We start from the raw sequence: 46,379 nt of genomic DNA on the forward strand, positions 1-46,379 counted from the left end.
ATTGCCATCTCTTGTAAATAGGGGAGCGAATGTAGAGGAAAACAATTTAGTAGAAGCCGAAAGTGATTTTAAGAGCAAGAAATACGAAAGAGCGATCATATATTTAGATAAGGCCTTAGAAGAAGATAAAAAGAATAGTTTACTGTATTTGTATAAGGCAATATCTCATACTGAATTAAAAGAATATAACAAGGCTCAGGAAATATTAAATACTTTAATTGATAGCGATTTAGTTGACGGGGAAAAGGGGTATTGGTTTAAATCATTGGTGTTTTTGAAATCTGATAGAATGGATGAAGCAATTAAAAATTTAGAAACTATAGTACAGGATTCTCTTTACAATCAGAGTAAAGCAAAAGAATTATTGAATAAGTTAAATAAGAAATAAAAACATCTTCTTTTTTTAAGAAGAAAACAAGTCTTAATAAAAAACTGAATACCAGAAAATCTGATATTCAGTTGGAATAATATTTTAAATAAGACTCTTTATTTATTCTTTTTAGCTCTAATAGCAGCTTCTAGCATGTCCCACATTTGTTCCGGAACTTGATCAAGTAAATTAAATTGCCCAGCTCCTTTTAACCACTCTCCACCATCTAACGTGATTACCTCTCCATTGACATATGCAGAAAAATCGGATACAAGATATGCTGCCAGATTAGCTAGTTCTTGATGATCACCGACACGCTTAAGAGGTACTTTTTTAGCAAGATCAAACTTTTCTTTCATATCACCCGGTAAAAGTCTGTCCCAAGCTCCTTTAGTAGGAAAAGGTCCAGGAGCAATGGCATTAAAACGCATCCCGTATTTAGCCCATTCTACAGCAAGAGATCTAGTCATAGCCAGCACACCAGCTTTTGCAGTTGCACTTGGCACTACATAAGCAGAACCGGTCCAAGCATATGTAGTTACTATATTTAGAACATTAGTGTTTTGATATTTTGTATCTATCCAATGTTTACCAAATGCTAGTGTACAATTTTTTGTTCCTTTTAATACAATGTCAATGATAGTATCAAAGGCATTAGCGGATAAACGTTCTGTAGGAGAAATAAAGTTTCCAGCGGCATTATTTAATAGTATGTCTACGGTTCCAAATGCCTCTAAAACCTGATCTTTCATAGCTTCTACTTGATCATAATGTCTTACATCGCATTGAAGTGGGAGGCAAGTACCTCCAGTTTCTGATTCTAACTCTTTAGCCGTACCTTGTAATTTTTCAAGATTACGTGAAGTTATTGCTACTTTTGCTCCAAGCTCCATAAAATACTTGGTCATAGACTTTCCAAGTCCGCTACCTCCTCCGGTAACTACAATGTTTTTTCCTTCAAGCGCTCCATCTCGAAGCATTTTATCAGTATAGCTCATATGTTATGTATTATAATGTCTTTATTTTTGTGAAAGTTACAATTTATATTTAAAATACTATGCATGCATAGTATTTTAAATTTATTCAAACGTCGAAATTAAAATGTTAAGTATCGTAATTGCAGCATCACTAATTTTGGTTCCTGGACCAAATATAGCAACAGCGCCCTCTTGGAATAGAAAATCATAGTCATCTGGAGGGATAACTCCTCCGACAATTACCATAATATCTTCTCTTCCGTGTTTTTTTAACTCTGCAATAATCTGCGGCACAAGTGTTTTGTGTCCGCCTGCTAACGAAGAGACTCCAACGATGTGTACATCATTTTCTACAGCCTGTTTAGCGGCTTCTATTGGGGTTTGAAATAACGGGCCTATATCTACATCAAAACCTACATCGGCATAACTAGTAGCTACTACTTTTGCACCTCGATCATGGCCATCTTGCCCCATTTTTGCAATCATTATTCTTGGTCTTCGGCCTTCTAAATCAGCGAATTGATTTGCAAGTTCTCGAGCCTTATTAAAAGATTCGTCATTCTTTATTTCTTTAGCATACACTCCAGTAAATGATTTAATTTCTGCTTTATATCTTCCAAATTCTTTCTCAAGGGCATCACTAATTTCTCCTAAGGTAGCTCTTAATCGAGCAGCATTTACCGCTAAAGCTAATAAATTTTGTTTATCATCTTTGGCTGCTTCTGATAAATTATCAAGTGCTTCTCTTACAGCATTATCATCTCTTGATTTTTTGACATTTGTTAAACCTTCAATTTGTTGATTTCTAACAGCGTCATTATCTACTTTTAGAGTAGCAATATGTTCTTCCTCTTCTAGTTGAAATTTATTTACACCAATGATAACATCTTGTTCACTATCTATTCTAGCTTGTTTTCTGGCTGCAGCTTCTTCTATCCGCATTTTAGGAATTCCAGCCTCAATGGCTTTAGTCATTCCTCCTAATTCTTCTACCTCTTCGAGTAATTTCCAAGCTTTTTCTGCAATATCATTGGTTAATGATTCTACATAATAACTTCCTGCCCAAGGATCAACCGTTCTATTTATTTGTGTTTCTTCTTGAAGGTATATTTGTGTATTTCGAGCTATTCTAGCAGAGAAATCTGTTGGTAGAGCAATTGCTTCATCCAATGCATTTGTATGTAAACTTTGCGTTCCTCCAAAAGCCGCCGCGCTCGCTTCGATACAAGTTCTGGCTACATTGTTAAAAGGATCCTGGGCTGTTAGGCTCCATCCACTAGTTTGACAATGCGTTCTTAGCATCAGAGATTTCGGGTTTTTAGGGTTAAATTGTTTAATTAATTTAGCCCAAAGCATACGAGCAGCACGCATTTTAGCAATCTCCATAAAGTGATTCATTCCAATAGCCCAAAAGAATGATAGGCGAGGAGCGAAAGAATCTACATCCAGTCCTGCTTCGATACCTTTTCTGATATATTCTAATCCATCGGCTAGCGTATAAGCTAATTCTATATCACAGGTAGCACCTGCTTCTTGCATATGATAGCCAGAAATACTTATTGGATTAAACTTAGGCATGTTTTTAGAACAATATTTAAAAATATCGCTAATGATTCGCATAGATGGAGTAGGAGGATAAATATAAGTGTTACGAACCATGAATTCTTTAAGAATATCATTTTGGATAGTACCAGAAAGTAATTTTTGATCTACTCCTTGCTCTTCTGCAGCAACAATGTAAAAAGCCATTATAGGTAACACTGCTCCATTCATAGTCATAGAAACAGACATTTTATCTAGTGGTATCTGATCGAAGAGGACTTTCATATCCTCAACAGTATCGATAGCTACTCCTGCCATTCCTACGTCTCCAAATACTCTTTCATGATCGCTATCATATCCTCGGTGAGTAGCGAGGTCAAAAGCAACTGATAATCCTTTTTGACCCGCTGCTAAATTTCTACGGTAAAAAGCATTACTTTCTTCTGCTGTAGAAAAACCGGCATATTGTCTTATAGTCCAAGGTCTTCTTACATACATTGTAGAATACGGACCTCTTAAATAAGGAGGGATTCCTGCGGCAAAATTAAGATGCTCAAGATCTTTTATTTCTTCACCCGTATATTCCTCTTTTATTTCAATTCCTTCAGAAGTAATAAAGGTTTTGTTTTCCGAAGTAACTTTAGTTGTACTGGTTTCTTTTTGCAGTGTAATATGTTGAATATTTTTTCTGGTCATTTTAAAATTTCATTTTTTCAATCCAATTCTAAGTTACTTGTATTTGTGAATTACAAGTAACTAGTATCTATAAGGTACAAATTAGAGGATTATATCTTATTTTCATTGAAGAAAATCATTGCTAAAAATGTAAAATTACGGTTTTATTAATGATCTATTTTAGAAAATATAAAATATGTTAACTGTTTATGAAAGAATATTGCAATAATGTCTAACCAAAAGCTTTTTCAATAACCATTAGAATTGAATAATATATATCAAAAGCTATAAATTTCTTTATTTCGGCAGCTTTAATTTTTTTATCAGGGATGTAATAAATTCTTTGCGCTATTAAAGAAGTACTAACGTTTCCATCTTGTTCAAGTGTGCTGATTATATTTTGAAAATCATCACTATCACTATTATTTTTAAGACATTGAATTAATCCACCTCTGTAATTAAATATCAATATTTCTTCTTCTCCTTTTTTGGAAGGGTTTGTGTAGGGAGATGCTTTTTTCGTTGCCTCTTGATTTTCGTAATCACTTAGTTTTACCCAAATAGAGTTAGGATCACTAGATTTTTTTTTAAAGGTTCTCGCTAATTGGATAGAATTGTTAGATGGTAATTTTCTTAAATCCAGCGATAGACTTGCAACTTCTGCTAGAAAAGTTCGATACGTTTTTATAGAATCATTTCCGAATTTGTAGTGCGCAAATAAGTCTTTTTCGAAAGAATTAAAGGCTTTGGAATAAAGTCCACTGCTATCTACACTTAGACAATTGACACTACTTTGAGAGTGGCCAAATACCGTAATAAGTAAAAATGCTACTAAAGCGATTCTAGATCTAATCATTTGGGGCATCGATTAAGATTTAGTTTTGTTAATTATTTGTTAGTTAAATGTTAATTTCAACGAAAGTTAACAATAAATTATCAATTATTTGCGTTATACATAGTTTTTCTCTGTTTTTTCGCACAATCTTCTAGTGATAATTGGGTTTATTAACGTTTTTCTTATATTTTTTTCTTTAAATAAAGACTTTTGTAATGGTGGAATTACTTCTTTAGGATTTTTATAGGTATTAGCACCTGTTAAAATAATTTCCTCCTTATCAAAAAGTTCTTGCTCTTTATCTGCGCTTTCTTTTATTTTTTTCTGAATTGTTCCAGCTTTTAATTGCTTTAAATAACCACCACTTTCTTCAATATTCTTAAATAATGATAGGGCCTTATCCGCTAATTGATTCGTTAAGCTTTCAATATAATATGATCCAGATGATGGATTGTTTACAATATCAAAATAACTTTCATTTTTTAAGATCAACAATTGATTGATCGCTATTCTTGTTCCAAAATCATTTTCAAGATTATAAATATCATCATATCTTAAATTATGAATAATATCTGCCCCGCCTAAAACAGCACTCATACACTCCGTTGTTGTACGAAGCATATTTACATTATAATCTAAAATAGTTTTATTTCTGTGTGAAGGATGTGCGAATATATAACATTTTTTTAACATATTATATTCTTCGGATAAAGAATCCCATAATATTCTTAATGCTCTTAATTTTGCAATTTCAAAAAAATAATTTCCCCCAATCGCTACTTTAAAAATAACAGGTGTTTTAATAAAAGGATTGTCTTTTTTACTTTCAAAATAATTAAGGTACTCATTTACGTGAGCCATACCATATGCTAATTGCTGAATCATTGTAGCTCCCGCATTTTGCAGTATACTAAGGTCTACCGTGATGCTGCTTTTTAAATCAGGATTTTCCGAAACAATACTTTCTAATTTATTATGGTCATCTTTTAGGCTGTCGTACCAATTTCCTGTTTTCCCTAAGTTTCCAATGATATCGGTTAATAGGTGGATGGAAAGTTTAGATGTAAGAACATGGTTGTTTAACTTATTTGCATAATCCGTTGATAGGAATAAGGTTTCAATAAAGACAAATACATTAGGGGAAATATTGGATAGTAATGTCGCCGGGTTAATATTTTCATTGGTAATAATAAAATATAGACTCTCCGCTCCTTTTTTGATTGCAGTTAATGCAGTATTATTTCCTGTAGTTGCATCTTTAACTTCTATCTTTTGAGAATTTTTCCAGGTAGATGGGTGATTTACATTCTTCTGATTTGGAGTAATATCTTCTTCATTATAGAATGGTTTGACATCTATACCTTCATAAGATTTATATATTAGTGCTTCATTATAGTCAGCACCTTTTAAATCAAATTGAATTTTTTGTTTCCATTCTTTCGCAGAAACTTTATCGAAATCATTAAATAAAGTTTTAGTCATCGTTCTTTTTTTTAGGGATACTGTCTTCGTATTCGATAATGTAAATTTCTTCATTATCTCTTTTCATAAAATATTCTTCTCTTGCAAACTTTTCTAGTTCACCGCTATCTTTTAGAATTTTTATGTCCTTTTGATCTTTAACAATTTCCTTTTTATAATATTCTTTATTATCCTTTAATTCTTTAATTTCTTGATCCAATTCTCTATGAATAAGCCAAGAATTAGTGTCTAAAAATAGAATCCACACTACGAATACCAAAATGATAAGCACATATTTATTAAAAAATATGGCAAAAACAGGAATCAATGAAGGAGTATTCCTAAGCTTTTCGAAATAGCGTTGTAGCTTCAATTTAGATTAAAATATTTATTAGTTTATAAAGGTACAAAAGTTAATTCAAGCGTTCTTTCACTATAGTACGAACTATATCAATTACTACATTATTATAATTATTATTTGGAATAATTAGATCAGCAAATTCTTTTGTGGGGTCAATAAATTGTTGGTGCATTGGTTTTAGTGTGTTTTGATATCTATCTAAAACTTCTTCCATATCACGACCTCTCTCTGCAATATCACGTTTTAAACGACGAATTAAGCGTTCGTCACTATCTGTTTGTACATATATTTTAATATCAAACATTTCCCGTATTTTAGGGTTTGTTAGGATTAAAATACCTTCTACAATAATCACTTTACTAGGTTTGGTCAATATAGTTTCTTTAGTGCGGTTATGTTCCACAAAGGAGTAAACGGGTTGTTCAATAGTTTTTCCTTTCCTTAAAGCACTAAGATGTTCTCCTAATAATTCAAAGTCGATAGACTGAGGATGATCAAAATTAATTTTTGTTCGCTCTTCATATCTAAGATGACTGGTGTCTTTGTAATAAGAATCCTGAGATATGACACATACTTCATTTTCAGGTAATTCGTTAACAATTTGATTTACTACGGTTGTTTTTCCGCAACCAGTTCCTCCAGCTATACCAATAATTAGCATTCCCAATATTTTTTTGACAAATTTAGAAATACTTATTGAGTTATTAAGTTTTTGTGTAAGAGAGTTTTTATAACCTACATGATTAATGAAAAAAAATTATTGAGGATAGCAGATAATTCCAGAGGAAGAATCTTTCTTAGCACCAGTAACTGATTGTAGGCAGTTTACTTCATTTAGCTCCCTTAAAACTCCCATGAAGGCAAAAATTAATGCTTCTTTATAATCAATGACATTTTCTTCTGGTATAATGACAGTTGTGTAATTTTGTAATTTTTGTTTTAGGGTTTCTATTAAGAAGTCATTTTTTGCACCTCCGCCAGTTACTAAGATCGATGATTTTTTTTTCCCTGTGTTTTTTATTGCGTTTGTAATTTGTTCCGTTATATGATGAACAGATGTGTATAGCAGATTTTCGACAGGTTCATTGGACTTTTCTATAATTGGTACAATTTTATCTAAGAACCATTCATATCCAAGTGATTTTGGATAAGGACCTTTATAGTATGATAAGTCGTTTAGAGTATTGTATAATTCTTCGATTAGTTCCCCTGTTCTTGCTATTTTACCTCCATCATCATATTCAAGATCTATAGAATTGCAAATAAGATTTAATAACATATTAGCAGGAGAGATATCATAGGCTATTCTTTTTTCATCAAGATCAAACGAAATGTTGCTAATGCCTCCTAAATTAAGGCAAAAATCATATTCATTAAATAATAGTCGGTCTCCTATTGGGACTAAGGGTGCGCCTTGTCCGCCAAGAGCTACATCATTAGTTCTGAAATCATAAATTACTTTTAAATTAGAAGTATTAGCGATATGCTGGCCAGATCCAATCTGATAGGTTAATCCAATTTCAGGCTGATGAAAAACAGTATGCCCGTGACTAGAAATGAAATCTACAGCTATTGAATTCTTATTGATAAATTTTGCCACTTGTTTTCCTAGCCAGGTTCCATAGGTATTATGAAATGCTAGTAGATCCGTACTGGGAAGATCTACAGTGTTTTTTAATTTATTCTTAAAATCTTCAGAGTATGCTATGTTTTCTGTATTGACAATAGAAAATGTCCAAGAGCCCTCGTGTTTTTTTATGTGGCAATAGGCGATATCCAAACCATCTAGTGAGGTTCCGGACATTAATCCAATTACTTTATATGTTTTATAAAAAGTGGACATATAGGGATGCAAACTACCAAAATATTTTGAACAAAATCACTTTGACTAATTATATTTATTTATGTATTGCAGGTCAAGTTTTTCTGTATCGATTTCTAAGATTGCTTTGTTGTAGTAAAAATCTATAATCTCATTTTCTAGATAGTTCTTAATGTCGGTAACAGTTTTTTTTCCATAAAGAGAAAATATGTACGCTGCTTCAGCTTTTTTGAATTCTGTTATAAGATCATCGGGATTTTCTACAATATTAATGCCTTTATAGCCGTCAAATTTATTCTTCATCCATCGATGACTTGCTAATCTAACCAAACTTTTTCGTCGTTCTTCACTTAAATACTTTATTTCTTTTGTGTTTGTAGAATCTTCTTTCTTGATTCGATCTACTGCCGTTTTTGCTTTTATGTATTGTCTTTCGAGCTTAAAATCGATACGTTTCATATCTCTTTTAAGTTTTTCAACAACTTCGTAGAGCGCACCATTATACATGATTACGAATTTCTCATAATTATATAAGGCATCCAGAAACAAAATAGCTTTCTTTTTATATACTCTTGGAAAAGCTTGTTTTTTGGCGTCAATAAATAGTTCATTAAGTCCAACTTGAATTTCTTCAGGTATTCCAGAGAATTTTGGACTGTTTTTTATAGTTCTAAGTTGTGCAGTAATTTGTAACCTAGATCCTTTATATAAAATAGATTTGTATTTAAACCGATATCGATTAGGAGAAATGTCGTCTATTTCTTGATTATAGGCAGAGTAGCCTACTAGAAGTATAACAAAAAATAAGAAGGATTTCATAAATATTGATTTCTACACCTATATTTTAAAGTGCATATTTCTGATCTACAAAAGTAGTAACGTAAATTATGTAAATATTGTTATGTAAAAAAAGAGGTAGGATTGTTTTAGGTTATTAATTAGTTGTCTACACATCTAATATATGAATATTACTTTTTAATGCTTATAACTTCCTCTATAGTAACCATTTTTTGTTGTTTGTTACCCCAACTGTTCATAATATAATTCATAACATCGGCAACCTCTTCGTCCTCTAGTCCTAATGAAGTCATGGCGCTATTATATGATTCCCCATTAACTTTAATTGGTCCATTTAGTCCATATTTAATAGAGTGTATGCTTTCTTTACGCTTGTTAACTAGCCAATCGGAACCTGCTAATGGAGGGAAAATTTTGGGAGTTCCTTTTCCATTAGGTAAATGACATTGCATACAAAAATCCATATAGACTTCTTTGCCACGAGTAATACTTTTAGATAATTCTGTATCCTGATAATTTAAATTATTGACCGAAATATATGTTCTTGAAGGACTTTCTTGTTTTGCTATGATCGAAATACAAAATATTATAGAAAGTACTTCGAGAAATAAGATATGCTTGAATCGTTTTTTCATTTTATTTAATAAAATTATGATTTCGGAATTATTTTTATAATTCCTTTGTTTTCCACAGCAACATAAATATAGCCGTCAGGGCCTTGACGAACATTGCGAACTCTTCCGATATCTTCAATTATTTTTTTTCGTCTTATTACTTTGTTGCCATCTAATTCTACTAATTCTAAATATTGAAATTTTAGAGATCCTACTAAAAGATCATTTTTCCAATCTGGATATTTATCACTAGTTACAAAGTCCATTCCACTAGGAGCGATAGAAGGAACCCAATAATAAACAGGCTGTTCCATTCCTTCTTTACTAGTAATATCGGTAATTGTGGAGCCGCTATAATTAATTCCATAAGTAATAACCGGCCATCCATAATTGAAGCCTTTATTGATGATATTAATTTCATCACCTCCTCTAGGACCATGCTCATGTACCCAGATTTTGTCATTTGTTGGATGAATAGCCATTCCTTGAGGATTTCTATGCCCATATGAGAAGATCGCTTTTTTGCTACCATTCTCTTTTACAAAAGGATTATCTTTAGGAATGCTTCCGTCAGCATGGAGACGATAAATTTTTCCACCATCCTTGGTGATATCTTGCGGGTTTTCATCTCTATTTCCTCTATCTCCAATACTAAAATAAAGATAACCTTCTTTGTCAAACTCTATTCTTGATCCAAAATGATGGCCTCTCGTAGTATTTGGAGTTCCTTTGTATAGGTTTTCTATAGAGATAAGCTTGTTGTTTTCTAATTTAGCTCTAATAAGCGCGGTATGTCCTCCTTTTTCTGCTCCTTCTCTTGAGGAGTAAGTAATGTATAACCAACCATTTTTATCGTATTCTGGATGTATTTCGATATCTAATAACCCTCCTTGATTGCGATTATATACTTCTGGAACATTTTCGATTTTAGTTTTTGTTCCATTTTTATAATGGATTAATACACCACTTTTTTCAGTAATGAGCATACTTCCATCAGGAAGCCAAACCATTCCCCAAGGAATTTGTAAATCAGGAATGACAATTTCAGTAGTATAATTTTTTGGATCAGGATCAATTGAGATATCATTTTTCTTTTCTTGAGCGCAAGAGAAGAGAGTCGATAGCACTGCGGATATACAAAATAAAAGGTTGTTCATTGTTTTATTGTGATTTGCACTTGAAAATTACAAATAAAAATTATTTATATTCTATATTTTATGTTAATCCCTCCATACATATTGAAAGGCAATCCTGGATAAAAATATCTAGGTTGACTCCCTCCAAATCCCGTCGCATTGATCTGTAGTTGGGATGCATATCGTTTGTCTAAAATATTATTCATTCCGAGAAATAAATCAAAAGAAATATGCTTATTAATTAAATTTGCATACCCTATTTTTCCGTTTAGTAATTCATATTGATCGCTAAAAACTGTATTGCTATCGTTTGCTGGGATGCTACCAACAATCTGAAAATTTAGATTCCCATAGATTCCTTTTTCAGTTATATAATCTATTCCAAAATTAATAACATGTGATGGAGCTCCGGTAAGGTCATTACCAGAAAAATCATCATCGAGGTCTATAAAATCATCAAATTTATAATTGTTTAGTGTTCCACTTACTTGTAGGTTTAATTGTTTTTTTGATGATTTAATAAGTTGATAATTAATTGTTCCTTCAATTCCAGTATGAGTTGTTTTTCCTGCATTGATAGCAAAGAAATTGTCTTCTTCGGTTCTCCTCGTAACTAATAGATCTTTTACTTTTAAGGTGTATAAAGAAAAAGAACCGTAAAGTTTATTTTTCATAAGGTTATATCTAGTTCCAATTTCATAGTTCCATCCAATTTCTGGTTGTATTTCTGGATTGAACTCTCCATCTGGTAATAAAGTTTCAGAAGTAGTAGGAGTGGAAAATCCGTGGGCAATGTTTCCAAAAAAGATAACATTAGTATTCAATGCATAATTGACACCGATCTTGGGAGATACTATTGGATCAAATTCAAATTTCCCAGAGCTATCATCACCATCTTCTAAAAAATTATCTTCGACATTAAAAAATGTTTGATTGAGGTGTATTCCCGCATTGATTTTTAATTTATCTGTTATAGATAAATTTGATTCTACAAAAAGATTGTAATAGTTTCTTCTTTCATTTAGATTAGAAAGCTGATCTCCTAAGACACTGCCAGTTCCTGTTGGAAAATCTTGATATAGGTTGTCGAACGTTTTACCTGTATAGAAATCAAAAAATAGTTCTCCCCCAACGGTCCAATCCCATTTTTTATCAAATAGTCTGGAGTTATGTAGGACTCTGCTTCTAATTCCAACTGAATTAGATTTCTCTTCTAAAATATTAAAAGGTCTTGGCTCATAATTTTTTCTGAGTGAAGTAAATAGACTTGTATATTGTGAAAAAGATGCATTGTATTGATGTTTCCAAGAAAATCCAAATATTCCGTACGTAACATCTTCAAATGCCTGAGATTGCCCCCAAGTAAATGCTGCTTGTCTTGGATTATTTTCAAAATCATCTTGGTCTAACGAACTAGGAATACCCGCTTTTAGATCAACATAACTAGCAATTATCGAAAAATCATTTTTTTTTCCGAGGTATAAAGAAGAAGTTATAGTAGCTGTATTTCTGGTATATTGATTATTATCTCGATATCCATCAGAATGGTTGTTACTATATAAAACATTTATACTTGATCTTTTGCCTCCAATAGCTATTTTAGCAACATTTCTCACGAGTCCATAACTTCCTAAGGATGTTGATAGCGAAGTTTCTATACCTTTATTTGTAATAAGTTCAGGTTTTAATAGAATAGTACCACCTAAGCCAACACCATAACTACTAGATGATGGTCCTTTATGGATATCAATCCTAGAGATGGATCCTAACTCTAGATCTTCAATAGATGATTCTCCATTACCATCAGTTAAAGGAATATCTCCAAAATAAGTTCTGATATTGGCAGTACCGAATAAATTTCTCGCACCGATACCTCGGATAGTTATTCTATTTGTATTTAGAGTACCATTTTGCATAAGAACTCCAGGGACTTTATTAAGAATTGGATGTAGCTCAATCGTATTACCTCTATTAATGTCTTGTGTATTAAGAATAGTTATGGCATCTGTAGCATATTTTTTTTGTAAAGGAATTGATTGCGTGTTAATGAAAACTTCTTGTAATTCATTTACTTTAGTTTCGATAGGTATAATTAAATACTGTTTCTCTAGGGCTGTAATTATTTTACTTTGGTAACCTGTAAACGAAATTTCAATATTTCCAGAACTGATTATTTCGAATTTACCTAGTTCATTGGATAGTACTTTTTGACCTGTTTTTATATCTAATATGCTGGCATTACTAATCGGGAGTAATGTTATTTTATCTATAATCAGTCCAGAAATTTCTACTTGAGCTTGAATACTATAGGTAACGAAAAGGAAAAGAAGTAATATTGTTTTTCTCAAAAGGTGCAATTTTGATCAAATATCGGGAACTAATTATGTATTGGTTCTTAAAAATAACTTATAATTGCTGCTAAATCAAAAAATGAAATCAATTAAATAAGTTATTAAATGATTAGAAAAATAGTTTGTATTGTTTTTATAGCGTTCAGTTCGGTTTCTGTTGCTCAAAGAATTAAAATAGATAAGAAAAAACTAAACTTTTTAAAAAACGAAACTAGCATAGGTGTCCAGCTTACATTTCCGGAGGATATTACTTTTTTGAGTGATAATATATCTGAAGAAGAGTTTATAGTATATATGAAGGATAGGAGAAATAAAAAAGATCCAACGAAAGGGGATATGTGGTTAGCAGAATATAATAAAGCTAAACAAACAACTTGGAAGATTGATTTTTTAGATGGGATAAATAAAGCGTTAGAAGAGTATAGTGATTTAAGATTTGTGAAATCCGAAGAAAAAACGAATTATTTATTAATTATAGAAGGAGATTGGATTTACCCAGGTTATGGAGGTGGTGCAAGTGTTGGTAGAGAAGAAGCTAAGTTAGAAGTAACCTTAAAATTTGTTGATCCGTTAGATCCTGAGAATGTATTATATGCTACACAGACACCAAAAATTATAGGGAACTATGCATATGGAGAATTCGGAACAATTCTAAGAATTGGAGAATGTTATAAGAAATTAGGATATTTATTAAACCTTCAGTTTAAAAGAATTTTAAAATAATAGTAGGTTTTAATAAAAGAGTTTGTTTATATTTGCACCCGCAAAAAAGATAACCTTTTCGGGGTGTAGCGTAGCCCGGTTATCGCGCCGCGTTTGGGACGCGGAGGTCGCAGGTTCGAATCCTGCCACCCCGACAAAAAAAATCCAATCACTTCTGTGATTGGATTTTTTATTTTAAATAATCATATAATATTTCATTTTATTGTAGTATAACCTTCTCTTTTTAGCTTGTTATTCTTTTGATTATTAATTTTTTGAGTTTTAAAAGGTATTTCTGTGTCAATTCGCAAACTTGTTAAATAACACAAAGTATTTTATCATTTAGGAGCAAGAAACATTTAAAAAAAGTAATTTTTGATTAGGAAAAACCAAAAAAGTGGTTTTTTCCCCTAGTTGTTAATTGTTAAAAAAGGGTTTTTTCCCCTAAATTATTCATTTTTTTATTGTTTATTACTTGTATTAAATGATTTTATTTGTAGTACGAAAACTTTTTTTCGTGTTAAAACGTGTTAAAAAAAATGTTAAATGCATAAAAAAGCGATGAAATACACGTTTTTTTAACATAACGTAAAACTATTGCGGTTTTACCGCAAACAACTAAACCGTGATTCATTTACTTTTACAATGCGCTGGTAATCAGAGCTCAATACTAGTGCAAACGATGCGATCTTCAGGAAGCCCCAGAAGAAATACGAACCATTAAGAGTAAGAAATAACGTTTTTTAAAAAAAGAACAAAAGATTATTCTAGAGTACTTTGTTAAACCGTTTATCATAAGTTTTATAAGGTACATCCAAATCTAAAAATACAATGACTAAAAAGACAGGAATTATTATTCCAGCCTATAATGAATATTATAGATTGGACAAGGAGAAGTTTTGCAATTTTTTAACCAATCACGATGATTATTATTTATGTTTTGTAAACGATGGGAGTACAGATGATACTTCTAGAATGTTACATCAATTGAAAAAGACTAATGAAAAAAAGATTCACGTAATAGATTTAGAGAAAAATCAGGGTAAAGCTACCGCTGTTCAAACAGGAGCAAACTATCTAAACTCTTTACCATTTATTGATAATGTAGCATTTTTGGATGCAGATCTTTCTACCTCTCTAGAAGAATTAGATAAGTTGGTACAAAAACTAAATAGTGAGAGTAAACTATCAATGGTTTTTGGTTCTAGAAAAGCGGATGATTCCGATGATATAAAAAGAAGTTTTACAAGAAAGGCATTGTCCAATTTTGTAGGATTTTTTATTCAATTTATTTTACAATTACCGATAAAAGATACGCAGTGCGGAGCAAAAGTTTTCAAAAAAGAAATCATCAAAAACATTTATCATAGAAAGTTCATTAGCAAATGGTTGTTTGATATAGAAATTTTTCTAAGACTTAAAAAACATATCGGATTAAATGATTTGCTGAATACTATAAGCGAAGAACCTTTGGATAGTTGGATAGAAGTAGAAGGTTCTAAAATTACTTTAAAAGATTCTTTTTTGATTCCCCTTAATCTGATTCTTATCTGGATTAATTATGTGAATATTTTTAAAAGGAAAAACAGGCCTGTTTTACAACCTATTTTTAATCAAGAAAAAGAAATGTCTATGGTTAAATAACTACTTTGTTTATTGTTAAAACCTCAATAAAAATAAGGTGCGATATTAATGTTAAGAGCACTCTTGTTATAACTATGTCAAAAAATATTTAAGTGCTGTGTATTCATGAAGTTTGATAGAAAATAATATTTAAGACCTTGACAAAACAACTTTATCTCCAATGAAAAAAACTTTACTATTTATATTATTACTTGTTACTGTAAAATTTTCATACGCTCAGCTTCCTTTTGATTGTGATGAAGCTAAATTTTATCAAGTAATTTCGGGATCATTACGATCTTATGATCCTGTGACAGGAACCTATTCTGAACCACTACATACGACACCTAGTTATAATGCTGGAGGTTATAATGTGGTTGATGATTTTTTATATGCTATTAGAAGTAATGATAAGCATTTATTGCGAATTGGTATAGATCAAGTAATTGATCTAGGAGCCGTTGCCTCTAATGGAGGTGTTAGTTTTGGTGGAGGTTATGCTGCAGATGTTGATGATGAGGGTAACTTATGGGTTTTCCAGAATGCACAAGGAAGGCAGTCTTTTCATAAAATTGTTAATCTTCAGAGTTATGATGGGTCAACATCGCCAACTTTCGAAATAATAGTGGCGAATCAGGCTTCTCCCAATACGTGTGCAGATATTGTTTTTATAGATGGAGATCTTTATGGAGGTAGTAAAGGAAAAGTTTATAAATGGGATTTGTCATCATCGACTCCGGTTTTTAGTTCTAAAACAGTAACAGATTTACCTAATGATACTTTTGGAGCTTGTTATACAGATACTAGTAATAGATTGTATGTGTCCAGTAATAAAGGAGGTTTGCATTTAATTAATGAATATGAGGGTGTATCACCTTATGCTACGCTATTAAATAATACAGATGTAACCAATCAGAATGATGGTTTTAAATGTGCAGCAGGTGTTTCGCCAATTGATGCAGATGGAGATGAGGTATTAGATCCTTTTGATAAAGATACTGATGGAGACGGGATACCTGATGTTGTAGAAGGAGGGGGAATAGATCCATATGGGGATGATGATAACGATGGGATTTTTAATTACTTAGATCCTGATTTTGGTAATACTTGTAATAGTGGAGTTTCTTTAGCCTTTGATATTGATAGAGATGGTATTCCTAATGCGTTAGATTTAGATAGTGATAATGACGGGATTTATGATATTGTAGAGGCAGGTCTCGGAGATTATGATACTAATGGTGATGGTTTGTTTAATAGTGAGGATACCGGTTTTCAAGATTCTGATTTGGATGGTATAGCAGATGTAGTTGATGTTGATCAAACAGGAGTTGCATTTTTTCCAGATGACGCTGATGGAGATTTAATTTATGATCCTTACGATATTGATGCAGATCAAGATGGAATTATAGATCTTATAGAAGGACAAAACCGTGAAACCTTTGTTTCTTTATCGGGATTGGATCAGGATAGAGATGGAGTAGATGACTCGTTTGATCCTGATCAAGGCGGAACTCCTCAGGGATATATAAATACTGATAATACCGATACTCCGGATTTTCTTGATACAGATTCAAATAATGATGGAGTTTTAGACACTGTAGATGCTTATGATACCAATAATGATGGTGTAGCAGATACCGTTTTAGCTAATAGCGATTTTGATCAGGATGGACTTGATGATGGTTTTGATATAAAAGAAACTGTTTTTGACTCAGAAAATGGAGATCAAACACCAAGCAGTTTTCCTGTGGCTAGTACAGGAGAACGATATCAATATTTGGGGACATTTGATGTCGATGGTGTACCAGATTATTTGGTAGCAGATATTACTATAGATTCTGGCCTTTTAACCAAAATTGATACCGCATTACCAGAGGGAGATTCTGTAGTAGATTTAAATCCTAATTATATATATGGAGGTTATGATACTGATATTATATTAGAGCAAGCTACAAATGTTGCGATCACTTTTATTAATGAAAATACACTATATGAAAATATCTTAGGGTATTATACATACAATACAAATTTACCGTTAACAAAGGCTCCAGAACCAGAAGATATTACTGTGATCTTACCTAATTCTTCTGCTTCAGGAAGTGGTGGCGGATTGATTACAGGTAATACAGTTGATCTGGGAAGTTTTCCAGCTAATACAGGAATTGGATGGGTTTTATTGGTAGATGCTTGGGATAATAGTAGTATAGATGAAGGAATTTGGCAATTGTATTCTCAGACTGAGTTTAATCCAGAATGTGATGAGTCATTACGACCACATAACATATTACTAAAAGATGATGCAAACGAAGCAGTTGTATTAGGATTTGAAGATGAAAGAAGGGACTATCCGAGCGTTGATAATGATTTTAATGATATACTATTTTATATTACCGCAGATCAATATTCTGCTATCAAAACAAGTAATATAATTGATTTGGAAGAAGAAAGTGAGGTAACTTCAGCCAATGATGGTGGATTAGAAAGTAATGGAGATTTAGCTACTTTAATAGCAAAAAGAAATTTTACTAGATCAAAAACTAATGAAGTTAACAATAAAAAGAAATTACAAAAAGAGTTTAAACCAGGCCGTATATCCTATAAAACAAGAAATAATGATGATTTAAGCATTTACTTTCCACAAACAGGAGCGGCTGGAACAGAAACTTCTTATGTTTCTACACCAGAGGATTTAATAGGTATAACAAATGCATCTTCTGTGTTTTCGATTGATTATTATAATAATGAAAGTAGAGTTGGCGCGGGTCTAGCGACCGTAACAAGTGGGACAATTTATGATCATTCTAAAACAATTTGTGACCGATTAAATGGTTCAGTTGTAGAGGATATAAGAACCCTTAGCGTTCGAGACTATGTTTTGGTAAATACTAAGATAAGAAGGCCTTCGGGAGAATTAGAACAAGCGCTACATTTTTCAGTGAGAATAGATGAGTTTCAAAATGAATTGTATAGTCTTTGGAATATTGATCAATATCCAGAAGGAGACTATTTGAACTTCCAAATTTGGGGAGGTTCTATTCCACAAGTAGTAAATATAGCGAATACCATTATCGATAAACTTTTAGAAGATAAAGGTTTGGGTAAGATGTTTATCCCATCTAATATTCCAGAAGTATTTGTGCAAAAAGGATATTATAAAGATGGAAAGTTGATTCTTGATATAGTGAATAAAAATCAAGTCGATCAATTTGATTTTAGAGGGAATAAAAGAGTTACAGAATTATCCAATGAAGAATTAATGATCTCATCAATTTCATTGTCTGGATCTTATCAAGAGACCATCGTTATAGATACTGGATATTTATTTGATATTGGATTTGCGGTTACCGTTAATGATAAAACAGATGCTTTATATCTTGCCGATGGACCTTGGGGTCTTGATTATAACTCGGAAGGAGTGGATGTAACCAATTTCGAAATTGTAAAAGAGGAAATTACAGAAAATGATAGTGATGATTATTTGATAGAAAGAGACGTAATGGTACAAGGTTCTGTAAAAGAAACACTAAATATATTTAGAAGTGTACTGGGTGGAGATTTAACATTGAATGTGTCAGAATACAATGAATTGGAATTTGAATTACAAGCGAATACAGAAGTAGAAGTTATTCTTGTAAATAAGGAATTAGCGGATTGGGAGAATAGGTTACGATATATTATTTCTGGAGATGGAAATATGCAAACATTTAATATACCGTTTTCGGAGTTTACAAACCCTAATGGAGATAATGGAACTCAATTACAGGATATTAGAAGTATTGTTTTTTCTATACAAGGTAATTATGTAGACTTTTCTTCATTTGACGTAAGTGTTTCTAACCTAGCATTTACTACAAGTCAAGAAATAGATCAAACTGATGATGAAATAGAAGAAGAATCGATTAACCAATTAGTAACTTACCCAAATCCATTTAGACAATCTACTAATATAGCATTTCCAAATGCCCATAAAAAAGTAAATCTAAGGGTTGTTGATGTACTTGGAAAAGTAGTACAAGAAGAATCAGAAAATTCAGTTGATCCATTTAATACAATAACTTTTATACCTAAAAATTTAAGTCCAGGAGTATATAGATATATTGTTATTGGTGATCAATCAACCAGATACGTTGGCAGTTTTATGATTTATTAAACGTATTAATTTACCGATTAATCTTGTTAATAAAAAAATAAAAAGATCACTTACCCTAAAGTAATAATATTTAGAGTAGGTGATCTTTTGCATCTGTATTGAATTTAGTTATTTTTGAGTCTAAACTTAGATTAATAATGAAAAACATTCTCGCAATAGCAGGTTCCAATAGTAGTACTTCGATCAATCAAAAACTTGTAGAATATGTAGCTAAAGAAATAGCCGATCATAAAATTAAAGTATTAAAATTGGCAAATTACTCGATGCCAATTTATAGTGAAGATGAAGAAAAAGAGAATGGGTTTCCGGGAATGACATTAGGTCTAAAACAAGAGATATCCGAAGCAGATGCCTTAATTATTTCTGTAAATGAGCACAATGGAAGTTGGAGTGCTTTTTTTAAAAATGTTATTGATTGGTTATCTCGATTGGATCGTAATTTTTTAGAAGGAAAAAAAATACTTTTAATGAGCACATCACCCGGTCAAAGAGGAGGTTTAAGTTCTTTGGAATTTGCGAAGAATGTATTTCCTAGATTTGGAGGTGAGATTATAGAAAGTTTTAGTTTTCCATCGTTTCACGCTAATTTTTCTGTAGAAAATAATGAAGTTACAGATGAAACACTTTTGTTGGGATTAAAGGAAGTTCTAAGTACTTTTGCGCATCAGATTAAATAACTTGTGCGTAGTACCAAAATATATATTTTAGAAAATTCTTCAGACTTTAAAATCAAATTATTGCAATGGGCGCAGCAATTTGATGAAATAGTCTGGCTAGATTCAAATACATATTCCCAGCAATATTCGAGTTATGATGCAGTTTTAGCAGTCGATGCTTTTACCGCTATACAAACAGATCATTATACCGGTTTTGATAAACTAAAAGAGTATCAGGAACAAACAGCTGATTGGATTTTTGGGTATCTATCTTATGATTTAAAAAATGATACAGAGCAACTAACTTCCAAGAATTTAGATAGTTTAAATTTTCCGGATTTATACTTTTTTCAACCTAAGAAGTTATTTTTTTTTAAGGATAATAGATTAGAAATTCAATATCTAAATATGGTGGACGATGAGATGGAGGAAGATTTTCTTGATATTCGGAGATTTCCATCCACTATAAAGGTTCCTAATGATGATACGTCTTGTGGTAAGGTTAAAATTAGTTTGCGTATTTCTAAAGATGTCTATAAGCAAAAGATCCAACAAATGCTTGCTCATATTGCTCGTGGAGATATTTATGAGGCAAACTTTTGTCAAGAGTTTTTTGCCGAAAATAGTTGTATAGCCCCACTAGAAACCTATTATCATCTTAATCAAATCTCTAAACCACCTTTTGCAGCTTTTTTTAAAAGAAGTCATCAATATTTACTCTCCGCATCTCCAGAGAGATATTTAAGAAAAGAAGGAAGTAAAATTATTTCTCAACCTATAAAAGGAACTGCTAAACGTTCACAAAAAGAGGAAGAAGATAAACGACTTATTCAGGATTTAAAAAATGATCCTAAAGAACGTTCAGAAAATGTAATGATTGTAGACCTAGTCAGAAATGATCTTTCTAGAACTGCTATTAAAGGTGCAGTGCAAGTAGAAGAATTATGTAAGGTCTATACATTTCCGCAAGTACATCAAATGATATCAACCGTGGTTTCCGAGATTCATTCAAAAACGTCTCCGGTAGATGTGATTAGAACAACATTTCCTATGGGCAGTATGACAGGAGCGCCTAAGATTTCTGCAATGGAGATAATAGAAAAATTAGAAACGTCTAAAAGAGGTTTGTATAGTGGTGCAGTGGGATATTTTACTCCAGAAGGTGATTTTGATTTTAATGTGGTGATAAGAAGTATATTATATAATGAAGACAAGCGATATATATCTTATACTGTAGGAGGTGCTATTACTGCCAAATCCGATCCAGATAAGGAGTATGAAGAGTGTTTGATAAAAGCAAAAGCAATGCGAGAAGTGCTAGAAGGTATTTAATAAGCAAGTTTAGCTTCTTTTTTTAAATAAGGTTTTTTCTAAAGCTTTTTCTGACATCAATAATTGTTTCTTTAACTTCTTGCGCTGTAATGTCTTTTATTCTGGCAATTTCCTCAAAATTTAATTTCCCGAAAACAAATAGATCAATAATTTTAGAAGTTTCTAATGGTAACCAACTATAGAACTTGCCTAATAATTGTTGTTTCTTGTTTTCTGTAGATTCCTCGGAGTCAATTAATTTAAGGATAGCAGAATCAGAGTCATCATAAATAAACAATTGTTTGTTTTCTGAGTTTTGATGATAAGAAATATCATTAAGATCTTCATTCATGATTAACTTGTTATCGGATTCTAGGGTGTAGTTTTCTTCTAGTTTATTAAGTTCATCTCTTAAAAAGTAATTTGTACTTATACATTGTTGATGCCAACCTTCTCTTTTGTACAGCTCATCGATCAAATGATCAGCTATTCTAAAAAGTTTCAATTCTAACGATAATTTATCGATACCAATATCTAAATGCTCTTCATTATAAAGATTTACAATAGCATCATCTATAATACCATTAGAACAATACATATTTCTGGGAAGAACTCTAGTGCTTTCTGCAATATATAATCGATGTTTAACATATGGATGGAGATGAGGTACTACAGATAATAGTTTTTTGCTAAACTCTTTTTTATGATCATTTTCATAATATTTTGGCATTTCATCTATCCTATTCATAATATCAAAATTTTAAGAGTTGTTTAAAAATAACAAAAAGGATTGAGTTTTTGTGTTAAAAACCTGAAATTCAGATGTTAAACAAGCTTAAAAGAAAGGTTTGTTTACTTTTACAAAATCGTATATTTGATATCAGTCTAAAGATAAATTTTCAGGAATATTGAAGCAGCAGTTTAAAATCCATATAGAAGATCATTTACCGTTTCTAAAAGGAAGTAAATTACTAATTGCTTGTAGTGGAGGTTTGGATAGTATTGTGCTAGCGCATATATGTCATTTGCTTGATTTTGAAATTGGAATTGCACATTGTAATTTTAATTTAAGAGGTTCGGAAAGTGATGGAGATGAACAATTTGTGTCTCAATTCTCTGACGCAATTAAAGCTCCTTTTTTTGTGACTCATTTTAATACAGAAACCTATGCCAATAGCAACAAAATTTCTATACAAATGGCCGCAAGAGAGCTTAGGTATGATTGGTTTAATGTTTTGATTCAAGAATATAAATATGATTATGTGTTAACAGCGCATCATCTAGATGATAATTTAGAAACCTTTCTAATAAACCTTTCTAGAGGAACAGGAATTGATGGACTTACTGGGATTCCTGAAATTAATGATCACTATGTAAGACCATTATTACCTTTTTCCAGAGAACAAATTTTAGAATTTGCAACTAAAAATAATCTTACCTGGCGAGAAGATAGTAGCAATAAGACTACAAAGTATGTCAGAAATAAATTAAGACATAATGTTATTCCCGAACTTTTGACAGTTAACACGAAGTTTTTAAATAATTTCGAAAATACACTAGATAATTTAAAACAAACTCAAAACTTTGTCAAGGATCAAGTAGAGATTGTTAGAAAAGAAGTGTTCGAATATGACGAGCTAGATACAATCAAAATATCAATTTATAAATTACAACAATATAAGAACCCAAAGACATATTTGTATTTTTTATTAAAAAAATATGGTTTTACTGCTTGGAATGATATTGTACAAATTTTAACGGCTCAATCTGGTAAACAAGTTTTTTCGCCTACGCATAGATTAGTAAAAAATCGATTGCACTTATTGCTATGCCCAATCATAGAAGATGTTTCAGATCGCGTATATACCATTCCTGAAGAAGAGAATATGATTATGATTCCTTCTGGAATGATTCAACTTAAAGAGGTTTCTGAGTTGTCTAATACTGATCTAAAAACAATTTATGTAGATAAAGAAAAGTTAAAGTATCCCTTAATTGTAAGAAAATGGAAAGAAGGCGACTATTTTTATCCCTTAGGGATGAGAGGCAAGAAAAAGTTGAGTAAGTATTTTAAAGATGAAAAACTATCTTTGCTCGCTAAAGAAAGAGTCTGGTTGCTATGTTCTAATAATGAGATTATATGGATTATAAATTATAGAGCAGATAACAGATTTAAAATAAACCCCAAAACGAAACAATTACTAAAAGTAACAATAACCTAATGAGGAATATTCTACTATTATTGACAACATTGTTGTTTTCTACCACATTATTTTCGCAAATATTTGAACCTATTAAATGGGAAAGTAACGTTAAAGAAGAATCAGAAAATGTTTATATATTATCTTTTGCAGCTACTTTAGAAAAAGGGTGGCATATATATTCACAGAAAGAATTAGATACAGACGACATAGCTCCGACAGCAACAGAATTCACATTTTATAATGAGGAAAAAGCGTACGAACTAGTTGGAGAGACTATAGAACCAGAAGGTATACAGAAGTTTGATAAGGTATTTGAAATGGATATCAAATATTTTGAGGATAGTGTTGTGTTTACCCAAAAAATAAAACGATTAGATCCATCTCTTAAAACGGTGAAGGCCGAAGTGTTTTTTGGAGTATGTGATGATGAAAAATGCTTGCCTCCAGATACTGTGGAGTTAAATGTAAACTTATCAGGGAATGATGTAGATGAAGTACCTAATATCACTCCAACATACGAAATAGACACTAAACCAAGTGTTAAAAATGAAAATGATAAATCTATTGAAGAGAAAAAAGAACAAAAAGGTTTGTGGAGTACCTTTATCTTAGCTTTCTTATCCGGGTTTGCCGCATTATTAACACCATGTGTGTTTCCTATGATTCCAATGACAGTAAGCTTTTTTACTAAGCAAAGTAAAAATAGAGCCGCGGGTATAAAGAACGCAATTTTTTATGGTATTTTTATTATCGTAATCTATGTTGGATTAGGTTCTGTGGTTACAGCTATTTTTGGAGCAGATGCATTAAATGCTTTGTCTACTAATGTCTGGTTTAATTTGTTGTTTTTTGCCTTACTTATCGTTTTTGGACTTTCCTTTCTTGGAGCCTTCGAAATTATGTTACCAAATTCTTGGGCAAACAAAGTAGATCGACAAGCTGATAAAGGTGGGATGATAGGTATATTTTTTATGGCATTAGCGCTCGCTATAGTATCATTTAGTTGTACTGGTCCTATAGTTGGAACTATTTTAGTAGAAGCTGCTTCTAAAGGAGGAATAGCTCCTATAATTGGGATGCTTGGTTTCTCACTAGCAATTGCATTGCCATTTGCACTTTTTGCTATGTTTCCGGGTTGGTTAAATTCTTTACCCAAAAGTGGTGGTTGGCTAAATACAGTTAAAGTTTTTCTAGGTTTTTTAGAATTGGCATTTGCGTTTAAGTTTTTATCTAATGCAGATTTAGTGTTACAGTTAGGATTATTGCAAAGAGAAATTTTTCTATCGATATGGATTGCTATTTTTGGAACGCTTGGATTATATTTATTGGGTAAAGTGAAACTTCCTCATGATTCGCCAATAGAAAATATTTCAGTAGGAAGACTATCGATAGCTCTACTAACATTAGCGTTTACTATTTATTTAATTCCAGGTTTATGGGGAGCACCATTAAAATTGATAAGTGGTTTCCCACCACCACAAACATATAGCGAATCGCCTAGAGGTTTTGGAGGTTCTAGTAGTAACAGTTTACCAGGCTCAGAACTTCCAGAAGGAGCCAAGTATGGAGAACATGATATAATATCTTTTACAGATTATCAAACAGGTCTAGATTATGCTAAAAAAGTGAACAAGCCTGTTTTAATTGATTTTACAGGATATGCTTGTGTAAATTGTCGCAAAATGGAAGAATATGTATGGTCTGAACCAGCAGTTTTGAAAACATTGAAAAACGATGTGGTTTTAATCTCCTTATATGTAGATTATAAAAAAGAACTACCCGAATCAGAACAGTATGTCTCAAAAACTACTGGCAAAAAGATAAAAACAATAGGTAATAAATGGAGTGACTTTCAGATTACTAGATATAAAGCAAATGCGCAGCCTTATTATGTTTTAGTAGACCATAATGAAGAAAACCTGAGCAAACCAGTCGGATATACTCCTAACGAGAATGAGTATTTAGGTTGGTTAAAAAAGGGGATTGATAATTTCTCGGTTAAATAAAAAGGTTGAATGTAGTATATTGGAATTATACACCGATAAACAGAGGAGCCTGTAGTGCATTAGGGGCAAAACCAAATGTGCAACTAAAATAAAGCACTTTCAGAGGTTGCCATGTTAATTTATATTAATTTGATGTTCATTAAATGTGCATTTTTAAGCGCATTATGTTCATTCATATTAATTTCTCCGTAAATATAGTGTTTATAAGGGCTAAAAAGCTTTTAAAAAGGTTCTAAATAGCCTTAAATTAGTTGGAAATTAGCAACAATCTAACACTAAAACCCGTCTATTTATACAAATAACATTTAAAACAGCTATAAACTTAGTGTTTATAATGGTTTCCTTAAAATACATTGTTAAAAAAAATTGCACATTTCGTGGATGTACAAAAACATTAACGTTTATATTAACAAAAGTAAAGCTGTTTTAACCCGCTATTTGTAGTTAAAAAAACAGTGTTAAATAATGTTAAAGTAATAAATTTAGAGGTAACAATATGATTTAAAAAGACACTTATCTATGTATGGGAAAATTTAGTTAAGATTCAACTTCAGTAAAGAGTCTTGACAATAAGATTATTACGTATAAACCGCAATAAATATTTCATAAATTATTGTACTTTTACCCACAAAATTGTGGAGATTTTATGATACAAAATTACCTTAATAGGGATTAATGTTTTATTTTTCTTTTTTTAACTTTTCAATACTTAATTTTGTTGAAATTTTAAAACAGTTAAAAATGAAAAAGTTACCATTGTTCGCCGTATTATTGTTTGTCTTTTGTGTCTTCACAAATTGTGAATCAGATTTAGAAAACGAAATATATGAACCGCAGAAGCAACTCATTGACAAAGACGACGTCGTCACTCCTGGAGAAAAAGGCTAAAAGAAACGAACTTACTACAGTAATAATTGTCTCAACCTTTGGACTAATAGGTTTTTTAGCTCCATTCTCGCACGTTTTTTTTAATAATACCGATACTCCAGGGATGTTCGGTTTTAAAAAGATGTCATCTTTATTGTATGCTATCGGTTTTCCTTTACTATCAATAAGTGCAGGTTTAATCTTATATTTTGGTTCAAAGGTTATAACTGGGAAATTAGCAGGGCTATTTTCGAAAGTTTCGTTTTTGTTCTTTTTTGTTGGTATATTTTTCCTTGTTTGGGCTCTAGCCCCATCAATACCGGACGATTTCCCAGCTTTTGTTTATTATTTCTCTATGGTGGTTGTAAGTCTTTATTTCTCGCGCGTAATGAGAATATTTTCCAATTATATTTTAGGACTTACAGGTAAAATTGAAAAAATGATTGAATTAGTTGGAAATATCCGCGTTAATCATTTTTTCAAAATGGCGTATAAAGCATCAGACAAAGCTAATATCGAGGAAATCAATGCAGATATTGAGGACTTTGATAATGAGGTTTTTGAAGTTTTAGATGAAGTTTCCAAAGATTAATAAAGTCTTTTCTATCTAAAATTCTCATATTTTACATAAATATTGATGGGTAAAAACAAAAATAATAGAGACAATATTTTAAAAAGACTTGGGAATCGTTATTCCTTAAGTGATAAGTCTTTAAATAACTTTACTCTACCTTTCAATGAATACCAAAAATTGGAGGGGAAAATCAAAGACGAAATAATAGATGAGTTAATTATTATAGATAGTAAAGAGTCTAAAAGTGATTTTTTAAAAAGCATTAAAAAAATGTTTTAATTCACATAAAGAATCTACTTACTTTTACTATTTATCTTATCAATCAGTAAGTTTATAGCAATATCCTTCGCGCGATTACTAATGAACTCTTTATATTCAGTATACTCTCCAAATTCGTCTTCGTTATCTTTAATATAATTTATTATAACACTTTTAGGAATTTGATCTAGTAATTTGCTATCAGAAATAGGAGACTTTAAAGACGTTGTCTTTTCTAATTTTTGCGTAAGATTGATAATATTTTTCTCCTCTTCACTTAGCCCTCCAAATAATAAAGATTCTAACTCAGGAAAAACACTTAAAAGCTTTTGTAGTTTACTTGATGTCGGCTGAGACTTACCCTGCCTATATCTATTTATAGTAGGCTCTGAAAGTCCCGTTAATTTGGAAACTCTATAAGAAGTCAAACCCTTATTTGTAAAAAATCGGTCTAGCTTTTTATTTATGTCTACAAAAGTTATACTCATTATTATTTCTTATCCAAATATACTAACATTTATTTTTGTACATTCAAAATTGTTTGTATATTTGTATCTATATGAATACAAATATATCAAAAAAAACGAATCTAAATAGTGATGATCTTAATAAAGTGATCGCTAACCGATATTTTGTTAAACCTCAGGCTTTAGCATCTAAGAACAATTGTTCCGTAGACTACGTAAACAAAGTATTGTCGGGCAAAAGATCGGCAAACAGTAAGCTTGCAATTGATATAGTGTTGGACGCAATTAAAATTTTGAGAGCTTTAGGAATATAAATTTTTTTACCCTTAATACTAACAAAAATGTTAGTAATATATTATGAAATTTAAGCAAGGTGACATATTAACAAGAAATAAAACAATTTGGCTAAACAGTGAATTTGTTGCCAATGTATGCGACTTTACAGAGAACATGCAGGCTGTTTTAAGAAACCGTTACAAGCGCGATGTCACTCCTTGTCACCGTCATCATAATGTTTTACCGGATACGGGTAAAAGTTGGAGATGGGCGAAGATCAATAATAAAATATACTACGCGCTAAGCAACATTCCGAACAGAAAGCCTATGTACTACCGTGATATGTTTGGGGATGCAGAAACCTTAGTAGAAAACTATAATCAAGCACTTAAAAACAGGGCAAAGAGCCTTTTAGAATCAGAATTTAGTGCCTTTATACAACAAAATTACAAATATCATTTATCCCAATACCCGAACTGTAATGCTTTACAACGCCCTGCATTAGCCAAGGCGTGTGCAGTGTTGCAATTTACTGCGGATTATATAGTGCGAAATGAGATTGCGGATAATAAAATAAATAAGTTAATCAAGGAAATATGCGCCCTTATTAAAGAAAAAGATATGCGCTATTTACCTACGAATTATCGACGTTTCAGAGAGAAATTTGACCAGTATGCCAGTGGTTCAGAGTTAAGTGATATTATCGTACTACCCCGTAAAGATAACAAAAACGCCTTGGTATTTGATGATCCAGAACTACGGGCAGCAGCTCTGAAGCTTCGCAGCTACGGACAGAACTACACTAACGAATATATCATTCGCAAGGTTCAGGACTTATGCCGTATTAAAGGGCGTCGGGTTCCTAACCGTCGTTGGTTCGGACAGAATGTGTTCGAACTTAATGAAACGAAGTTTTTAACCGATCATTTGCGATATGGTGAAGGAAGCTCCAAAGCGTTTAGCAATACGGGATATATTCCGTTAGAGCGTGCACTGTATAGTGGTGATTGTTGGGAGGTTGATGCTACGCGTGTTAACCTTATTGAACACAAGAAAGAGGACGGAAAGAGCGGGCACTTAAATATTGTTGCCGTTAGAGACGTCCACAGCGGTGATATTCTTGGGTATGCCCTGGATTATAGCGAAAACCGATTTGTGTACGCAAATGCCCTTAAAATGGCAGTTGAGAACGCGGGATACCTACCCTATGAACTGATTGTGGATAGATTCCCAGGTCACAACACTAAGGAGATGGTATCTCTGTTCGATTCCCTTAAAAAATTAGGTACTAAGGTTAACATTACCTCCAATGCAAACGGTAAGGCGGGTGTAGAGCGTGGATTTAGCACGCTACAAACGGTATTTATGCAAGACTCCCTATACTATTACGGTGAGGGTATTAAGTCTCGTAATTCCTATGCACACCGCAGCCCAGAATATTTAAAAGAAGTAAGAAAACAGGCAAAGCAAGAGAAATTCGATTTAACGGCTAGTTATAACGAATCTATTGCGATTGTCGAAGCGTACAGAAGTACCCCATTGTCATATTACTCACGTAAGCACGATAAGGTAGATCGTTCTCCTGCGCAAATCCACCAGGAGAGCGAGAAACCTAATGTACGTAAGGTTTCGGGTGCTCAAATCTCCATGTTATTTGGATTAAAGAAAAAGGCAACTATCAAGCACGACGGTATGATCCGCACAGAAATTCACAAAGTGGATTATGTGTACCAGATTTCCGACTATGAGCTTATGAAGAAACACAAAAGCGTGATTTTGTCCTACGATTTGGAGGACCTATCTACGGTGCATGTGTTCAGAGAAAACGACGGTATGTTAATTCATGTAACTGCTGCTAAGCTCTTTAACAAGCCTACAAAATACGGTCCAGATGCTGAGTGGAACCGCATTACTACAGAGCGACACCGTCTGCAACAAATCAAGGAGCGTAAATCCGAGGATTTAGAACTACAAACGGCGGTATTTAGTGAGGTTGATTTCATGATGGGCAGATTTACCAGCAAAACCAAAAACGAAACAGAGCGCATTCTAAGCGATACGCGCTACGAACAAAAACGAACCGCGAACAGTGATATACAGACTGGTAACGCTTCCGATATTGATTTAGATGACTTTATCACCAGTCAAATGTAACCCTTAAAAGTTTAGATGATGACAGACGTTCAAAAAACCGAGATAGTAAAGACGATTAACGCTGCTATTACTCGTTTTGGCAGTGCCAATAAATTCGCAATTAACTGCGGAGTGAGTGCTGCTACCTTATCCCAGATGCGAAATTGCGAATGGGAAAATATAAGTGTTGGAATGTGGCAAAAAGTAGCAGCAAAAAGCGGGTATAGCTACAGCACCTGGAATATTGCAGAAACTACCAACTATAAACTGGTGCAAAAAGTACTCAATGAAGCAAAAGAAGAGTGTTTGTTTGTCCCTATTTCTTACCCGGCTGGTTCTGGTAAGTCCGCAGGATTAAAAGCGTGGATTCGTAATAATCCGAGTTTCAACTTTTATGTAGAATGCAAAGAATGGGGAAAGCGTGATTTTCTTAAGAACCTAATTACTCAATTAGGAATGGAACTACCAAGAACCTATGCCACTTTGGATATGTTGACCAATATTGTGATCAATTTTTTTATTGAAAGAAGAGACTATAAGCCCACTCTTATTTTAGATCAAGCAAATAGTTTAAGCCCTACAGCATTAAAGGTGATAATACATATTTTCAATGCCTTAGAGGACGAGATGTCGCTTATTATCTGCGGTACGGAGAACCTTAAAAAGACGATTGACGCAGGCGTAAAATATAATAAAGACGGTTACGACGAGATTTCAAGCCGTTTTGGTCGCAAATTCATTCAATTATTAGGAGCACACAAAAAAGATGTTGCGCTGATCTGCGAAGCCAACGGAGTATTCGATAAGAAATTACACACAGCCATTTTCAACGAATGCGAACCAAAACAAAAAAAGATAGGTACGCAATTCATTCCGGTTGTAGAAGATATGCGAAGGCTCAAACGCATCATTAAAAGAGAGCAAATAAAATCCAAAGATATCGTATGAAAGATGTAAACGAAATCGAGGTACACGACCCTACAGTTGTACCTCCTGCGGTTGGTGTGCTTGATTTGGGGAATGTATCTGCAAGTCAGTTGCGGGAAGCCTTGGAAAAGGCAGAAACCAAAGAAAAGGCTGCACAACAGCGCAAGCGTAAGGCGTATGAAGAAAAACGCCATGAAAAAGTGATCACCCTTATTAAGGAAGCTCAGGAACTACAAGAAGTTTTAAAGCAGTTTAAGGAAAAAGTACAGTTAGAAATGGACTCACAGGCTACCGATCTTGCCGAATATGGTGGTATTAGAAGCAATAGCAAAGGTGGTTTTCAGATCAAAAGTAAGGACGATCTCTATCGTATCAGACGTACTCGCGATACCCAACCTACATGGGATGAGCGTAGCAATAAGGCGGTAGAGTTGTTAAAAGATTTCTTACATGATACGGTTAAAAAGCGTGCTGAAAAGGAATTTAACGTGATGATGGCATTTCTAGAGAAGAACCAAGCAGGTGATCTGGAGTATCAGAAGGTCATGACCCTATTAAGTTGTGAAGATAATTACAACGATCCACGTTGGAAGGAAGGCTTACGCTTGCTTAAAGAGAGTTATCAGGTAGTACTTCGCGGATTTGGCTATTATTTTGATCAGAAGAACAGCGAAGGGAAATGGGAGAGCATTTTGTTAAACTTTTCAAGCATATAATATGGGGAGTATACTAGATAATGCCTGTCGATTGAATAAGCTTGTAGTAAATGCAGGTCTTCGCCCAGCCAATGGAAACGCAGCAAGTAGTTACTTACTATACAAGCAGATAGAACGAAATCTAACACAATGGGTAACCGATTTTGTGGAGAGCCTGGACCCTATCCACGGAAACACTACCAAAAAAGGATTTATAGAGGTCCAGCGATATGCCGATGTAACACTTCATAAATGTTTGGTAAAACTAGACGCTATTACAGACATGCACAGACTACGAAAATACAGCCAGTACGAGTCTATGAATGCGCTTATTTATGAACTCACAGGCAGAAACATGCAAATCAAATTTAAAAACCCACTAAAGGATTAATTATGGATGATACAAGTGAAATGAAAGTAAAATTTACATTAACAGGTATTAACGAACTAAAACAGGATTGTTCCCGTGCCATAGATAAAATAAAGAAAAATCTAGAACTCGACCCACTTATGCAAGAGCGTATGATCCAATTCTATGGTAGTACGATCTACTACCTGTCCATTCTGGAAGAATTACAAAAAACTGAAACACCATAATATGAGAGCGGTACACTTTATTTTAAGAATTACGGGCTATCTATTATTGTCTCCATGGTTTGTTATAAAGGTTATAGCCTTTGTAGTTTTTGTGGTTTCTCTTGCTGTTCTGGGATTGCTTTTTGTAATGGTCACTTTTGATTTAGAGAGCATTCAAAGACTGTATAAACTGTATTTAAAAAAGGAGTTTAAAACGCTGGTTGATGGATTTTAAGCAAGCTAACAAGCGGAAAAACCGACGCTATTATTTGCACCGATGCATTAAAAAACAAGGAATTCGCTACAGTGCTCCGTTAAAAACGATCTATTGCGAGTGGGACAAGCCCTTAGCAAACAACTATGTAACCGAATTAGAGCAATCATTCGGTTACAGTATTCAAACAGAATTATACTAATATCCTTACCCCGGTGGTTGGCGGGCATTCCATTTCGAGGATGGAAAGGAAACGAAAACATATTTTGAGTGAACTGGGACTGAAGTTCCTATGCTGAACTGTTCGGGGTTTTGAAGAATGCCCTCGTTAAATCATACGGTGAATGTGGTGTTTATCAGTTAAAGCCGCAGCCAATGCGAGTAGTTTAGTCGTTACGCATGTGTTCACTCTCATTAAACCAAGGCTTTAAGGGGTTAGAGCCTTGGTTTTTAAAGCTTTTGATTATGAAAAGAATTGCAAAACAAGACACGGAACTACTATTGGCAAAGAAAAAACTGCGTAGTCAGGTCCTCACCATTGCCACCAGAACCGGAATACATGATACCAATGACTGGGAGAAGTTTAACAGGTTTATGCTTCACAATACCATTTACAAAAAGTCACTAAACCTGTACACTTTAGAGGAATTGGAGGAACTGGTGAAACAATTCCGTGCCTTGGAGTTCAATTATAACAATTCTGCAAATAAAGTAGGCACTAAGGCGTGGGCACATAAAAGGAACTTGCCAAACCTATCTAATAACTAGTAGTATACATGGCTTACAATAGAAAAAATTACTATCGCCGAATTATAGAAATTCAGGAACTCACCAAGGAGTATCAACAAATTGGGTTGAGCAATACTCAAATATATGAGTTGCATGTAAAGGCGCAGTATTTCATTAGTAAGCGCACCTTTGATGAGTATTTGGGCATCCCTGCAAAGCGAGAATTAAAAAAGCTATTGGATATAGACGCATCCCAAACAAGGCTATTTGAATGAGAACATATAAGATATATACAGATAATGAGTCCCATTACGGGCTTACCTATGATCAAATGCGCTTAAAGGAATGTTTCTACCGCGCTTTACGCCAAGATTATACTATTGTATATCCAGATAACATCACTATAACAGTAAAAATCAACAGCTAAATGACCACCCATTATCAGGCACATATCGTAGTGATCGGAACGGTTGTAAAATTGACCTATCAAAACGGCAATTTTAAGCGTTTTGAAGTGGTAAAAAAAGGAAAGTTAGCCCCTGTTCACCTGTTAAATATTGGTCGTATCATTCCACTAACCGAAAAAGAGCTCACGCGCTTTGTATTGGAGAAAAAAGGCAAGGTAAACTATACCGTGATTGAAAAAAATGTCAGTATGTATGGTCAATATACTGCGGTTTGGTTTGATTTTTACCGTGGTTTTATGGATGTAGAGCCAAATTTCACTAAGGTGGACGGAGCCAACCTGAAGCGAATCATGACCTACTTAGAAAAAATCAGTGTGAACCCGGAGCAAGCCTTGGAACTATGGAAGGCAATTCTTCATAACTGGGATCATATGGACGATTTCCACAAGCAAAATACAGATATCAAATACATATACAGTCAAATTAATAAGATCGTGCAAAATGTCAAAAGAAATAATGAAACCTACGGGGGATATCACGACGATGAGTTACAATCAGTTGTTAACGGACTATAGTCCTACAAAATGCTTGGTATGGTATCGTAAAAAGCATACGGTAGCACTGGCAATGAACTCAGACGCTCCAAAATTGAGTGTTTTGTCCAAAAGATTTGGCGAGGGTCAGCTCATGGGCTATTTAAAACATTGGTTGTTGGATTTAAACGTGTCTCTACAGCTAAAATCAGGACTGAAAGCGAATCAAATTGATCAGATTGCTTTTGCGATTATGGATACGTATCGCAGTTTAAATCTGGCAGAAATTAACCTGATTTTTAAGAATGCAAAATATGGGGAGTACGGGGATATTTTACGTATTTCCATACCTACGGTAATGCGTTGGTTCAAGCAATACTACGAGGAACGATTAACGGCTGCGTATGAACAAAGTTATAGTCAGAGTGTACAGCACAAAAGTGCTTTTGCCAGTGCTCCACGCTCGATGGAAACCAGAAAACAAGCTGGACGAGAGTTAAAAAAAGCCTTAGATTTTCAGCAGAAACAACACGAATTACACGAAGCCCAGAAACGGGTGGACCAAGCAAAAGAGCAATTAAAATCAAAACCATAACACTATGAATCAAGACAAGTTATTACCAGAGGTAATTGCCTATGCCAAACAGCAGGGCTTTATACGATCCTCGATCCTGCAACTAAAATATAAACTAGGCTATAATCGGGCGTATAAATTGATGAAGCAGATGGAGGAAGCGGGCATATTTACCGATGAGAACCAGGGGGAGTATTGGATCGATAGAGTTGTAAAACTATAGCTATGACCGAGACTACCCGAAACAAAATTGCCAAAGTGTACGAACTAGTACAACGTGGCGTTGATGGAGAGCAAAAAGCAGCACAAAAAGCACTGGAACGACTGCTTAAAAAACACAATTTAAACGGGGCTCAAATTGAAAATATCCGCAAAAAGGAATACCGTTTTAAATACGGTAACCGCTTAGAGCTGATGTTGTGTTATCAGTTGGTCCGTTGTTTGTTCCCAGGAATGGAAACCAAGCTTTATAAAGATACGTATGGCGTTCGTGAGATTGTGATCAGCTTTGAGTATTTAGATTATGTGACCTTTTCTACTGCATACGAATACTTTAGAAGGCATATGAAAGCGCAATTTAAAATCCATTGTACACCGCTTGTTAATAAGTGTCGTTCTGCTAAAACCAGAAACGAGCGACGTGAGCAGCTTCAGGACTTGTTCTTTGGTCAATATGCCATCGCCAGTAAATTGTATGTAACAGGTGATCTTACCAAAGTTTCACATGATGAAATGAGCAAAAAGAAAATGCAGGACCTGCAAAAACTACAATCCATTGAAGGCGGTAGCTATCATACTCAGGTAACCACAGGATTGTATTTAAATCAATAAATCAGGGACTTATGAAGTTAAGAGACCTTACCAGGAAATTAGTGCCTTTCCGATTGAAACTGCAATATAAAGAACATCAAAAAGGAAAGGTAATTGAAATTTATGTGCTATCGGTAAGGAATTTCGAAAAACTGAAAGCCTATGAATCACATTGCCAATACATAAAAGAATACCCAAAACCACGTTGAAAGAAATCAAAAACAAGACCAAATAAATCACTTTTAAAAACCATTTAATTATGCAACAAGAATTTTTACAGTACGCCAAAGAGAGCTTAACCAATGACAATGTACCATTTACATTGACTTACGAACCACGCAAAGGCGACGGACGTGTATTAAAACAGGGGGTAAAAATACCAGGGCTTACCGAGGATTTAATTACAAAAGACTATTATTTAACGCTCACTCCTGATGTGCACAACCAAAGAGAGCTTTGTCAGCCTTTTTATTCCTCCAAAAAATACGCTCACATTCCTGATGAAGGCTTCGAATGGTTACCTGCGGTAAAACCAAAAATCATCAGTAAGGAGGTAAATATCGTGGACTGGATGGAGCTTACTTCTAACCGTCGTACCTATGAACTTTTTACGATTGAAGATGACATCCAGGAAGGCGATATCATCAAATTTAAATATGAAGATCAAAACGGCTGGTATTCGACGCATCGTACCGTTAGCTCTGTCAATCGTCTAGTTTGGAATGATGAGATTAGGGACGAAGAACTGTTAATAGTCAGTTTGAGAGCAGAAAAAGAATAAACTTATAAAAGTATACCAGACAAATAAATATTAAAAAAATGCCTTCATTACGGTTTTCCACATTGAAGGCATTTTTGTACAACTTACATTTGATAAAAAATTAAACGATATGGTACATTACAGCATTGATATTGAAAAGAACAACACCAAATGGGTAGGCATGTTAAACAAGGTGGAACACTACAACATTCCCCCAAAAGGAAAGATCATCCCCGTCAAGGAAGTGGAAGCGGATAGTTATATGGATTTATACCATAAGATGTTTGAAGCTGGTTTTTTTGCCAAGATGGAACACAACCAGTTCTAATCAAAAGAATTCTCTAATACGCCCGGTGATATTTACATCCTCTCCCTGGGCGTATTGGTATTTTTCCTTATTTCTTCCATAGTACGGAGCCTGATAACTCAATAGATACACACTTACTACCGCATCATCCCGTAGTAGTTCCTCACTAATAAGTTCCAGTTTTCCTGTATTGGGGCTTTCCAGTTCCTCTATAAGCTGATGGGTTACCTTTACAAAATCAAATAATTGCAGGGCTTTGTCTCTGGATTGACTGATGCTACTGGTATCGCGCCCCTGTTCGTACATTAGATGTAGTGTAATACTGGCAACGCCTGTAGTTCCCTGATAGGCTACGGTAAACTCAAATAATAATCCTGGTAGTCGAAAAGTTTCAAAGGCTTCGGGATTAAAATATTGACCTCTATACAAATCAATGTGTTTTAATGCGGGTATTCCTGCATTTCGATAGGTTTGTGCTGCTGCTTCGCTGGTAAGGCGTTCGATAATTGTAGTATATAATTCTTTCATTTCAGTGCGTTTTTAAATTCTCTTTCAATCATTCTCTCCACTCGTCGGAGCAATACCCCGGATTCTCCTATAAATTGTCGTTGTGGCATGGAAAGGTTCATTTTTCGGGAGTGACTGCTTACGGTTGTATTTCCGCCTTTGCGCCCCCTGGTAATCTTTCTACTATGCTCGCGAACCGTTACCGTCTTTTCAACCGTGCCCCCTTCATTGTGCAGTTCTGCGAAGGGTACATCGGTTCCAATGATAATATGTTCTTTCCCTACGCTGATTTTACGAATGGAGCGTTTTAGGCGTCCAGTTCTGTTCATTAGGCTACCTCTGGCGCGCTCATTTTGTCTTTTTTTCCAAGGCTTGCGGGAGCTATCCACCCAATTTTTTCTAACAAAGCGTTCCTTGCTAAAATTCACTGCAATTACCGCAGCCCGTGAGGGCATGCGGTCTATGCTTTTGCTAACGGCATTTAACTTTTTGATGATATCATTTGGCATACTATAATTATTGTGAGGTTTCAATGGCGCGAACGGCGCGTAATGCAGTTTCAATAAACCATTGTTCGATCTCTTGCGGATTCATTTTTGATAAGGTGGTGTTCTGGGTATTGATCCCTCCTTTATTCAGGGCTTCGATATGTACCGTGATATTTTTGGGTTGTGACGCCTTGGAGCTTACATCTCCAATTTGTGACCCTCCAACACCGCCTAAGGTTTTTCCATCGTCATTGTCTCCAGTTGGGTTGTCTGTGGGGAGTAACCCTTTATTCTCGGCACTTTCCTCTTTTTTGTTACTTCCTTTCTTTAGCTTTATACTGATATCTTTAGCAGCATTGACCACTTCTCTGGCGTTATCGAGTGTCTGTTTTCTAAAGGCTTCTTTTTGTTGCTTTCTTCTGGCTTCCAGGGCTTGCAACTGCTTATCAGCTTCGGTTACTATTTGCCTGTTCATGGCTTCCCTAGCTGCGCTGAAATTCCCTGCCATTGCAAGTTGTACCGCTTCCTTTACTTTGGTAGCAAATGCCACCAGTCGTTGTCCTACATTTTTGATACGCAACCACATTTTTTCAATACCGTATTTGATGGAATCCACAAAAAAGAAAAAGTTGGCTTTGGTTTGTTGCCATACTGCGGAGGCTATTTTCTTAAAAGCTTCCCAGGACTTGCCCCATCCTTCGGTTTTCTTTACCACATATATAATAGCACCTATAAGCGCACCTATAGCCATCACAACCAGTCCAATAGGATTTGCAGTTAAGGCAGCATTTAAAAGCCATTGTACGCCTGTCCATAATTTAGTCAGTCCAATAGTGGTTAAGGTAAGCCCGTTGGTAATAACCAGCTTTACAATATGGGCAGCAAACATCCCGCCTAGTACATACATTACCCGCTGGAACCGTTCCGCCCCAGCACTTCCTGATTGTATCCATTTGGTAAAGCTATTATAAGCATTATAAGAACCTACAATCATACGATTAATAAAATCCAGTCCTCGTGCTACCAATGGTAGGATCAACTCTCCCAGTTTGGACATGGCGGTATTAAATCGGTTTTTAACAATCTCAGCTAATACCGTTACATCGCCCTGCGCATTTTTAAGAGCTGCATCGATACTGTATTGTGAAGCGTCAAAGGCTTGTAAGGTGCTATGAAAATCATCCGCCCCAGTCTTTAGTTTCACAAAAAGGTTTCTCAGTCCTTCGGGTCCACCGATTTTATTGATCAGCTTATCAATCTGTTTTGGGGTCATTTTCTTAAACTTGGCGGTTACTTCTCCCAGTACCGTGCCTAAATCCCGCATTTGTCCGTTACCATCATACAGGCTGATTCCTATTTTTTTAAGCCCTTTAACGGTTCCGGCTTGGGTGAGTCCCTGAAAGGCGGATTTAGTCATGGTGGCTGCGGTGGCACTGTCTTTGGCAATGGAGGTAAAGGCTGCAAATATCTTGTTAGCGGTATCAACACTTTGCCCTGCTCCGGCTGCTGCTCCTGCGTATTCAGTTTGTACTCTGGCAAGCTCATCAAAGGTAGTAATCCCTACTTGTACCGTTTTAGCATTGGATTCTAACATATGATCGATATCCCCAACGCCCAGTCCAAAGGCTTTCATTGCCTTGGTAGTGGCGTTCATACTATCGCCCAGCCCTGCACCCGTGGCAATAGAAAAGCGTCCTACTTTTTTAAAGATGGATACGGCATCCTGTCCGTAGACTCCGGTAGCGGATTGCAGATCGTAAAAGGCGCGGGTAGAATCCTGTAAATTTGTACCTACCTCAAAGGCTGCATCCCGTATCTGTTCTTTGTAATTACCCAGCTGCTTGGAGGACTTATCCAGGTTCAGTTGTTTGATTTGTAAAAACTCATGATTGAATTTACGAGCTTCCACAAATCCCTTAGCCATCACCCCAGTCAGGGCGATGGCTCCTGCAATGATCAGCGCATAGGGGTTGCCCAGCAAATCCATAGCCCGACCAAATAATGGTATTTCGTTGCGCATCGCTGCAAAGGTTTTTACCGTGTTTAGTCGTAATTTGTTTAAATGCCCGCGCATCTTCTCTGTACCTTTTTTGATGCGCTGCTGAGTCTTCATAAGACGTTTGTTAAACAGCTTGTTTTTAAGCTCCATTAACAACTCAATTTTTGATTTTACCGCCATTATCGTTGTCTTTTTTGAATGAGTAATCCGTTTCTAACCGTACTTTCTTTACTGGTCATTCCTTCCCAGTTTGTGATCTCCATATTGTTATTTCCCAGTCGGGTGTCTACTACCATCATGCGATCGTTATAAAATTTCACATAGCGCGTTTGAAAGCTTCCCTTTTTAGGGTTGTGGGAATGCAAATACACTTCATCGGGGTTTTTGAGTACTTTTTCAATATGCGGAAACAGCCGTGCCTTAGTGGTGGAATCGGTTTGCTTACTAAAGGTGTTTTTCTTCAGGATGAGCTGGCGTTTTAAGTGGTCTTTGAATCCCATAAAGTCCCCACCTTGAGAGCCGTCTACCTGGAATAATTCCGCAACATTGTTTTTACTAATAGTACTATCGATTGGCAAGGCGTCTAAATCGGCTTTAAAATCTTTCCAGTCCTTTAGCCCGTAATTGTCTTTATAGTCCATTTTTTTCAGGTTGCCGTTCAGTCCTTTTATATCGTGGTAGTACTGCTCCTTGGTAAATACCTGCTTGGTATCCCCGCGGTTCACATCAAACTGAGAGTCCTTAAAACTATCACCGAGTAATTTTTTGGCGGTGCTTCCTTTACTGATCACGGTATTGGACCCGCCCAAATATTGTTGGAATTCACAACGGCAGTTATACCCATTAGGCGGGAAGAGATCCATTGCTTCGGAATCGTTTAGATCGAACACTCTACCTTCTAGTAATTGGTGTTCGCTACGCACCTTGTTGTCTCCTGCGGTACTATATTGTACGAGACTAGTAACGGTGTCTTTTTCGTCCATAAAGCGTACATAATTCGCTGCGTTTTGCCCCACGGATATCGATAGGTTGTATTCTGTTTCCAGCCAGGTACGGTTAAAATCGGTGGTAATCTTTTCGGCTTCTTTGAAAAAGTCTGATTTGGAACGAATTTGCAAGGCGTCTTTATCAATGAGTAATTGCGATACGGACGCCAGGCGCGCTTCTGTTTTGGAGGTGGCAAATTCAAACAGGTTGTGTTCCATTAGTTGCAGTGCCAAATGATCCGGTGCGTTATAGGCGATCTCCAGGCGACGTTCGCCCCATCCTTCAAAGAGCCCTTTAACCAGTTCCCGCGCTTCCAGGGCAATTAATTGCGCACGGGCGGGTAAGGTATTATCCTCTTCCCAAACAGCGGTGAGTAATTGACGGGTTAGGTTTTTGATGGCTTTTTCAAAAGAACCGCTGCGAGCATGAGGAAGCACTGGGCAACATTTGTCTACCGGGTAATTCGGCAATAGTACCCCGGATACCTTAGTCCTTGTCAATGCTTGGGTTATGGGAAGGGTTGGTGCCGGGCTTTTTTTTTTGCCCGTAATAGGAATACTAAAGGTCTTAGAAATCCACTCCGGGTCTACCTCATACTCCTGCATGACCCCTTGGGTAATGGTCCAATATTCGGTAAGCTCCAGGGCGTGTCCCTGGTCAAATTCGAATTTATCATTTTTACCAATTTCAGTATAGCCCTGATTTCGTAGAATAGGCAACAGGCAATCATTCACCAAAAATGTAAGGTGTCGCTTATCGGCTACGGCAATTTTCTTATCGATATTGCGCTCATGGACTTCACTTTGTGACTTGCTGCTCCCGTCATCGGTGAGCATGGTACCGCCTACAATGGGCTTACTAATTTCTTCATTATTACGCTTACAGAACTTATCAAAGGTCTGATAGGCATCGGTGCGGTTGGCTTCTTTGTATTCGACCTTAGAGCCTTCAGGAAACACTCCACGGGATGCCATGGCAAGCTTACGCAACATATAATCTATTTTACTAATAGTCTCCTGATCGTACTTATTGGTAGTAGCGGTAACCATCGGAAGTCCAAACTTTTCGCAGAACTCCGCCCAGGCTTGTAATACATTACGTTTCCAAATAAGGTTAGGTACTACATTGTTTAAAATACCCAGGTCCTTATCTTTTCCGATTTGAATGAGCCAGTTTTCAAAGTACGGATCATCATAGCGGATGCCTTCTTCTTTGGATAGGTCAGGAATCACCAGCTTTAAAACAGGTACGGTATTGCGTTGGGGGATGATCTCAAAAGAGATATGTTTCCCGCCAAAACTAGTAAACTGTAGTACCTTGGTTCCGCGCAGCTTTGCCCCGATAGCTTCTTTCAAAAACTCATAGAACCACTCCTGGCGTATAATCTCGGTAGCTTCATCGTTAATAGTGCCGTCTTCCCTTTTAATGTAGAACTCCGTGTTTAGGGTGGCATTCTCCCGCAGTTGTATTTGCGCCTGTAGATGCCCGTCCGTCATCAGATCATTGATCAGATCATGGTATATATATAGCCGTGGTTTTTCGGGGTTCTCTGCGATCTTTATAGCTTGTCGCCACTTTTGTATATCCTTTCGGGAGCGATCCACAAAAGACTTGGTAATCTTGTTGACGATATTCATCACATCGTCAATATCTCGTTTGGTCATTTTACCAGAGGACACCCTCATATAAGGGCTTTGTTTTTTTTGCCCTGAGCCGAACGATTTTATATAGTTGTATATGTTCATACGTTAAAACTTTTTTATGCGCTTAGAATTGAATTTAAACAGGACTTAAACACTCCTTACCATCGGTTGTCTTCGTTATCATATTCGGAATTGATGACAAACCCTATTTGTTCCGTTCCTGAGATGTCCGTAATTCTGGGTAAATCGGCGGTCTTTTTTCCAATGGTCACCTCTTTTAGCCAGTTTAAAACATCCTGATAACGATCCGAACGAAGCTTGGGGATACGCTCAGGAGCCAGCGAGGTATATAAATGGTATAAGGTACAATCCAAAGTGATCATCACGACATAGGCGTTTCTGGGGTCGGGCTGGTCCATATCTTCCCATAGCTGGAAAATCAAATCTGTATCATAATGCCCAAACAAATTGTTTTTGATTTGTGCAATTGCCATGTTTTCCGCGGTGAATAGTTTGGTTTCGGTATAGTCCTCTAATAAAAGGTCTTTGATTTCATTTCGCACAATGGCGGTATAATCCTGGTCTAATAAAAATCGCATATTAAAATCGGTTAGGGTTCATTCGTATATCTTCCATCCGCTCGGTAATCTCTGGCGGGAAATGATCAATAAAGGTGTCTTTGTTTAGTTTAGAGATCGCTCCGTGTTGGGCATCGGGGGCATCATCAGGCGTACCGCTTCCTTTTTCAAAGGCTAGCAGGTGTTCTAAATACAAGGCGGTGTCCGGGTCTTCTTTGAGGGCAGCATCTATAAAAATCCATTGACGGACATAATAACCCAGCATGGATTCGATACGGTCTGCCTTATCTGCTTTGGGTCGTTTGTCAGCGATCACCGGAATATGATACCCCCGTTTGTCTCCTTCTACATCAAAATCATTCACAAATTCATCCATAGCAAACAAGCCTTCGATATAATAGCGAATATTGTATTTTTCCAGCTTCCAGTCCTCATAGAGATCATAGAGCCACTCGGCAACCTGTGCACGGGAACATTGGCGATTGAATACCTTTAATATATGATATTCCCGTCCTTTCTTCCCGATTAAAAACATGGCTTTATGATCTCCCTGGTTCTTATAGGACAAATCCCCATACACTACCAAGCCGTCATATTGTCGTAGTTGCAAGCGTTTTTTATAGAGAATCATTTCATTTTTAAAAATGACACCTTCTACAATATGCTTATGCATATACTCCCGCATAAAGGATCGAAAGGGAGTATTTCGAAACTTTTTACGCCAGTAGTCCGCGGACGTTTTTTCTTTCCAGTTAGGCTCGAAATTAATTAAGTCCTTTACCGCAGGGACACTTACAATATGATGTATCACTTCATCCCCGCAATCCTTTGCCTTTTTGATGTATTGTTTATACTGGGTTTTTAGTTGGTTTATAATGGTGTTTTTGTGGAAATTGTTGTTAGCCACCACAAAACGTTTTCGTGCTGCTCCTTCATCAAAACACCCCATTAAATCCTCCTGCACCCACTCTAAGGCTTCTCTACTCAACGCATCGTTCTTACATCGTTTTTTGGTATCGGCATCATCCACCAAGATATAGTCCGGGCGTTTGTCTTCCTCACTTTCTCCCCTGGGGGATTGCCCGATACTCATAGCAGTAAATTTCACCCCGTCTGTAGTGGTAAAATCTCCATTCATCCAGTCACCAAATTTAAAGCGTGACCCGTAGTCATTTCGAAGGCGTTGGTTGTACTGTAACTGCGCTTGTATTTTACCCAGTAGTTTTTTTGCTTTTCGGTCGGTTTGCCCGATTAAAAGCATATAAAACATATCCTTTGTAAAATACAGGTACAAAGGAATACCCATTCCTAAGTGGACAGATTTTGCACCAGAACGGTAGATTTCACCTAATAAATTGATCTCTTTATGTTGAATGATCAGCCGTGCCATTTTTTTATGGAACCAGGCGCAGGGACTTTTGGCAAAATTCGGAAAATAATATTCGAACCATTTTACGTAATCTTTTTGCAAAGCTTTGATACGTGCGTGCTTTTGCTTGGGCGTCTCATTGATATCAATAGTGGTCGCCTGGCGTATTCTTTTGGAATGCGCTTCGTACTGGTTGAGTAATTTTTCTTTTTGAGCGTCTGTCATTATTCTAAACCTGCTTTATAGATCAAAAATTTTTTATGCCAGTCCAGAAATAAAATAGCGGTTTCGGGTTCCTGGGCAGCCATCCAGTTATCAAATTCTTTAAAAACACTCATCACGACCTGGGCAGATACCTTCCCGCTGATTCCTTCTAGGACCTTACCAATTTTGGAAAGTGCATCGGCATCAATATTCGCCTTATTACCCTCGGCAATGTGTTGTAGTTCTTTGGTAAGAATCTCTTTTATTTTGTGGGGCGCACTTAAGAGTTCCGCCCGTCTGGTATCCCAGTCTTTTTCTCCGGTGCGTCCTTTTCTCCATCGCCCGATGGTCTGTTCGGGTTTATCGAGTTCCTGGGCAATTGCCTTGGCAGTCATCCCTTCGTTGATAAACATACGTTCCGCCAGTCCTCGAAGCTTTTCATTGTTCATTTTTGCCATAGTATCCGTGGTGTTTGCGAATGTAAAATTCGCAAACCCTACCCCAGAAATCCCAATCCCTTTGCAAGGCATTCAGAGAGTATTGCAAGGCATTCTAAAGAATTTGATTTGGTTGTTTTCTTGGTTGATTTTTGACCCATCAAACAGGCACACATGGTACTAACGATAGAAAACAACAACATTTATTTATACGGGTATATCTGGGATGGTGACGGGGCGTATTTTTTGGAGCAATTTGCCTTACTCGATGGAAGCTACCCGATACTAGATGTGCATTTACACTGCTATGGCGGGGCGGTATTTGACGGGAATATGATCTACAATACCCTGATCAATGCCACCTCACAAGTCGATACCAATGTGATTGGTGTCGGTGCTTCGATGGGTGCAGTATTAGCACAGGCAGGAACGGTACGCCGTCAGGTGTCTAATGGCTTTCAGATGATTCATGCAGCTTCGGGCTATACCTACGGAACCTATCAGGACCATCTGAGTAATGCCAACCTATTAAAGGAAGTAGGAAAGAATTTTACGCGTATGCTGGTCAGTAAAACAGGAAAAACAGCCAGCGAGGTAAGTAAATGGTTAGTTGGGGACAACTGGTTTAGTGCAGAACAAGCCCTGGAAGCGGGGCTGATTGATGAGATCATTGACCCGCAAGCTACCCTAGATATTGAAATCGATGACCCAAAAGCAGTGGGAAGTCATGAGATATACAACCGTTTTGCTGCGAGTATGAAAATTACCGATACCAACCCTAAAGGAATCCCGGTAAAAACACCTCGCGCAGCCGCGCCACAACCCACTCAAAAAAGCATACAAAAATCCAAACCTATATATACTATGGAACAGAGTTCAATTACACTTTTAGGGTTACAAAATGTGACCCCGGAATCTTCAGAAACAATGGTGGTACAAGCAATTCAGGCAAGGTTTACCGCTTTAGAGAATAAATACAATACTGAAAAAGCAGCAAAAGAGAATGTAGAAGCTGCGCTTAATGCTATCAAGGAAGGTAAGATAAAAGCCTTATTGGATGCTGCGCAAGGTGCTGGAAAATTTACGGCAAAACAACGCGATAGCTATGAAGCGATCGGGAAAGATTCTGGATTAGAAACCTTAGAAACGGTGCTAGAGGGCTTACAGGGGCGTACTTCTTTAGCAGCTACGATCGTACCAGGAACGACAAGCACCCCAACAGCAAACGCTTCACGAAGTGGATGGAACTGGGATAAATACCAGAGTGAGGACCCAAGAGCCTTGGAAGCCAAGAAAACAAATGACCTGGATACTTTCAAAGCCTTGTTTAAAGCAAAGTTTGGAGTAGACTACACCGAATAATAACACGAACCTATTTAAATACTATACTACTTATGGCAGGATTAAACCAAGAGATATGGACCGATGTACTCGTACAGCAGTTTAGAACAGTGGAAATGGCGGGG

At 35.3% G+C, this 46,379-nt stretch carries 48 protein-coding genes and 1 tRNA gene (1 of these 49 running past the window's edge); 29 read left to right on the forward strand and 20 right to left on the reverse strand.

Annotated features, from left to right (window positions below; all coding sequences use genetic code 11):
- Positions 1–388 carry the final stretch of a tetratricopeptide repeat protein gene (locus H526_RS0126220; RefSeq protein WP_027395663.1) on the forward strand. 413 nt of this gene lie to the left of the window's left edge, so the window shows 388 of its 801 coding nt (coding positions 414–801); its start codon lies off the left edge, out of view; the stop codon is at positions 386–388.
- A 98-nt stretch (positions 389–486) separates the two neighbouring features.
- Here H526_RS0126220 and H526_RS0126225 read toward each other — a convergent pair whose 3' ends face one another.
- From H526_RS0126225 to H526_RS0126275, 11 genes are all read right to left on the reverse strand, one after another.
- A complete protein-coding gene (locus H526_RS0126225) occupies positions 487–1,368 on the reverse strand; it encodes an SDR family oxidoreductase (RefSeq protein ID WP_027395664.1) in 882 nt (293 codons plus the stop codon).
- A gap of 81 nt (positions 1,369–1,449) precedes the next feature.
- Positions 1,450–3,585 (reverse strand): methylmalonyl-CoA mutase, encoded by a 2,136-nt coding sequence (gene scpA, locus H526_RS0126230; protein WP_027395665.1) that lies wholly within the window; start codon positions 3,583–3,585, stop codon positions 1,450–1,452.
- A gap of 211 nt (positions 3,586–3,796) precedes the next feature.
- A complete protein-coding gene (locus H526_RS0126235; RefSeq protein WP_035086708.1) occupies positions 3,797–4,420 on the reverse strand; it encodes a hypothetical protein in 624 nt (207 codons plus the stop codon).
- 93 nt (positions 4,421–4,513) lie between these two features.
- The gene (locus H526_RS0126240; RefSeq protein ID WP_027395667.1) at positions 4,514–5,881 is read right to left on the reverse strand and encodes a methylmalonyl-CoA mutase subunit beta; all 1,368 of its coding nucleotides are present in this window, start codon (positions 5,879–5,881) and stop codon (positions 4,514–4,516) included.
- Positions 5,874–6,233: an FtsB family cell division protein gene (locus tag H526_RS0126245; RefSeq protein WP_425387512.1), complete on the reverse strand. Its 360-nt coding sequence runs from the start codon at positions 6,231–6,233 to the stop codon at positions 5,874–5,876. The genes H526_RS0126240 and H526_RS0126245 overlap by 8 nt, the downstream gene beginning before the upstream one ends.
- A gap of 40 nt (positions 6,234–6,273) precedes the next feature.
- Complete coding sequence (gene udk, locus H526_RS0126250) at positions 6,274–6,882, reverse strand: uridine kinase (protein WP_027395669.1); 609 nt, start codon at positions 6,880–6,882, stop codon at positions 6,274–6,276.
- A 96-nt stretch (positions 6,883–6,978) separates the two neighbouring features.
- Positions 6,979–8,064, reverse strand: a complete 1,086-nt coding sequence (locus tag H526_RS0126255; RefSeq protein ID WP_027395670.1) for an anhydro-N-acetylmuramic acid kinase — start codon at positions 8,062–8,064, stop codon at positions 6,979–6,981.
- A 45-nt stretch (positions 8,065–8,109) separates the two neighbouring features.
- Positions 8,110–8,862, reverse strand: coding sequence for a hypothetical protein (locus H526_RS0126260; RefSeq protein WP_027395671.1), 753 nt, complete (start codon positions 8,860–8,862; stop codon positions 8,110–8,112).
- 149 nt (positions 8,863–9,011) lie between these two features.
- Complete coding sequence (locus H526_RS0126265) at positions 9,012–9,476, reverse strand: c-type cytochrome (protein ID WP_081415709.1); 465 nt, start codon at positions 9,474–9,476, stop codon at positions 9,012–9,014.
- A gap of 14 nt (positions 9,477–9,490) precedes the next feature.
- On the reverse strand, positions 9,491–10,612 hold the full coding sequence (locus H526_RS0126270; RefSeq protein ID WP_035086709.1) for a PQQ-dependent sugar dehydrogenase: 1,122 nt from the start codon (positions 10,610–10,612) through the stop codon (positions 9,491–9,493).
- Between the two features lie 44 nt (positions 10,613–10,656).
- A complete protein-coding gene (locus H526_RS0126275) occupies positions 10,657–12,939 on the reverse strand; it encodes a TonB-dependent receptor domain-containing protein (RefSeq protein WP_027395674.1) in 2,283 nt (760 codons plus the stop codon).
- A 108-nt stretch (positions 12,940–13,047) separates the two neighbouring features.
- Here H526_RS0126275 and H526_RS0126280 point away from each other — a divergent pair, with 108 nt between their 5' ends.
- From H526_RS0126280 to pabB, 6 genes are all read left to right on the forward strand, one after another.
- Positions 13,048–13,665, forward strand: coding sequence for a hypothetical protein (locus H526_RS0126280; protein ID WP_027395675.1), 618 nt, complete (start codon positions 13,048–13,050; stop codon positions 13,663–13,665).
- A gap of 59 nt (positions 13,666–13,724) precedes the next feature.
- Positions 13,725–13,799, forward strand: a tRNA-Pro gene (locus tag H526_RS0126285).
- 676 nt (positions 13,800–14,475) lie between these two features.
- The gene (locus tag H526_RS30270) at positions 14,476–15,288 is read left to right on the forward strand and encodes a glycosyltransferase (RefSeq protein WP_051336367.1); all 813 of its coding nucleotides are present in this window, start codon (positions 14,476–14,478) and stop codon (positions 15,286–15,288) included.
- 160 nt (positions 15,289–15,448) lie between these two features.
- Entirely contained in the window at positions 15,449–19,417 is a 3,969-nt protein-coding gene (locus tag H526_RS0126295; RefSeq protein WP_027395676.1) for a DUF6923 family protein, read from the forward strand.
- A gap of 137 nt (positions 19,418–19,554) precedes the next feature.
- Positions 19,555–20,094 carry an NADPH-dependent FMN reductase gene (locus H526_RS0126300; protein WP_027395677.1) on the forward strand — a complete coding sequence of 180 codons (540 nt, stop codon included), beginning with the start codon at positions 19,555–19,557 and terminating at the stop codon, positions 20,092–20,094.
- A gap of 3 nt (positions 20,095–20,097) precedes the next feature.
- A complete protein-coding gene (gene pabB / locus H526_RS0126305; RefSeq protein WP_027395678.1) occupies positions 20,098–21,405 on the forward strand; it encodes an aminodeoxychorismate synthase component I in 1,308 nt (435 codons plus the stop codon).
- Between the two features lie 22 nt (positions 21,406–21,427).
- Here pabB and H526_RS0126310 read toward each other — a convergent pair whose 3' ends face one another.
- Positions 21,428–22,132, reverse strand: coding sequence for a hypothetical protein (locus H526_RS0126310; protein ID WP_027395679.1), 705 nt, complete (start codon positions 22,130–22,132; stop codon positions 21,428–21,430).
- Between the two features lie 160 nt (positions 22,133–22,292).
- Here H526_RS0126310 and tilS point away from each other — a divergent pair, with 160 nt between their 5' ends.
- From tilS to H526_RS0126335, 4 genes are all read left to right on the forward strand, one after another.
- On the forward strand, positions 22,293–23,606 hold the full coding sequence (gene tilS, locus H526_RS0126315) for a tRNA lysidine(34) synthetase TilS (RefSeq protein WP_027395680.1): 1,314 nt from the start codon (positions 22,293–22,295) through the stop codon (positions 23,604–23,606).
- Entirely contained in the window at positions 23,606–25,594 is a 1,989-nt protein-coding gene (locus tag H526_RS0126320; protein WP_027395681.1) for a protein-disulfide reductase DsbD family protein, read from the forward strand. The genes tilS and H526_RS0126320 overlap by 1 nt, the downstream gene beginning before the upstream one ends.
- Positions 25,595–26,420: 826 nt before the next feature.
- The gene (locus tag H526_RS0126330) at positions 26,421–27,053 is read left to right on the forward strand and encodes a hypothetical protein (RefSeq protein WP_155839720.1); all 633 of its coding nucleotides are present in this window, start codon (positions 26,421–26,423) and stop codon (positions 27,051–27,053) included.
- A gap of 45 nt (positions 27,054–27,098) precedes the next feature.
- Positions 27,099–27,314 (forward strand): hypothetical protein, encoded by a 216-nt coding sequence (locus H526_RS0126335; protein WP_027394205.1) that lies wholly within the window; start codon positions 27,099–27,101, stop codon positions 27,312–27,314.
- Positions 27,315–27,328: 14 nt separating this feature from the next.
- Here H526_RS0126335 and H526_RS0126340 read toward each other — a convergent pair whose 3' ends face one another.
- Positions 27,329–27,781, reverse strand: a complete 453-nt coding sequence (locus H526_RS0126340) for a helix-turn-helix domain-containing protein (RefSeq protein WP_027394204.1) — start codon at positions 27,779–27,781, stop codon at positions 27,329–27,331.
- 71 nt (positions 27,782–27,852) lie between these two features.
- Here H526_RS0126340 and H526_RS0126345 point away from each other — a divergent pair, with 71 nt between their 5' ends.
- The 17 genes from H526_RS0126345 to H526_RS0126415 all read left to right on the forward strand — a co-directional run bounded on the left by H526_RS0126345 (position 27,853) and on the right by H526_RS0126415 (position 36,722).
- Positions 27,853–28,074, forward strand: coding sequence for a hypothetical protein (locus H526_RS0126345; RefSeq protein WP_027394203.1), 222 nt, complete (start codon positions 27,853–27,855; stop codon positions 28,072–28,074).
- 43 nt (positions 28,075–28,117) lie between these two features.
- A complete protein-coding gene (locus H526_RS30275) occupies positions 28,118–30,190 on the forward strand; it encodes a Mu transposase C-terminal domain-containing protein (protein WP_051336222.1) in 2,073 nt (690 codons plus the stop codon).
- Between the two features lie 18 nt (positions 30,191–30,208).
- A complete protein-coding gene (locus H526_RS0126355; protein WP_027394202.1) occupies positions 30,209–31,117 on the forward strand; it encodes an ATP-binding protein in 909 nt (302 codons plus the stop codon).
- Entirely contained in the window at positions 31,114–31,812 is a 699-nt protein-coding gene (locus tag H526_RS0126360) for a DUF3164 family protein (RefSeq protein WP_027394201.1), read from the forward strand. The genes H526_RS0126355 and H526_RS0126360 overlap by 4 nt, the downstream gene beginning before the upstream one ends.
- 1 nt (position 31,813) lies before the next feature.
- Entirely contained in the window at positions 31,814–32,182 is a 369-nt protein-coding gene (locus tag H526_RS0126365) for a hypothetical protein (protein WP_027394200.1), read from the forward strand.
- A gap of 2 nt (positions 32,183–32,184) precedes the next feature.
- On the forward strand, positions 32,185–32,388 hold the full coding sequence (locus H526_RS0126370; RefSeq protein WP_027394199.1) for a hypothetical protein: 204 nt from the start codon (positions 32,185–32,187) through the stop codon (positions 32,386–32,388).
- Position 32,389: 1 nt separating this feature from the next.
- Entirely contained in the window at positions 32,390–32,602 is a 213-nt protein-coding gene (locus H526_RS0126375) for a hypothetical protein (RefSeq protein ID WP_027394198.1), read from the forward strand.
- Positions 32,603–32,980: 378 nt separating this feature from the next.
- Positions 32,981–33,349 carry a hypothetical protein gene (locus H526_RS0126380; protein ID WP_035085945.1) on the forward strand — a complete coding sequence of 123 codons (369 nt, stop codon included), beginning with the start codon at positions 32,981–32,983 and terminating at the stop codon, positions 33,347–33,349.
- 8 nt (positions 33,350–33,357) lie between these two features.
- On the forward strand, positions 33,358–33,585 hold the full coding sequence (locus H526_RS0126385; protein WP_027394196.1) for a hypothetical protein: 228 nt from the start codon (positions 33,358–33,360) through the stop codon (positions 33,583–33,585).
- Positions 33,582–33,737 carry a hypothetical protein gene (locus tag H526_RS32035; RefSeq protein WP_155839719.1) on the forward strand — a complete coding sequence of 52 codons (156 nt, stop codon included), beginning with the start codon at positions 33,582–33,584 and terminating at the stop codon, positions 33,735–33,737. Before H526_RS0126385 ends, H526_RS32035 begins: the two co-directional genes overlap by 4 nt.
- Positions 33,738–34,292 carry a hypothetical protein gene (locus tag H526_RS0126390; RefSeq protein ID WP_027394195.1) on the forward strand — a complete coding sequence of 185 codons (555 nt, stop codon included), beginning with the start codon at positions 33,738–33,740 and terminating at the stop codon, positions 34,290–34,292.
- 148 nt (positions 34,293–34,440) lie between these two features.
- Entirely contained in the window at positions 34,441–34,845 is a 405-nt protein-coding gene (locus H526_RS0126395; protein WP_155839718.1) for a hypothetical protein, read from the forward strand.
- 4 nt (positions 34,846–34,849) lie between these two features.
- Positions 34,850–35,047, forward strand: a complete 198-nt coding sequence (locus H526_RS0126400) for a DNA translocase FtsK (protein ID WP_027394193.1) — start codon at positions 34,850–34,852, stop codon at positions 35,045–35,047.
- A gap of 2 nt (positions 35,048–35,049) precedes the next feature.
- Positions 35,050–35,655, forward strand: a complete 606-nt coding sequence (locus H526_RS0126405; protein WP_027394192.1) for a hypothetical protein — start codon at positions 35,050–35,052, stop codon at positions 35,653–35,655.
- Between the two features lie 11 nt (positions 35,656–35,666).
- A complete protein-coding gene (locus tag H526_RS32040) occupies positions 35,667–35,843 on the forward strand; it encodes a hypothetical protein (protein WP_155839717.1) in 177 nt (58 codons plus the stop codon).
- A gap of 50 nt (positions 35,844–35,893) precedes the next feature.
- The gene (locus H526_RS0126410) at positions 35,894–36,415 is read left to right on the forward strand and encodes a hypothetical protein (RefSeq protein ID WP_027394191.1); all 522 of its coding nucleotides are present in this window, start codon (positions 35,894–35,896) and stop codon (positions 36,413–36,415) included.
- 109 nt (positions 36,416–36,524) lie between these two features.
- Positions 36,525–36,722, forward strand: coding sequence for a hypothetical protein (locus H526_RS0126415; protein ID WP_027394190.1), 198 nt, complete (start codon positions 36,525–36,527; stop codon positions 36,720–36,722).
- On the opposite strand, the gene H526_RS0126420 is transcribed toward H526_RS0126415, so the two are convergent.
- From H526_RS0126420 to H526_RS0126450, 7 genes are read right to left on the reverse strand one after another with little or no spacing between them, the layout of a single operon-like run.
- Complete coding sequence (locus H526_RS0126420) at positions 36,723–37,229, reverse strand: hypothetical protein (RefSeq protein ID WP_027394189.1); 507 nt, start codon at positions 37,227–37,229, stop codon at positions 36,723–36,725.
- Entirely contained in the window at positions 37,226–37,717 is a 492-nt protein-coding gene (locus tag H526_RS0126425) for a phage virion morphogenesis family protein (protein WP_027394188.1), read from the reverse strand. The genes H526_RS0126420 and H526_RS0126425 overlap by 4 nt, the downstream gene beginning before the upstream one ends.
- A gap of 7 nt (positions 37,718–37,724) precedes the next feature.
- Positions 37,725–39,875 (reverse strand): phage tail tape measure protein, encoded by a 2,151-nt coding sequence (locus H526_RS0126430; protein WP_027394187.1) that lies wholly within the window; start codon positions 39,873–39,875, stop codon positions 37,725–37,727.
- Positions 39,875–42,427: a phage head morphogenesis protein gene (locus H526_RS0126435; protein ID WP_027395682.1), complete on the reverse strand. Its 2,553-nt coding sequence runs from the start codon at positions 42,425–42,427 to the stop codon at positions 39,875–39,877. Before H526_RS0126435 ends, H526_RS0126430 begins: the two co-directional genes overlap by 1 nt.
- 56 nt (positions 42,428–42,483) lie before the next feature.
- Positions 42,484–42,924: a phage protein Gp36 family protein gene (locus H526_RS0126440; RefSeq protein ID WP_027394185.1), complete on the reverse strand. Its 441-nt coding sequence runs from the start codon at positions 42,922–42,924 to the stop codon at positions 42,484–42,486.
- Between the two features lies 1 nt (position 42,925).
- Complete coding sequence (locus H526_RS30280; RefSeq protein WP_051336221.1) at positions 42,926–44,497, reverse strand: hypothetical protein; 1,572 nt, start codon at positions 44,495–44,497, stop codon at positions 42,926–42,928.
- A complete protein-coding gene (locus H526_RS0126450; protein ID WP_155839716.1) occupies positions 44,497–44,934 on the reverse strand; it encodes a hypothetical protein in 438 nt (145 codons plus the stop codon). The genes H526_RS30280 and H526_RS0126450 overlap by 1 nt, the downstream gene beginning before the upstream one ends.
- Before the next feature lie 153 nt (positions 44,935–45,087).
- Between H526_RS0126450 and H526_RS0126455 the strand changes: the two genes are divergently transcribed.
- Positions 45,088–46,275, forward strand: coding sequence for a Clp protease ClpP (locus H526_RS0126455; RefSeq protein ID WP_027394183.1), 1,188 nt, complete (start codon positions 45,088–45,090; stop codon positions 46,273–46,275).
- The last annotated feature ends 104 nt before the right edge of the window (positions 46,276–46,379 follow it).

This window comes from Aquimarina latercula DSM 2041 (assembly GCF_000430645.1).
GTDB classification, from domain to species: Bacteria; Bacteroidota; Bacteroidia; order Flavobacteriales; family Flavobacteriaceae; genus Aquimarina; species Aquimarina latercula.

Coding starts and splice junctions, on each gene's coding strand:
- H526_RS0126225 (WP_027395664.1), bottom strand. CDS start 1,368: ATGAGCTATACTGATAAAATGCTTCGAGATGGAGCGCTTGAAGGAAAA.
- scpA (WP_027395665.1), bottom strand. CDS start 3,585: ATGACCAGAAAAAATATTCAACATATTACACTGCAAAAAGAAACCAGT.
- H526_RS0126235 (WP_035086708.1), bottom strand. CDS start 4,420: ATGATTAGATCTAGAATCGCTTTAGTAGCATTTTTACTTATTACGGTA.
- H526_RS0126240 (WP_027395667.1), bottom strand. CDS start 5,881: ATGACTAAAACTTTATTTAATGATTTCGATAAAGTTTCTGCGAAAGAA.
- udk (WP_027395669.1), bottom strand. CDS start 6,882: ATGCTAATTATTGGTATAGCTGGAGGAACTGGTTGCGGAAAAACAACC.
- H526_RS0126255 (WP_027395670.1), bottom strand. CDS start 8,064: ATGTCCACTTTTTATAAAACATATAAAGTAATTGGATTAATGTCCGGA.
- H526_RS0126260 (WP_027395671.1), bottom strand. CDS start 8,862: ATGAAATCCTTCTTATTTTTTGTTATACTTCTAGTAGGCTACTCTGCC.
- H526_RS0126265 (WP_081415709.1), bottom strand. CDS start 9,476: ATGAAAAAACGATTCAAGCATATCTTATTTCTCGAAGTACTTTCTATA.
- H526_RS0126270 (WP_035086709.1), bottom strand. CDS start 10,612: ATGAACAACCTTTTATTTTGTATATCCGCAGTGCTATCGACTCTCTTC.
- H526_RS0126280 (WP_027395675.1), top strand. CDS start 13,048: ATGATTAGAAAAATAGTTTGTATTGTTTTTATAGCGTTCAGTTCGGTT.
- H526_RS30270 (WP_051336367.1), top strand. CDS start 14,476: ATGACTAAAAAGACAGGAATTATTATTCCAGCCTATAATGAATATTAT.
- H526_RS0126295 (WP_027395676.1), top strand. CDS start 15,449: ATGAAAAAAACTTTACTATTTATATTATTACTTGTTACTGTAAAATTT.
- H526_RS0126300 (WP_027395677.1), top strand. CDS start 19,555: ATGAAAAACATTCTCGCAATAGCAGGTTCCAATAGTAGTACTTCGATC.
- H526_RS0126310 (WP_027395679.1), bottom strand. CDS start 22,132: ATGAATAGGATAGATGAAATGCCAAAATATTATGAAAATGATCATAAA.
- H526_RS0126320 (WP_027395681.1), top strand. CDS start 23,606: ATGAGGAATATTCTACTATTATTGACAACATTGTTGTTTTCTACCACA.
- H526_RS0126330 (WP_155839720.1), top strand. CDS start 26,421: ATGAACCGCAGAAGCAACTCATTGACAAAGACGACGTCGTCACTCCTG.
- H526_RS0126335 (WP_027394205.1), top strand. CDS start 27,099: ATGGGTAAAAACAAAAATAATAGAGACAATATTTTAAAAAGACTTGGG.
- H526_RS0126340 (WP_027394204.1), bottom strand. CDS start 27,781: ATGAGTATAACTTTTGTAGACATAAATAAAAAGCTAGACCGATTTTTT.
- H526_RS0126345 (WP_027394203.1), top strand. CDS start 27,853: ATGAATACAAATATATCAAAAAAAACGAATCTAAATAGTGATGATCTT.
- H526_RS30275 (WP_051336222.1), top strand. CDS start 28,118: ATGAAATTTAAGCAAGGTGACATATTAACAAGAAATAAAACAATTTGG.
- H526_RS0126355 (WP_027394202.1), top strand. CDS start 30,209: ATGACAGACGTTCAAAAAACCGAGATAGTAAAGACGATTAACGCTGCT.
- H526_RS0126360 (WP_027394201.1), top strand. CDS start 31,114: ATGAAAGATGTAAACGAAATCGAGGTACACGACCCTACAGTTGTACCT.
- H526_RS0126365 (WP_027394200.1), top strand. CDS start 31,814: ATGGGGAGTATACTAGATAATGCCTGTCGATTGAATAAGCTTGTAGTA.
- H526_RS0126370 (WP_027394199.1), top strand. CDS start 32,185: ATGGATGATACAAGTGAAATGAAAGTAAAATTTACATTAACAGGTATT.
- H526_RS0126375 (WP_027394198.1), top strand. CDS start 32,390: ATGAGAGCGGTACACTTTATTTTAAGAATTACGGGCTATCTATTATTG.
- H526_RS0126380 (WP_035085945.1), top strand. CDS start 32,981: ATGTGTTCACTCTCATTAAACCAAGGCTTTAAGGGGTTAGAGCCTTGG.
- H526_RS0126385 (WP_027394196.1), top strand. CDS start 33,358: ATGGCTTACAATAGAAAAAATTACTATCGCCGAATTATAGAAATTCAG.
- H526_RS32035 (WP_155839719.1), top strand. CDS start 33,582: ATGAGAACATATAAGATATATACAGATAATGAGTCCCATTACGGGCTT.
- H526_RS0126390 (WP_027394195.1), top strand. CDS start 33,738: ATGACCACCCATTATCAGGCACATATCGTAGTGATCGGAACGGTTGTA.
- H526_RS0126400 (WP_027394193.1), top strand. CDS start 34,850: ATGAATCAAGACAAGTTATTACCAGAGGTAATTGCCTATGCCAAACAG.
- H526_RS0126405 (WP_027394192.1), top strand. CDS start 35,050: ATGACCGAGACTACCCGAAACAAAATTGCCAAAGTGTACGAACTAGTA.
- H526_RS32040 (WP_155839717.1), top strand. CDS start 35,667: ATGAAGTTAAGAGACCTTACCAGGAAATTAGTGCCTTTCCGATTGAAA.
- H526_RS0126410 (WP_027394191.1), top strand. CDS start 35,894: ATGCAACAAGAATTTTTACAGTACGCCAAAGAGAGCTTAACCAATGAC.
- H526_RS0126415 (WP_027394190.1), top strand. CDS start 36,525: ATGGTACATTACAGCATTGATATTGAAAAGAACAACACCAAATGGGTA.
- H526_RS0126420 (WP_027394189.1), bottom strand. CDS start 37,229: ATGAAAGAATTATATACTACAATTATCGAACGCCTTACCAGCGAAGCA.
- H526_RS0126425 (WP_027394188.1), bottom strand. CDS start 37,717: ATGCCAAATGATATCATCAAAAAGTTAAATGCCGTTAGCAAAAGCATA.
- H526_RS0126430 (WP_027394187.1), bottom strand. CDS start 39,875: ATGGCGGTAAAATCAAAAATTGAGTTGTTAATGGAGCTTAAAAACAAG.
- H526_RS0126435 (WP_027395682.1), bottom strand. CDS start 42,427: ATGAACATATACAACTATATAAAATCGTTCGGCTCAGGGCAAAAAAAA.
- H526_RS0126440 (WP_027394185.1), bottom strand. CDS start 42,924: ATGCGATTTTTATTAGACCAGGATTATACCGCCATTGTGCGAAATGAA.
- H526_RS30280 (WP_051336221.1), bottom strand. CDS start 44,497: ATGACAGACGCTCAAAAAGAAAAATTACTCAACCAGTACGAAGCGCAT.
- H526_RS0126450 (WP_155839716.1), bottom strand. CDS start 44,934: ATGGCAAAAATGAACAATGAAAAGCTTCGAGGACTGGCGGAACGTATG.
- H526_RS0126455 (WP_027394183.1), top strand. CDS start 45,088: ATGGTACTAACGATAGAAAACAACAACATTTATTTATACGGGTATATC.